Raw genomic sequence first — 57,671 nt, 5'->3', positions numbered from 1 at the left:
TTTTCGGCCATCCCGACGACTTGAAATTTCATTCGTGCATGACCCTGTTCGCGCAGGTCGCGCCCGAGGGCAGCGTATTTCATCAGGCGCTGGAGCGTTATTTTCACGGCATTCAGGACGACTGGACGCTGTCGCTGCTGGACCTAAAACAGGCCCAGTTGCCCACCAATCAGGGTTGAAAAGTCGTCATCGACAAAGGGCAAAATCGCGTCGGCGACCGGTTGCAGTTGGCGGGTTACGTAGTGGTCGTAATCAATCGGCGCGCTGCGGATTTCCAGCGGTTCCGGCCCGGCAACCGTGATCACGTAGCTGATCCAGCCGCCATTCTGATATTGCAGCGGCCGGCCCTGCTGCTCGTTGTAGGCATCAGCCATGCGCGCGGCGCGCACGTGTGGCGGGACGTTGCGTTCGTAGTCGTCGAGGGTCCGGCGCAGGCGCTTGCGATATATCAGCCGATCATCGAATTCACCCGCCAGGGTTTTGCGCACGTAGTCGCGCACGTAATCCTGATAAGGCTTGCGATAAAAAATCAGCGAATACAGCTCCTGCTGAAACTGCCGGGCCAGCAGCGACCAATCGGTGCGCACGGTTTCCAGGCCCTTGTAGATCATTTCATCAGTGCCGTCGGCGCGAGTGACCAGCCCGGCGTAGCGTTTTTTGCTGCCCTCCTCGGCACCGCGAATGGTCGGCATCAAAAAGCGTTTGTAGTGCGTTTCGAACTGCAATTCCAAGGCGCTTTCGAGCCCATATTCCTCTTGCACATGCTCGCGCCACCACTGGTTGACGTGGTCGACCAGCGCGCGGCCGATCTGCGCCGCTTCTTCCTGACCGTGCGCGCGGCGCAGCCAGACGAAAGTTGAGTCGGTGTCGCCGTAGATCACCGCGTGGCCCTGGGCTTCGATCAACTGCCGGGTGCGCAGCATGATTTCGTGGCCGCGCAAGGTGATCGACGACGCCAATCGCGTATCGAAAAACCGGCAACCGCTGGAACCGAGCACGCCGTAGAACGCGTTCATGATGATTTTCAGCGCTTGGGACAGCGGCGCATTGTGCTCGCGCTTGGCGGTTTCGCGGCCCTCGGCCACTCGCGCGACGATCGCCGGCAGGCAATGCCGGGTGCGGGAAAAACGCGCGCCACGAAAGCCCGGCACCGACTCGCTGTCCTTTGGATGTTTGAGGCCGTCGATCAGCCCGACCGGGTCGATCAGGAACGTGCGAATGATCGACGGATAAAGACTTTTGTAATCGAGCACCAACACCGACTCGTACAAACCCGGTTGCGAATCCATGACAAAACCGCCGGGGCTTGCCTCCGGTGGTTTGCCGCCAAGGTTCGGCGCAACAAAGCCCTGACGGTGCATCAGCGGCATGTACAAATGGGTGAACGCCGCCACCGAGCCACCGCTGCGATCGGCCGGCAAACCGGTGACGCTGGCGCGTTCGAGGAGGAACGTCAGCAGTTCGGTCTTGGCGAAGATCCGCGTGACCAGTTCGCAGTCCTTGAGGTTGTAAGTCGCGAGCGCCGGTTTGTCCTCGGCGAACATGCGGTTGATTTCGTCCATGCGCTGGTACGGCGTGCTGATTGCCTTGCCTTCGCCGAGCAGGGTTTGCGCGACGTTTTCGAGGCTGAACGAGGGAAAACTCCAGGTCGCCGAGCGCAGCGATTCGATGCCGTCGATGATCAGCCGCCCGGCCGCCGAGGCGAAAAAATGATTGCGACTGCCGTGCTCGCGCCACTGCATTTCTTCGCCGCCACGCCCCAGTTTCAGCGGCACCCCGAGGCGTCTGGCGTGTTCGTGAAGGACACGCAAATCGAACTGCACGACGTTCCAGCCGATGATCGCGTCGGGGTCGTGGCGGGCAAACCATTCGTTGAGTTTTTTCAGCAGCGTGGTGCGGCTGTCGCAGTATTCGAGCTGGAAATCCACGGCGCTGGCATCGCCATTCGGCGGGCCGAGCATGTACACCTGACGCTCGCCGCAGCCTTCGAGGCCAATCGAATAGAGCTCGCCACGGGCGGTGGTTTCGATGTCGAGCGAGACCAGTCGCAGGTTCGGCCGATAACCCGGCGCCGGTTTCATTTGCGCGTCGAGCAGCAGACCGTCGTCACCCGGCGTGCCGCCGAACAGCACCGGCGCGGTGATGAAGCGCTCCATCATGTAACGCTCGGGCGGGCGCACATCGCCTTCGAACATCTCGACGCCGGCCTTGCGCAGCGTGGTTTCGAGGCGCATCAACTGATTGTGCTGCTGGCAATACAGCCCGAGCACCGGCCGATGTTCGAAATCGATCAGCGCCAGCGGCCGCAATTCGACGTTTTTTTCGCCGTGCAGCACGGTTTCAGCCTGCTCGCGCTGCACGGCCGGGATAAAAGCTACGGACGGTTGATGTGGCAAACGAATGCGCCGAGGCCCGGCATCGGTCGCCAGCCAGAACTCGACTTCCGTGCCGGCCGGGGTGTCGCGCCAATGCCGGGTCAGGACGAAGCCCTGCTGTAAATCCACCGCTGTAACCTCAAGGTTTGATTCGAGTGAGGATTCTACCCGTCATTGCCCACGGTGACGCCGCTTCATCCGCGACAGAATTCTCAAAGAAAAAACGCCAAATGGCGTTTTTTGCGTGTTATCTGCCGTTTTCTGCCTTGCCCTCAGCGCTTGCGTCTACGATTCTTCAAGGACAACGACAACACCTAGAGAAACCACCATGAAAACCGTCGCCCAACTGCTCAAGTTAAAGGCCCAGCAAAATCAGCAAGTGCACACCATCGCGCCACATCAGATGGTGCTGGAAGCGCTAATGGTGATGGCCGCGAAGAACGTGGGTGCGCTGCCGGTAGTCGCCAATGGTGAGGTCGTAGGCATCATCAGCGAGCGTGACTACGCGCGCAAACTGGTGCTCAAGGGGCGTTCTTCGGTCGGTACGCCGGTCAGCGAAATCATGGTTTCGCCGGTGATTACCGTGGACACTCACCAAACCGTCGAAACCTGCATGGGCATCATGTCGGAGAAGCGCCTGCGGCACTTGCCGGTGGTCGAGAACGGCCAGCTGATCGGGCTGCTGTCGATCGGCGACCTGGTGAAGGAGGCAATTGCCGAACAGGCGGAATTGATCAAGCAACTGGAACAGTACATTCGCGGCGAGTGATCGTACTCGATCGCAGACCTGATACATCCCCCCTGTAGGAGCGAGGCTTGCCCGCGAAAGCGGTGTGTCAGCAAACATTTGTTCCGACTGACACGGCCTATTCGCGGGCAAGCCTCGCTCCTAAAGGGTTTTCTGTGTGGGTCGAAAGCCATTGGCTCAAGCCGGCCAATGCCGCTCAAACACCGGCGCCAGGGTCGGGTGTTTGTCGATGCGGGTCAGCCAGGCATAAAACCCCGGCCGCGCAGTGCGCAAGTGCTCGCGGCTGCCGGCCCAGCGCGACACCACGGCCGCCAGCACATCCAGCGCGCCGGGCGTTTCGTCGTCCAGGTATAGCTCGGCGGAAAACTGGTCGGCAAACACCTCCCAACTCCAGTGCAGGCGCTGGCGTGCGCCGGCAATCAGGTTCTCGCGCGAGGCGTCATCGGCCGCGACCAGCCAGCGCTCCGGGTAATCGATGATGCCAATCGCCGCGTAGCAATTGCTGACGATGTAGACCAAACCGCGAATCGCCTGATCACGTTCCGCCGGGTCATCCGGCAGCAGCCCCGAGGACGGAAACGTCAGGCCGAGGTGAATCAGGATCGCCGCGCTCTCGGTGAGGATGCTGCCGTCGGGCAGTTCCAGGGTGGGGATCTGTTTCAGCGGGTTGAGTTTCGCCAGCGCGTGCGCCGACTCCGCCGACCCGTCAACGTCGATAAAACGATAAGCAATCTCGCAGAGTTCGAGGGCTGCTTCGATCGCCGCCGCGCCGGAATTCTGGTGTCCGTAAAGCTGATACATTTCGCGCCCTCCCGCGAGCAAACAGTCAGTCGGTAGACGGCTGGCCAGCCGAGCATGTTCCCTGCCATTTAGCCGAATGATGCAGGTAAGATGCGCCAACCCGGGACGCACCGTTGCCGTCCCGCCGCACATTTCAAGGAAAGAACATGCGCCACCCGGCCGGCAAACTCGCCTCAAAGCCCCGTCTCTATTGGTTCCTGCTGGCCAGCCTGGCCCTGAGCGGCTGCGGGCCCAGCGAACGTTCGTCATCGGCCAGTCTAGCCGGTGAACAGGGACGCGGCGGCGCAATGCTCGCTTATGAGCACGATGTGCAATTGAAACTGCCGGAAGCGCAAATCGTCCCGCGCCTGCAGGCCAGTCGCGCAGCCTGTGAAACCGCGAAGTTCGGCGCCTGCAATGTGTTGCGCATCGAGCAAGGCGCCGGCCGCGCCGAGATCACCTTGCGCATCGTCCCTGCCGGCATCGAGCCGTTGGTCGCGATGGCTGCCGAGGGTGGCGAACTGGGCCAGCGCATCACCACCGCCGAAGACCTCGCCGACGCGGTGGACAACACCCGCCGCCAGCAGGAACGGCTCAAGGCCCAACAACAGCGCCTTGATGAACTGGCGAGCCGCCGCGACATCAGCGTCAGCGACCTGGTGGTGCTGAGCAAGGAACAGGCGAGCATCGAAAACGATCTGCAAGCCTTGGCGCAAGTCGCCGCCGGCCATCAGCGACGCCTGGACACCAATCGCATCACCCTGTCATTCGAGCCAACCGCGGCCAGCAATCGCGCGTCGAACCTGAGCCGGGCGTTCAGCAATCTGCTCGACAACCTGGCCGACGGCGCCGTGGATGCGCTGGAGAAAGGCAGTTACGTGCTGCCATTCTTGATTCTGGCGTTCCCGTTGTTGATGTTGTGGGTCTGGCTGTGGCGCAAATTTGTCCGTCGCCGCACCTGAGCCCGCCACCCCCCAATCCCCCTGTAGCAGCGGTCGAGCTCCGCGAGGCCGCGTTCGGCGGCGCAGCCGTCGCCAAGTGAACACGCGGCGCATCAGGGAAACCGTGAATGCCGGGTCTACGACGGCTGCGCCGCCGAACGCAGCCTCGCGGAGCTCGGCAGCTGCTACATCGAAAGGCGTCGCGCCCAAACCCGCCACACCCCAATCCCCTGTAGCAGCGGTCGAGCCCAGCGAGGCCGCGTTCGGCGGCGCAGCCGTCGCCAAGTGAACACGCGGTGTATCAGGGAAACCGTGAATGCCGGGTCTACGACGGCTGCGCCGCCGAACGCAGCCTCGCGGAGCTCGGCAGCTGCTACACCGAAAGGCGTCGCGCCCAAGCCCGCAACACCCCAATCCCCCTGTAGCAGCGGTCGAGCCCAGCGAGGCCGCGTTCGGCGGCGCAGCCGTCGCCAAGTGAACACGCGGCGCTTCAGGGCAATCGCGAATGCCGGGTCTACGACGGCTGCGCCGCCGAACGCAGCCTCGCGGAGCTCGGCAGCTGCTACATCGAAAGGCGTCGCGCCCAAACCCGCCACACCCCAATCCCCTGTAGCAGCGGTCGAGCCCCGCGAGGCCGCGTTCGGCGGCGTAGCCGTCGCCAAGTGAACACGCGGCGTTTCAGGGCAATCGTGAATGCCGGGTCTACGACGGCTGCGCCGCCGAACGCAGCCTCGCGGAGCTCGGCAGCTGCTACACCGAAAGGCGTCGCGCCCAAGCCCGCAACACCCCAATCCCCCTGTAGCAGCGGTCGAGCCCAGCGAGGCCGCGTCCGGCGGCGCAGCCGTCGCCGGGTGAACACGCGGTGTATCAGGGACACCGTGAATGCCGGGGAGCGGGAATCTGGCCTGAAAATTTATTTTTGGCGCGCTGCATCCAAAGTGCTTCGTCGTGGGTAGTACCTGTAGCAGCACCTGATGCTGCCGAGCGGGTTACCCCTTACGGAGAGAAAAATGATGAACGCCAAACAGCTGCTGTGCCTTGCCGGTCTGTTCGCCGCCGTACCTTTCGCCAATGCGCAAAGCGACTTGCCGGACAGTGTCAAAGTCCCCGCCGGGCACAAGGTCGCCATGCAAACCACCGGGGTGGGCGAGATCACTTACGAATGCCGGGACAAGGCCAACGCGGCCGGCCAGACCGAATGGTTTTTCGTCGGCCCCAAAGCCGTGCTCAATGACAGCAGCGGCAAACAGGTCGGCACCTATTTCGGCCCGCCAGCCACCTGGCAGGCCAAGGACGGTTCCAAAGTCACCGGCACGCAATTGGCCGTCGCGCCGTCGAGTCCGGGCAACCTGCCCTATCAACTGGTCAAAGCCAATCCCGCCGAAGGCAAAGGCGCGATGACTGGCGTCAGCTACATTCAGCGCGTGGCCCTCAAGGGTGGCGTGGCGCCGACCAGCGAATGCGCGGCGGCCAACAAGGGCAAGCAGGAAGTGGTGAAGTATCAGGCGGACTACATCTTCTGGACCGCCAGCTAAGCCGGGCACAGCTCAGCCACGCCCGACCGTTTGTTCGGGCGTCGCACCTACCCATGTCGGGATTGTTTGCTAGATTGCATGGACCATCCCGACTTCAGCGGTTGCGCACAGTGTCCTTGCCTGAACTTTCTTTTGATTACGAAGCCCATTTGGCTGCTTGCGGGCGTGGCGAGCGTCAGGCCCTGCACGCGTTGTATTTGCAGGAGAGCCCGCGCTTGCTCGGCGTCGCCAAACGGCTGGTCGGTGACACGGCGCTGGCCGAGGACATCGTCCACGATGCGTTTATCAAGATCTGGTCCGGTGCCGCCGGTTTCGACTCGGCTCGTGGTTCGGCGCGCGGCTGGATGTTCAGCGTGACCCGGCATCTGGCGCTGAATGTGATTCGCAACCATCGCCGCGAAACGCCGCTGATGGATGACTTCGAACCGCCGTTCCACGATTCAACTGAATCGCCCGAATCGCTCGACCCGGCCGGACGCATCCACCGCTGCCTGGAACAACTCGACCCCGAACGCCGCAGCTGCATCCTGCACGCTTACGTCGACGGTTATTCCCACGCGCAAATCTCGGCCAGACTCGGCACGCCGCTGGGCACGGTCAAAGCCTGGATCAAGCGCAGCCTCACAGCCTTGCGGGAGTGCATGGGATGACGAACGAAACCCCGGAAGAACTCGACGAACTGGCCAGCGAATATGTGCTCGGCACACTGCCGGCGCAGCAGCGCCACGAGGTCCAACAACGCCTGCGCCATGAGCCGGCGTTGCAGACTGCGGTGGATGCGTGGGAGCGGCGTTTGCTCGGTTTGACTGATCTGGCCGAGCCACAAACACCCTCGCCGCACCTGTGGCGACGGATCGAGCGCAGCGTCAACGAACTGCGCCGGCCAGCGCCGAGCTCTGCACCTCGGGGAGCGTCGTGGTGGAATTTATTGCCGCTGTGGCGCGGCCTCGCCGGTGCCGGGTTGGCCGCCAGTCTGCTGCTCGGCGCGTTATTGCTGACTCAGGCGACGGTCAAACCGACCTATCTGGTGGTGCTGGTCGGCCCGCAAGACAAGGCGCCGGGCTGGGTGATTCAGGCGAGCAATCCGCGAGAAATCCAGCTGATTCCGTTGGGCGTGTTCGAAGTTCCTAGCGACAAGGCCCTGGAGTTCTGGACCAAAGGTGATGACTGGCAGGGCCCAGTATCGCTGGGCTTGGTGAAACCTGGGCAAACGCTGTCGGTGCCGCTGGACAAGCTGCCGCCGCTGCAACCCAACCAATTGTTCGAGTTGACGCTTGAGGGCGCCAATGGCTCGCCGATTGGCAAGCCGACCGGGCCGATTCAGTTCATCGGCCGCGCGGTGAAAGTGATCTGAAGCGAACAGGGATTCAGCAGCGTTGTGGCTGACACCGTTCTATATGGAAACCTCCTGAGGAAGCCTCCTGTGGGAGCCGAGCTTGCTCGCGATCGCGGTCTGTCGTTCAACTCAGTGTTGACTGACATGGCCCCATCGCGAGCAAGCTCGGCTCCCACAGCGATCCTCGGCGGATCAGCCTCAGATAAAACGCTCAACCGCCCTTGGCCATGCAGCGCCGGTAACGCTCATCGACGCGTTTGGCGAACCACGCCGTGGTCAGTTTGCGGGTGATTTTCGGGCTCTGCAGCACGATCCCCGGCAACACCGCTCGCGGCAACGCGCGGCCTTCAGCCTGTTCGGCCAGGGCGAAAACCCGCTGATACAGCTTGGTTTCCTCGAATTCGAGGCTGTTGCCCTTCTCCAACTGATCGCGAATTGTCGGGTTGCGCATGCCCAGTTGTTTGCCGAGGGCGCGCACCGCCAGTTCCGTGGTGCCAGGCATGATCGAGCCGTAGCGGATCAGATCGCCGTCCAGCGCCAGCGGAATGCCCGAGGCACGGCTCAAGGCATTTTGGAACGCCGCGTTACGGCTGGCGTACCACCCGGCGTTGAAGTCGGCAAAGCGGTACAGCGGTTCGGTATAGCTCACCGGATAACCGAGCAAATGGGCGATGCCGAAGTACATGCCGCCGCGACGGCTGAACACTTCGTGGCGGATCGAACCCTCGACCGGGTACGGATAATTGCGCGCCTGCTGCTCGGCGAATTCGATGCTGACCTGCATCGGCCCACCGGTGTGCACCGGGTTGAAGCCGCCAAACAAAGTGCGGCCCATCGGCACCATGCCGATGAAGTCATCGAAGATCGCGCTGAGTTCTTTTTCGCTGCGCGCCGCATTCAGACGGCTGCTGTAACTCTTGCCGTTCGGCGAACTGACCTGCAGCGCGCCGTTCACCAGCAGGTTGGGGATATGCACTTTGGCCGCGCGCCGGTTGATTTCGTCACGGGCGATTTTGCCCAGGCCCGGCACGCTCGGATCAACCTGAAAGGTCGATTCCTGCTCGGTCACCGCCAGCACCGAGCAGAGGTTTTGCGTGGTCGGCGAAATCTCCTGCGCGGCGAAAGCGGCATAGATATCCGTCGCCCAGCCTTCACGGTCGACGGTTTTCGCCGGCAATAGCCGCACAATCTGCGCCTTCACCTCAGCAGGTTTGCGCGCCGGCGCTTCGTCGGTTTGCCGCGTGCTGCAACCGGCCAAAACCAGCAGTGCGGCGATGCTCATGATCAATCGGGGGGCGTACATGGTGCTCCAGAATTCCGTTCAGCCGAGGTCAACCATACGATCAATCGTGTGGCGCAGGCTATGACTCTGGGCATCTTCCACTGTTCCCGAGCTCCCTCATTCCCCTTGTAGCAGCTGCCAAGCCCCGCCGGACGCAGCCTCGCTGGGGCTCGGCAGCTGCTACAGGATTTGGGTTGCAAGTGGTGTGATGACAAACTGATTGCAGGATGTGACTGAGAAAACCTATCATTCGCGCCTGGAGTCGTATTTGCGCAAGGAGTTCCCCGCGCCGTCAATTTCCATACCAGCGGCGCGCCGCCAGGATCGACACAATGCTCACTCCAACCCGCTCCGGCGTTCCATTTCGCCCGACGTTGCTTGCCCTGTTTTGCGCCCTCTCTGTTTCCGCTCTGCCTGTTTGCGTGCAAGCCGCCACCGCCGAAGATGACAGCAAAGCCTTGGTGCTGGACGACGTAAACGTCAACGCCCAGGCCCCGACTGCCGCAGCCGCCCTGCCCCCGGTGTATGCCGGCGGTCAGGTCGCGCGCGGCGGCCAATTGGGCGTGTTGGGCAATCAGGACATGATGGACGTGCCGTTCAGCATGGCTTCCTACACCGAACAGTTGATCCAGGACCAACAGGCTGAAGACGTCGCCGACGTGCTGCTCAACGATTCTTCGGTGCGCCAGGCGTCCGGTTTCTCCAACCAGGCACAGATCTTCATGATCCGCGGCTTGCCGTTGACCGGCGACGATATTTCCTACAACGGCCTGTACGGCGTCCTGCCGCGCCAGATCATTTCCACTGACGCTCTGGAGCGCGTGGAAGTGTTCAAAGGCCCGAACGCCTTCATTAACGGCGTGACCCCGACCGGCTCCGGCATCGGCGGCGGCGTCAACTTGCAACCCAAGCGTGCCGGTGACGTGCCGCTGCGTCGCTTCACCACCGACATCAACGACGAAGGTCGCCGCGGCCAGCACCTCGACCTCAGTCAGCGTTTCGGTGAAGACAACCGTTTCGGCGCGCGGGTCAACCTCGCCCAGCGTGAAGGCGACACCGGCATCGACCACGAGAATCAGCGCTCGAAACTGTTCTCGGTCGGCCTCGATTATCGCGGCGACGCGCTGCGCATTTCCGGCGATTTCGCCTACCAGAAACAGCGCGTCAACGGCGGGCGCAACACGGTCAACCTCGGCAACACCACGCACATCCCGGACGCGCCATCGGCGGACACCAACTACGCGCCGAAATGGGGTTTCACCGAGATCGAAGACACGTTCGGCATGCTCCGCGCCGAGTACGATCTCAACGACAACTGGACCGCCTACGCCGCTGGCGGCGCCAAGCACACTCGCGAAACCGGGCTCTACAATTCGACCACGCTGGTCGGCAACAGCGGCGCTTCGACCACCACCGGTTCGTTCATCCCGCATGACGAAGACAACACCAGCGTCATGGCCGGCCTCAATGGCCGATTCGCCACCGGCCCGGTCACCCACAAACTGAATTTCGGCCTCGCCGGGATCTGGACCGAACAGCGCAGCGCTTACGATTTCGACCTGACGCGCTACTCCAACAACATCTATCACCCGGTGAACACACCGGCGCCGGTCGGCAATTTCTCGGGCGGCGACCTCAACGATCCGGGCATCGTCGGCAAGTCGTTCAACCGCAGCGCCGCCGTATCCGACACCCTCGGTTTCTTCGACGATCGCCTGTTGCTGACCGTCGGTCTGCGCCGCCAGCAGTTGGTGGTCCAGGGTTACGGTTATGCGCCTTACGGCTCCGGCAGCCGCACTTCGGCCTATGACGAATCGATCACCACGCCGGTCTACGGCATCGTGTTCAAGCCGTGGGACCACGTGTCGTTCTACGCCAACCGCATCGAAGGTTTGGCAGAAGGTCCGACCTCGCCGACCACTTCCGGCAACTTGATCGTGACCAACGGCAACGAAGTCTATGCGCCGGCCCGTTCGAAGCAGGTTGAAGCCGGGGTCAAAATTGACATGGGCACCTACGGCGCCAGCCTCGGCGTGTACCGTATCGAGCAGCCGAGCGACGGTTACTCGATCGCTACCAGCGCGACCACGGCGGAATATGTGCGTGAAGGCGAGCAGGTCAACAAGGGCGTCGAGCTCAACGTCTTCGGCGAACCGATTGACGGCTTGCGCCTGATCAGCGGCTTGACGCTGATGGACACTGAACTGAAAAACACCCAGAACGGCGCCAACGACGGCAACCGCGCGATCGGCGTGCCGACCTTTCAGTTCAACGCGGGCGTGGATTGGGACGTGCCGGGCCTGCAGGGCGTAGCGCTGAACGCGCGGATGTTGCGTACCGGCGGCCAGTACGCCGACGCGGCGAACAACCTCAGCCTGCCGACCTGGAATCGCTTTGACGCCGGCGCGCGTTATGGCTTCAAGGTTGACCAGAAAGACGTGACGTTGCGCTTGAACGTCGAAAACCTGGCCAATGAGAAATACTGGGAATCGGCCCAGGCTGGTTACCTGACCCAAGGCGAACCGCGCGTGGCGAAGTTGTCCGGCACCATCGACTTCTGATTTGCGCCGCTTGAAACAAGGCACAGCAGCTGAATGGCTGCGGGGCTTTTTTTATCCACCGAATAAGCCGAAGGCCCAAAAAATCCCCTGTAGGAGCTGAGCTTGCTCGCGAATGCGGTGGGTCAGCTTGCATCGGTTTGGCTGACACATCGCTATCGCGAGCAAGCTCGCTCCCACAGGGGATTGGATGTGTCTACAAAATCTCGGACCAACACAAAAATCTGTAGGAGCTGAGCTTGCTCGCGAATGCGGTGGGTCAGCTTGCATCTGTGTTGGCTGACACATCGCTATCGCGAGCAAGCTCGCTCCCACAGGGGGACTGGATGTGTCTACAAAATCTCGGACCAACGAAAAATCCCCTGTACGAGCTGAGCTTGCTCGCGAATGCGGTGGGTCAGCTTGCATCTGTGTTGGCTGACACATCGCTATCGCGAGCAAGCTCGCTCCCACAGGGGGACTGGATGTGTCTACAAAATCTCGGACAAACGCAAAATCCCCTGTGGGAGCTGAGCTTGCTCGCGAATGCGGTGGGTCAGCTTGCATCTGTGTTGGCTGAACTACCGCCATCGCGAGCAGGCTCACTCCTACAGGGGGATTGGATGTGTCTACAAAATCCCAGACCAACGCAAAACCGTTGTGGGCGTGGGGCTGGTCAGATCCCGGCCAGGGCCAGGTCCATGGCGAAGTAGGTGAAGATCAGGTCGGCGCCGGCGCGTTTGATGGCGCCGAGGCTTTCGCGGACCACGCGGTCTTCGTCAATTGCGCCGGCCTGGGCCGCGAATTTGATCATCGCGTACTCGCCGCTGACCTGGTACGCCGACAGTGGCAAACGCGACACTTCGCGGATGTCGCGGATGATGTCCAGGTACGCGCCGGCCGGTTTGACCATCAGCGCGTCGGCGCCTTCCTGTTCGTCCAGCAGCGATTCGCGCACCGCTTCGCGGCGGTTCATCGGGTTCATCTGGTAGCTTTTGCGATCACCTTTCAACGCGCTGCCGCCGGCCTCGCGGAACGGGCCATACAGCGCCGAGGCGAATTTGGTCGAATACGCCATGATCGCCGTTTGGGTGAAACCGGCTTCATCCAGCGCGCGGCGAATCGCCAGAACCTGGCCATCCATCGCTGCCGACGGGGCGATCACATCAGCGCCAGCACGTGCCGCCGCCACCGCTTGTTTGCCCAGATTGACCAGCGTCTGGTCGTTGTCGACTTCATGGTTGTGCACCACGCCGCAGTGGCCGTGATCGGTGTATTCGCAGAAGCAGGTGTCGGACATGACGATCATTTCCGGCACCGCATCCTTGGCGATCCGCGCCATGCGCGACACCAGACCGTTGCCGTTCCAGGTGTCGCTGCCGGTGCTGTCCAGATGGTGGGAGACGCCGAAGGTCATCACCGATTTGATCCCGGCATTGGCGTAACGCTCGATCTCGCCCGCCAGTTTCGACTCGGGAATGCGCATTACGCCGGGCATGCTTTTGATCGGTACGAAGTCGTCGATTTCTTCCTCGACGAAAATCGGCAGCACCAGGTCATTCAGGCTGAATTCGGTTTCCTGGAACAGGCTGCGCAGGCTCGCATTGCGGCGCAGACGGCGTGGACGTGCTTCGGGGAACTGGCTGGACATGGGCATTCCTGGGAAAACGGCGATAAGACAAAAGTATCAGGGCGCGAAGCTTATGCCCTGTCAGGCGCCGGGCACAAACATCAGGCTGGAAAAAAACCGTTACCGCTCCGGCAATAATTGCCGTCGGGCGCATCCATTTGCCATGAAGGAACATAAATCCCTGTAGGAGCGAGCCTGCTCGCGATGGCGCCGTGTCAGGCGACATTAATAGTGACTGAGCGACCGCTATCGCGAGCAGGCTCGCTCCTACAGGGGGTGATGGCAACCATAAAATCTGCGGCCACCCGAGTTCAAATGTGGGAGCGAGCTTGCTCGCGATGGGGTCATGTCAGGCGACATTTATCGTGACTGAGCGACCGCTATCGCGAGCAGGCTCACTCCCACAAGTTTGGCGGCGGTAGGCGGTTACAGCGTCAATGTGCCGTCGATGCAGGTCACTGCCGCGCCGCCGATCCAGATTTCATCGCCGATCCGTTCCACTTGAATGCGCCCGGCGCGGCCCATGCTCAGGCCCTGGCTGACCACATACGATTCAGGCGCCAGCCCTGCGCCCAGCAACCATTGCGCGATGCCAGCGTTGAGGCTGCCGGTGGCCGGGTCTTCGGGCATGCCGTCGCCGGAGATAAACGCGCGAACTTCGAACTGCGCGTTATTGCCGTCACGCTCGGCGTTCCACGGCGCGATCACCCCCACCGCCAGGCCAAGCATCTGCGAATGATCCGGTTGCAAATCCAGCACCTGCTGGCGATCTTCGACCATCACCGCCAACCAGCCCGCACCGTTATCCACCCATTGCGCGCGAACGATCGCCGCTGCCGGCAACCCGAGCCCGCGTCGAACGCGCTCCAGCACATCAGCCTCGACCGGCCCGGTGCGCAACAGCGGCGGCGCGAGAAACGCCAACTGCGCGCCCTGTCGGCGAATCCGTACCAGCCCGACGCCGCATTCCTGAATGACCTCGTCACCCTGCGGCACGCCGCCCGCCTCCAGCCACGCATGACAAGTGCCCAACGTCGGATGCCCGGCAAACGGCAGCTCGGACAGCGTGGTGAAAATCCGCACCCGGTAATCGGCGCGCGGGTCGCGGGGCTCCAGCACAAACGTGGTTTCGCTGAGATTGGTCCAGCTCGCGAACGCCGCCATGCGCTCATCACTGAGCCCGTCAGCGTTGAACACCACCGCTAACGGATTGCCCTTGAGCGGCGTGCGACTGAACACATCGACTTGTTTGAACGAATAAGAGCGCATGGCCATCCTTGATCCTGAACAACGTTACTTGGGAATTTCCAGACCCCGGATCACCGCCGGCCGCGCGAGGAAGCGCTGCAGCACGCGGAGGATATTCGGGAAGTTGCTGATGCCGACCAGATCGCCAGCCTCATAAAAGCCGATCAGGTTACGAATCCATGGAAACGTCGCGATGTCGGCAATCGTGTAGCGCTCGCCCATGATCCAGTCGCGCCCGTCCAGGTGTTTATCGAGGACCTTGAGCAGGCGTTTGCTTTCCTCGACGTAACGATCACGCGGCCGTTTGTCCTCGTAATCCTTGCCGCCGAATTTATTGAAGAAACCCACCTGGCCGAACATCGGCCCGATACCGCCCATCTGAAACATCAACCACTGAAGAGTCTCGTAACGCGCCGCCGACTCCTGCGCGAGTAACTGGCCACTTTTGTCGGCGAGGTAGATCAGAATCGCCCCGGACTCAAACAACGGCATTGGCTGATCACCGGGCCCGTGGGGGTCGATGATCGCCGGGATCTTGTTGTTCGGGTTCAGCGACATGAACTCCGGCGACAGCTGATCATTGCTCTCGAAACTCACCCGATGCGGCTCGTACGGCAGGCCGATTTCTTCGAGCATGATCGAGACCTTGACGCCGTTAGGAGTCGGCAAGGAATAGAGTTGAACCCAGTCGGGGTACTGGGCCGGCCATTTTGCACTGATTGGGAACGCCGAGAGATCGGTCATGGGGTCATCTACACAGACATTGGAACGCCGATCATAAGGGACGATCGACTGGTTCGGCAGCAGCATTTTCAGCTCATCCATCTGTTCATAAATAATTCCGCAACATCCTGTCAATATCCTTCACCCACAGCATCAAAGGTTGCCGTTAAAGTGCTGCGCACTCGCGGCAATCGAACCAAATTGGCATCAGAGACTCTGAGCACTGCCCATTATGGAAACGGACCGCACCACGACAGGGAAAACACTCGAGGCTGGACGCCCCCGGTGTAAAGGTTTGTCAGCCTTAATCGAATACGCTGAAGAACCCTTTATTCAATGATCAATCTTCTGAAATTCGCCCAACGTTTCAAGCATCGCGCTTATGTCGTCCTGCCGACCGTGCTCGCGGCAAGTGCGCTGTTCCTGTCACTGGAGTCGAGCGAGAGCCGCGCCCAACCGGCCGACGGCACCCAGACCCTGGTGTTCCTGCGCCACGCCGAAAAACCCGATGGCGGCCTCGGTCAGCTCAATTGCCAGGGGCTGAACCGTGCGATCAACCTGTCGACGTTGCTGCCAGAGAAATTCGGCAAGGCTGACTATGTGTTTGCTGCCAACCCGACGCGCAATGTCGAGGAAGGCGAGTTGGACAATTCCTACAGCTACATTCGTCCCCTGATGACCATCAGCCCCAGCGCGATCAAGCTCGGTTTGCCGGTGAACATCGAATACTCGGCCAATGACACCAGTGATCTGGCCGACGAATTGCTCGAAGACAAGTATCACAACTCGATCATCTACACCGCGTGGTCCCACGGCTACCTGCCCGAGCTGATCAACAAGGTCGCTGGCGACGCGGTCGGCAAGAAGCAGAACATCACCGATGACTGGGAATCGAGCGACTTCGATTCGCTGTACGTGCTGACCCTGACCTGGCACAACGGCAAGGCCAGCCTGCAGAGCCACACTTACAAACAAGGGCTGGATAACGGTTCGCAGGCCTGTCCTACATAACCGGTCGGCGACGTCCCACGCGTTGCCGCGACCCCGTGTGAGAAGAGGCTGGGCTATCATGAGCGCAACTTCTTCTTGCCCGGAACCTCACCATGTCGCTCTCAACCGCCGCCACCCCCGCCCGGGGCTGGTCATTCTGGTGGAAACCCGCCCTGTTCCTGCTGGTCGCCTGCGTCGGCCTGTATTACGTCAAATGGTCGCCGTACTACGTCAAGGCCTTCGTCGCCGCTGACAGTCACAGCATCGGCGCCTCGATCATCAACGATCAATTGGCCGACCCACTGGCCGCTGCGCTGGCGTATGCCAAGGTGTATTTCCTCGCGATCTGGAAAGCCGCGGTGCTCGCGGTAATTCTCGGTTCCCTGTTGCAAGTATTGATTCCACGAGACTGGCTGCTGCGCCTGTTCGGCCGCGCCGGTTTTGCCTCGACCCTGCGCGGCGGCCTGTTCGCCCTGCCCGGCATGATGTGCTCGTGCTGCGCCGCCCCGGTGGCCGCCAGCATGCGCCGGCAGAATGTCTCGGTCGGTGCCGCGCTGGCGTTCTGGATCGGCAACCCGGTGCTCAACCCGGCGACGCTGGTGTTCATGGGTTTCGTGCTCGGCTGGGGTTTCACCGCGTTGCGCCTGGTGGCGGGCATCGTGCTGGTGTTCGGAGTGTCGTGGGTGGCGCAGCGGATTTCCGGCCCGGAAGTCTTGCCTGAAGCCGCTGTCGAAGCGGTCGCCGAGGCTCGCGAAGTCGATTCGCAACCCTTCCTGACGCGCTGGGGCCGGACGATCTGGCAACTGTTCTGGAGCACCATTCCGATCTACATCCTGGCGGTGCTGGTGCTCGGCGCGGTGCGCGTCTGGGTGTTCCCGCACATTGACGGCGCGATGGCCGACAGCCTGTTGTGGCTGGTGCCGCTGGCGATCATCGGCACGCTGTTCGTGATCCCGACTGCTGCGGAAATCCCGATCGTGCAAACCATGATGACCCTGGGCATGGGCACTGCGCCGGCGGTTGCGCTGCTGATGACGCTGCCGAGCATCAGCCTGCCGTCGCTGCTGATGCTGCGCAAGGATTTCGATACGCGGGTGTTGGTCAGCGTGGCGCTGATGACGATGGCGATTGGTGTGGTGTGCGGGCTGATTGGGGCGGCGTTGCTTTAAGGGATTGAGCGGCTTATCGGGCCTCTTCGCGGGCGAGCCTCGCTCCTACAGGTTGTATGCGACCACTGTAGGAGCGAGGCTTGCCCGCGAAAGCGTCAGCCCGGACAACATCAAACCCGCCGACTATTCCGCTCGCGCAAGTACTCAATCACCGCCCCGCGCTCCCCGGCGAACTCGATCCGCGTGCCTTTTTTCTCACGCTGAAAGGCATACATCGGGTCGTAATATTCGCTGAGCAAACCCTCGATCCACGCCCTATGCAGATCCACTGCACCGCTGCGCGCCTGTTCGATCAACGCCTCTTCCATCAGCAGCAACATGCGCCGATGGCGTTCGCCGCCGAGGCGTTTTTGCACGTTGTTGAGACTTTCCAGCAAGCGCTCGGAAAACAGCGCGAAGCCTTCTTCGCCATGCACCTCGATGAATTCGGCGCACAGGTCGACCACGTAATCTTGCAAGATCCGCTCGACACGTCCTTCAAGGCTGTCTTCGAGCCAGACCATCGGGAACTGCTGCATGCCTTGGTACAGCGGCAGCGGCAACGCGCAACTGCCCACCGCGCGGCTCTCGTCTTCCAGCACAAATTGCTCGATGCCTTGGGCGCGCTTCTTCAGCACGTCCACCGCCAGGCGGTTTTCAAAGTCGATATTCGAGGGTTGGCCGGTGGCGCGTTTGCCGAAACTGGAGCCGCGATGATTGGCGTAACCCTCCAGATCGAGGCCGTTGTTCAGTTGCACCAGCACTTCGGTCTTGCCGGTGCCAGTCATGCCGCCGAGCAGGACAAAATCGCATTGCGCAATCGCCTGATCAACCGTCTCCAGCAAGAACGTGCGCATGGCTTTGTAACCACCGCCGATCCGCGGATAGTCAATGCCCGCCTCGTCCTTGAGCCAGTGCTGGACGGTCTGCGAGCGCAAGCCGCCGCGAAAACAATACAAATAACCGTCAGGATGCGCTCGGGCAAAATCAGCCCAGGCCTGGATACGTTCAGCCTTGATGTCGCCCGAGACCAATTGATGGCCGAGGGTGATCGCCGCTTCCTGGCCGTGCTGTTTGTAGCAAGTGCCGATGCGTTGGCGTTCGTGGTCGTTCATCAGCGGCAAGTTGACCACGCCGGGGAACGAGCCCTTGAGAAACTCGACCGGCGCGCGCGCGTCCATCATCGGTCGGTCGTTGAGAAAGATGTCGCGGTAATCGGTGTATTCGATGGGCATCAAAACACCTCGACCGCGTTGGTCTGTCGCTCGACCAATTCGCCGATTGGTTGAAGATCGAGGCCGAGTTCGGCGGCGACTGCGAGGAACTCTGCATTACCCTCGGGCGTGACCGCGATCAGCAGACCGCCGCTGGTTTGCGGGTCGCACAATACGCGTTTGTGCAGTTCCTGCAGACGCCCGAGTTTGCTCGCGTAGCTGTCGAAGTTGCGCAAGGTGCCGCCGGGCACGCAGCCCTGTTCGAGGTAATACTCCACGCCGGCCAGACGTGGCACGCGTTGGTATTCGATGCGCGCGGTAACGTTGCTGCCATCGGCCATTTCCACCAGATGGCCGAGCAGGCCGAAACCGGTGACGTCGGTCATCGCGGTGACGCCGGCCAGTTTGCCGAAGCGGCTGCCGGGTTTGTTCAGCGTGCACATCCAGTCGCGAGCAAGGCCGATGTCGGCGTTGCGCAATTTGCCCTTCTTCTCGGCGGTGGTGAGGATGCCGATGCCCAGCGGTTTGGTGAGGTACAACTGGCAGCCGACGGTGGCGGTGTCGTTGCGTTTCATGTGGCGTTTTTGCACGAGGCCGGTGACGGCGAGGCCGAAGATCGGCTCCGGGGCGTCGATGGAATGGCCGCCGGCCAGCGGAATCCCGGCTTCATCGCAGATCGAGCGACCGCCGCGAATCACTTCGCGGGCGATTTCCGGGGCCAGCACATTGACCGGCCAGCCGAGGATCGCGATCGCCATCAAGGGATCGCCGCCCATCGCATAGATGTCGCTGATCGCGTTGGTGGCGGCGATGCGGCCGAAGTCGAACGGGTCGTCGACGATCGGCATGAAGAAGTCAGTGGTGGAGACTACGCCGCGTTCGTCGTCGATGGCGTAGACCGCCGCATCGTCGCGCGAGGCGTTGCCGACCCAGAGGTTCGGGTCGAGGTTTTGCGCGCCGCTGCCGGCCAGGATCACTTCCAGGACCTGCGGGGAAATCTTGCAACCGCATCCTGCGCCGTGGCTGTATTGGGTCAGACGAATCGGCTCGCTCATGGGTGCACCTTGTGGGGTCAATTGCCGGCGATTCTAGCAGACCGGATTGATCTCGACGTTTCGGGCCGCATCGCGAGCAGGCTCACGCAAGAAATATGATCGTTCCTGCGCTCCGCGTTGGAGCGATCAACACACCGCCTCAACTGATCGCACAAAAAAAACCGCCCTTGCGGGCGGCTAAAACACTTCTCCCGCGATCAGAAGCCGAGGCTGAAGCTGATGGTCATCGCGTGGTCCTCGTTTTTACCCGAGACCTGCCCCGAGTAGCCCAGACCGAGTTTGCCGGCCGGGCTGATCTGGAAGTCCACGCCCGCCTCCAGCAGCGCGCTGTCCTTGGCGATCGGTACGCCTTGGGTGGTGAACGAAGCGCCGCCGTCGATGAAGCTCAGGTCGGCATCCGGTTTGGTGTCGCCGAACGCGTGGCGCCAGCCGATGGCCGCGCGCGGGGTGAATTGCCCGCCGTTGGCCAGAGTGATGACTTTGCCGGCGCGCAAGCCCAGGGTCGAGAAGGTGATGTCCTGATTGGAATCCGCTTTCAGGCGCCCGACGCCGCCCTTCTCACGCACCGTGTCGCTGTCGTAATTGACGTAGGACAGGCCGGCAAACGGTTCCAGAGCAATGCCGGCCGCTTCGACGGTGTAACCGACTTCGCCGAACACCTGGGCGCTGCGCGCGTCGTAATCACCTTTCAACCGATCGTTGTAGGCGCCGACGTTGACGTCGCGTTTGGTCTCGATGTCGTGCCAGCTGTAAGCCGCGCCCAAACGCACCGCCAAGGCATCGAACTGCGAGTTGAGGTACGCCGCCAAGTGGTAGCTTTCGACCGTGGCGTCGGAGCGACGGTCGTGCGCGTCGAGGTCGCTGCGGGTGTAACCGGCGGCCATCCCGGCACGCCACTGAGCGTCGATCTGCTTGTCGGTGCCGAGCATGAAACCGCTGAGGTTGCGATCAAGACTGGCGGCGCCATTGCCCCCGTCCATCTCGCCCCAGGCGCCAAGTGCGCGCATCCAGCCGACCATTTCGCCGTGGCAGCCGCCACTGGTCAGGCGATTTTCGCTGGGCGCCAACGCGCGGCGCGGATCATCCGGCCCACTGCAGGACGGCTGGCGCATGCGGTCGTTGACCGCGTCGCGGATGTAGCGCGAATCTTCGAGAATCGCGCTGGCGGTGCTCGCGTGAATCTCCCCGGACAGACTGTCGAATGCCGCACGGGCACCGGCCGTGCTCAGGTTGACGATCTCGTTTTGCAACGCTGCGCCCGCCACACCGTTACTGCTCAGCGCCGAAGCGGCTGCGCGTTGGTTGCTGGTAGCAGCGACCGCGGCGAACGAGTTTTGATTGCGGCTGACGCTCAGTGCCACCTCGTTGGCGTTGTACACCAGCGAAGTGTCGAGGAACGCCTGCTCCGGCAGATCGGTGGCGCTGAACGTGCCGTTGACGCCGCCGCCCGCCGTGATCAGCGCATAGGACGCATCGCCGGTATAGGGCAGCAGATTGTTCACCACCAGACCGCCGCCGAGGGTTGCCGCGCCACCGACCGCCAAAGGCGTGACGGTTGGCGAAGTGACGGTCAGCGCCAGCACGCCGGTTGGCGCGTTGGTCAGGTTGCCGGCGACGCGCAGCACCCTGGCATTGGCACCGGAGACCACCAGCCCGTTGTTGTTGATCGAACCGACGCTGCCATTGCCGCTCAACGCCGCGCCATTGGCGACATTGACCTGGCCACCGAGGGTGCTTGGCGTGCTGCTGTCGCCGACTTGCAACGTGCCTTGCTCGACATCGACTGTGCCGCTGAACGGCTGATCACCGGTCAGCAACAACAAACCTGCGCCCTGCTTGACCACGTTGCCGGTGCCGCTGAGCACGCCGTTGAACCGGCCGCTGCTGAGCTGGGCGAACAGCATCCGCGCATTGATCAGGAAGCGACCCTGCAGGCTGGCAGTATTACCGACCAGCGTGCCGCCGCTGACAATGGTGCCGCCGCTATAGGTGTTGGCGCCGCTGAGCACCAACGTGCCGGAATCGAGTTTCTCGATACCGCCAGTGCCCACCAGCGGCGCGGCGATTTCCGTGGTCACGCCACTGTTGACGCGCACGGCCGCCAGACTGCCATCGAGCGCATTGATCGGGCTCAAACTGCCGTCCGCGCCTGCGACCAGGCGATAACCGTTGTCGAGCACTTGCAACCCGGTAAAGCCCTGATTGCCGACCACGGTGACAGTGCCGCCCTGCCCGCCAAAGACTGCGAACTGATTGTTCGAACCCTCGCTGACGGTGCCGTTGGCGTTGGTCCAGTTGGTGTCCGAACCCCAGGTGCCGCTGCCGCCGCCAATCGTGCCGTCAGCATTGGTTTTGTCGCCGTTCCAGAACTGCACCTGGCCCGGCGCACTTTCCACCAGCAGATTGACCTGATTGGCCAACGCCGTTTGCAAGGTCAGGCTCGCCGGCAATACCGCGCCGGGCAAGCTGCCGTAGATCAAACCATTGTTGGTCAGGGCACCGCCGTAGCGGAACAGTTGATAGACGCCCGTGCCAAAGCCGCCGGCATCAGTGATGTTCAGCGTGCCGTCGAGGGTCAGGTTACCGGCGACATTCACCACATTGGTCGAAGCCGTCGCCGCGCCGAGGGTGAAGTCGAGCACCGTGCCCGAGGCCAACGCCAGCGTGCCGAATGACAGCGGCGCAACGTTGCCGCCACCGACCAATGTTGCGTCGCTGGCCAGTTGCACGGCGCCGCCGAGTTGCCCGCTGCCACCGAGAGTGGCGCCGCTGGCGACGGTGACCTTGGCGCTGTTCAGCGTGCCGTCGACCATCAGCGAACCGGCCTGCACGTTGGTGTCGCCGGTAAAGCTGTTGGTGCCGGTCAGCAACAATTCGCCGGTCCCGGTTTTGTTCAGCGTGCCGGCGCCAGTGAGGTTGCCGGTGTAGGTGCCGTCGCTGGTTTGCTCGAAGGTCAGCGCGGCGTTGTTGACGATCGCGCCTTGCAGGCTGGCGGTGGTGCCACTGGTGCTGCCGCCGTTCAGCGTGGTGCCGCCGCTGTAGGTGTTGGACCCGCTGAGCAACAAGGCGCCGCTGCCGTTTTTCACCAGGCTGCCGGTGCCGGCGATGTCGCCACTGAGCGCGGTGTCCTGCGTGCCCGCCAGGCTCAGCTGGCCGTCGAGGTTGATGTCGTTGGCCAGTTGCAGCGCGGCCGTGCTGTCGAGTTGCGCGGTGCCAGCAACGTCCAGTGCGCCAGTGCCGATTGCGCTGTTGTTGCCGAGCACCAGCGTGCCGGCATTCAATTGAGTGCCGCCGGCGTAGGTGTTGCTGCCGTTCAACGTCAGCCGCGCCAAGCCGTTTTTGCTCAATCTGCCGCTGCCGCTGACCACGGCGTTGAGGGTCAAGGCGTTGGAACCGCCAACATTCAATCCACCGTTCAACAGCACTGCGTTGGCCAGGTTGACGGCAGTGTTGCTGTCCAGCGTGGTGCCGTCCGCGGCGGTCAATGCTCCGCTGCCGAGCGCCGCGTTATTGCCCACCACCAGCGTGCCGCCGTTCAGCGCGGTGCCGCCGGTGTAGCCGTTGGCGCCGTTGAGCACCAAAGTGCCGGCGTCGTATTTGCCCAAAGTGCCGGCGCCATTGATCGCTACGTCGACGGTCGCGGTAGCGTTCGGATCGACGCGGAACGTCGAGTTGCCGAGGCTGCCGTTGACCAGCGTCAGTTCGCCGGCCGTGCCATTCAACAAGCGGTAGCCGTTGCTGGCGAACTGCATGCCGGTGATCGCTTGCGCTCCGTTGAGGGTGACATCACCCGCCGTGCCCTGGAACACCGCAAAGCTGTTGGCCCACGCCTGATTGGCGGTGCCGTTGACGTTGGTCCAGTTGCTGGTGCCGCTGCCCCACGTGCCGCTGCCGCCATCGACCGCGCCGTTGCCGAGCAGTTGCGCGCCGTCCCAGAATTGCACGGTGACGTTCGGTGCGGTTACCAGCAAGTTCACCTGATTGGCCAGCGCAGTCTGCACTTGCAGATCACCCGGCAGCACACTGCCCGGCACGTTGCCGACCTGCAGACCGTTGTCGGTCAAGCCGCCGACGTAGTCGATCAGCCGATACACGCCACTGCCAAAACCGCCGATGTCGCTGACGTTCAAGGCACCGTCGAGGGTCAAGTTGCCGCCGACATTCAGCAGCGCGTTACCGCCACCGACCACGGGCACACCGAGGCCGACATCGAGGTTGGAATTGCCGCTCAACGCCAACGCACCCACCGACAGCGTGCTGCCGGTCGCCAGTGCAAGGTGACCGCCGTCGGAAACATTCACCGCGCCTGCGAGCGCACCGCTGCCAGTCAGGGTCGCGCCGCTATTGACGGCGACGTTGGTACTCGCCAGCGAACCGCTGACGTTCAAGGTGCCGGCGTCGATGCTGGTGTCGCCGGTCAGGCTGTTGGCGCCGGTCAGGTTGAGCGTGCCGCTGCCGAGTTTCGCCAGCAAACCGCTGCCATCGAGTACACCGTCGAACGTGGCGTTGGCGTTGTTGCCGCCAATGCTCAGCGTATTGCCCGCGCCGATTTGCGCGGTGCCGCTGCCGCTCAGGCTGGCAATGCTGCCGGACGCGCCGAGGTTGAGGTTAGTGCCCGCGCCCAGATTGACCGCGGCGTTGTTACCCAGTGCCGTGGTGCTGAGGGTGGTCAGGCTGCCGTTTGCCACATCGAAGGTGCCGGTGAAGGTGTTGTTGCCGCTGAGGGTCAGGTCGGCTGCGCCGTTTTTGATCAACGTGCCTGCGCCCGCGACGACCCCGGCCAGCGTCAGGTTGTTGCTGCCGGTGATGTCCAGCGCAGCATTGACGTTAAGGTTGTTGGCCAGCACCAGCGCCGCGCTGTTGTCGAGCGTCGAAGCGCCGGCGACGGTCAGTGCGCCCGTGCCCAGCGCCGCTGCGTTGCCTAGAGTCAGGGTGCCGGCGTTCAGCGTGGTGCCGCCCGACAGGCTGTTGACGCCGTTGAGGGTCAGGTTCGCCGCGCCATTTTTGCTCAAGCCTCCAGCGCCGCTGATTACCCCGCCGAGGGTCAGATCATTGCTGCCGGCGACCGCGAGATTGGCGTTCAGCAGCACATTATTGCCCAGGCTCAACGCCGTGCTGTTATCCAGCGTCGAAGCGCCCGCGACGGTCAGATTGCCCAGTCCCAGCGCCGCCGCATTGCCGGCGGTCAAGGTCCCGGCGTTGAGGTTGACGCCACCGAGGAAGCCATTGCTGCCATTCAAAGTCAGGTTGGCCGCGCCGTTCTTGGTCAGGCTGCCAGCGCCGTTGAGGTTGCCGGTGAGGGTCAGATCAGCGCTGCCGCCGATGCCAAGGTTGCCGGCGAGGTTCACCGCGTTGTTGACGGAGATTGGCGCAGCGGCGTCCAGCGTGGTGCCGTTGGCGGCGTTCAATACGCCGTTGCCGAGCGCCGTGTTCGAGGCCAGCACCAGTGCGCCGGCGTTCAGTGCGACCGGGCCGAGGAAGCTGTTATTGCCGCCGAGGGTCAGGTTGGCCGCGCCGGTTTTGATCAAACCGCCAACACCACTGATTGCGCCGTTGAGGGTCAACGCGTTGCTGCCCGCGACGCTGAGATTGCCGGCCAGATCGACGGCGTTGCCGAGGGTCACTGCCGCGTTGCTGTCCAGAGTCACGCCCGACGCGGCGGTCAAAGTGCCGCTGCCCAGCGCGCTGTTGCTGCCCACCACCAGTGTGCCGCCATTGAGCAACGTGCCGCCGGCGTAGCCGTTGGCGCCGTTGAGCACCAGCGTGCCAGTGTCGAGTTTGGCCAGGGTGCCGGCGCCATTGATGTTGACGCCGAGGGTGGCGGTCACGCCCGGATCAACGCGGATCGCCGTGTTGCCGCCGCTGCCATTGACGGCGGTGAGTTGCCCCGCCGCACCGCCGATCACGTTGTAGCCATCGGTGACGAACTGCATGCCGTTGAAGGTCTGCGTACCGTCGACCGTCACCGTGCCCGCCGCGCCTTGGAAAATCGCGAAGTCGCTGGCCCAGGTCTGATTGACCAAACCGTTGACCGAGGTCCAGTTGGTGCCGCCGGCCGTCCACGTGCCAGTGCCGCCATCGACGCTGCCGTTGGCAATCGACTGGCTGCCATCCCAGAAACGGATCGCCACGTTCGGTGCCGAGACCAGCAAGTTGATCTGATTGCCGACGCTGGTTTGCACCGCCAGATCGGCGAGGCTGTAACCGACGGGAATCGCGCCGACGTCCAGACCGAGGTCGACGAGGCTGCCGGTGTAGTTGATCAGGCGATACACGCCGACGCCAAAACCGCCAGCGTCGGTGACGTTGAGCGAACCGTCGAGGGTCAGGTTGCCGCCGATGTTCAGCAGCGAACTGGTGGAAGGCGTGCCGAGCGCTACGTCCATGTTCGAGCCGGCGCCCAGCACCAGCGAAGACGCGGACAACTGGTTGCCGCTGCTCAGCGCCAGATGGCCGCCGCTGTTCACGTTCAACGTGCCCAGCAACGAGCCGGTGCCGGTCAACGTGCCGCCACTGCCGACGTTGACGTTGCTGCTGCCCAGCGACCCGCTGAGGTCGAGGGTGCCGCCGCTGACCAATGTGTCGCCCGTAATGCCGTTGATCCCGGTCAGGTTGAGGATGCCGCTGCCGACTTTGGTCAGCCCGCCAGTGCCGGACAAACCACCGTCGAACGTGCTGGTGGTGTTGATGCCGCCGACCGACAACGTGCTGCCCGCGCCGATGGCGACATCACCGCTGCCGCTGAGGCCGGCGAGGCTGACATCCGCGCCCAGATTGAGGCTGGCACCGGCGCTGACATTGGCCCCGGAGGTGTTGCCCAAAGCGCCGGTGCTGATGGCGGTGACGCTGCCGGACAGAATGTTCAGCGCGCCGGTGAAGCTGTTGTTGCCGCTGAGGGTCAGGTCGGCCAAGCCGTTTTTGTTCAGCGCGGCGGCGCCATCGATAACGCCGCTGAGGTTGAGGTCGTTATTGCCCGCCACGTTCAGGTCAGCATTCAGGGTCAGCGCGTTGGCCAAGGTGAACGCCGCGCTGTTATCCAGCGTGGAGGTGCCGCCGACGATCAATCCTCCTGTGCCAAGCGCGGCGCCACTGCCCAACGTCAGGCTGCCGGCGTTGAGCGTGGTGCCGCCCTGGAACGTGTTGATGCCATTAAGAGTCAGGTTGGCGGCGTCATTCTTGATCAATTGGCCGCTGCCGCTGACCACGCCGGCCAAGGTCAGCGCTTGTGTGCCGCCGACGCTCAGGCCGGCATTCAACACGACGTTGTTGCCGAGGCTGACCGGCGCAATGCTGTTGAGGGTCGCTGCGCCGCCAACAGTGAGGTTGCCCAGCCCCAGTGCCGAGTTGCTGCCGACGGTCACGGTGCCGGCGTTCAGCGTGGTGCCGCCGAGGAAGTTGTTGGAACCGTTGAGGATCAGATTCGCCGCGCCGTTTTTCACCAGGCTGCCGGCGCCGTTGACGGTGCCCGCCAGGGTCAGGTCGGCGCTGCCGCCGACATTCAACGCACCGGCGAGGTTGAGCGCATTGGTCAGGCTGACCGCCGTGTTGCTGTCCAGTGTGGTATTGCCCGCCGCGTTCAACGCGCCCGAGCCCAAGGCACCGCTGGCGCCGACGATCAGTTTGCCGCTGTTCAGCGCCGTGTTGCCGAGGTAGTTATTGGCGTGGTTGAGCGTCAAGTCAGCCGCGCCACTTTTGATCAGCCCGCCAATCCCGGCGACGGTGCCGTTGAGGGTCAGCGCGTTGCTGCCGGCGACGGTCAGGTTGCCGGCGAGGTTCACGCCGTTGGCCAACGTCGCTGCGGTGCTGGCATCGAGCGTGGTGCCGGCGGAGACGTTCAACGAGCCGCTGCCCAGCGCCGTGTTGGAACCGACAATCAGCGACCCGGCATTCAGCGCGGTAGTGCCGGTGTAGGTATTGGCGCCGGTCAGCGTCAGGCTCGAAGCGCCGGTCTTGATCAGGCCATTGCCGCCGCCAATCACCCCGCCGAGGGTCAGCGCGTTGGCGCCGCCAGTGGTCAGGTTGGCATTGAGGTTGATTGCGTTGTTCAGGGTCAGCGCCGAACTGCCGGTCAAGGTGCTCGCGCCGTCGACGTTCAGCGCGCCGGTGCTCAATGCAGCGGCGTTGCCGACGGTGATACTGCCGGCATTCAGCGTGGTGCCGCCCTGGAAAGTGTTGACGCCATTCAGCGCCAGATTCGCCGCGCCGTTCTTGATCAAGTTACCGCTGCCGCTGAGCACGCCGCCAAGGCTCAAGGCATTGCTGCCGCCGACGCTCAGTGCGGCGTTGGCGATGATGTTGTTGGTGATGGCCACGCCAGTATTGGCGTCGAGTGTCGAAGAGGCGGCCACGGTCAGTGCGCCGCTGCCCAAGGCATTGGCGTTGCCGACGGTAAGGCTGCCGGCGTTGAGCGTGGTGCCGCCGAGGAAAGTGTTGGCGCCGTTAAGTGTGAGGTTGGCCGCGCCGTTTTTGCTCAGCCCGCCGCTGCCGCCGACCACCCCGCCGAGGGTCAGATTAGAGGTGCCGCCGACGGTCAGGTTGCCGGCGGTGTTGACCGCGTTAGTCAGCGCAACGGCGGTGCTGGCATCCAGCGTGGTGCCGGCGGCGGCGTTCAACGTGCCGCTGCCCAACGCGCTGTTGGAGCCGAGAATCAGCGAGCCGGCGTTGAGCGCGGTGTCGCCGACATAGCTATTGTTGCCGCCCAGCGCCAATGCGGCGCTGCCATTTTTGATCAGCCCGCCAGCGCCGCTGACCACGCCCGTCAGGTTCAACGCCTGGGTGCCGCCGACGGTCAGGTCGGCGCCGAGGTTGACTGCGTTGGCCAGCGTGACCGCGATGCTGGCATCGATCGACGTCCCCGCCGCCGTGTTCAACGCGCCGCTGCCCAACGCGGTGTTGGACGCCAGAATCAGCGCGCCGGCATTCAGTGCGGTCGGGCCTTGATAGGTGTTGTTGCCGGTCAGCGTCAGGGTCGACGCGCCGTTTTTGATCAGGCCGCTGGTGCCGGAAATCAGCCCATTGAGGGTCAGCGCGTTGCTCCCGGCGAGGGTCAGATTACCGTTCAGCGCGATGGCATTGTTCAGCGCTACACCGGTGGTGGTGTCGAGGTTGGCCGCCGCGTTAACGTTCAACGCACCGCTGCCGAGCGCGTTGTTGTTGGCGAGGCTGAGAGTGCCGGCGTTAAGGTCGGTGCTACCGGTATAACTGGCGTTGTTGCCGGTCAGCGCCAGGGTGCCGCTGCCGTTTTTCGAAATGCCGCCAGCGCCGCTGATCGCACCCGCGAGGGTCAGGCTGCCGACGCCGGAAGTGCCGAGCGCGCTGTTGAGCACCAAGGCATTGTTCAGCGTGACAGCGCCGGGCGCTTGCAGTACGGTCGAACCGCCGACGGTTACCGTGCCAGTGCTGAACGCCTGATCATTACCCAGTTGCACCGAGCCGCCGTTGAGGGTGGTGCTGCCCAAATAGGTGTTGGCGCCATTGAGGATCAGTTGGCCGCTGCCAGTCTTGGTCAGGCCGCCGCTGCCGCTGATCACGTTGCCGAGCGTGATGGCGTTGCTGCCCATCAGTTGCAAACCGCTGGCGCCGAGGTTGATCAGGTTGCTCAGGGTCAAGCCGCCAGTGCTCGCCTGCAACCCGCCGCCATTGGCCGTCAGTACGCCGCTGCCGAACGCCGCGCTGTTGTTGAATTGGGCGATACCGCCATTGAGCGTGGTGCTGCCGGTGACCACCGGACCTTGCAGCGTCCAGGTGCCGCTGTTGACCGTCAGGTTGTTGAAGTTGACGTAGTTGTCGCTGGACACCGTGCCGGCCCCAGTGGTGCCGCCGCCGAGGCCAATCGGGTTCTGCAGGGTCAACGTGTTGACCCCGCCAGCGCCGCCGTCAATCTGCCCGGTCGGTGCGAAGGTCAGGTTGACGCCGAGCAGCCCGCCCAATGCCAGGCCGATGCCGCCGCCAGCGGAAATGGTTGAACCGGTAATCGCGGTGAAGGTGTTGGTGCTGCCCGCCCCCATCGACACGCCGCCACTGATGGTGCCGGAGTTGATGAAGGTATTGCCGCTGGCCGAGGTTTCGAACGCCATGCGCCCAGTGACTGTGCCGGCGTTGATCACGTTGACTTGAGAACCACCAGTGACCGCGACGATCGGGGTGTCGGCGGGAAACAGCGTCAGGCCCGCCAGGGAGACCGAGCCGAGGCTGCCGTTGTTGACGATGTTGGTGCTGCCGCCAACGCCGTTACTGAGGTTCAGCGCCATGCCGTTGAGACTGGCCAGGTTGACGCCCAGCAAGGCGCCGGTACCGCGAATGATCCCGGTGGCGGCGTTGCTGATGTTGACCACCGAAGCGCCGGTATTGCCGATGACCGCGCCCGTGCTTAACACGCTGAGTGCGCCGAGTAACGAAGGGTCAATGGTCCCGGCGTTATTCAACGTGATGTTGTTGCCCGTGAGGGTCAACGCCTGCCCGCCCAGGGTGGCGTTGAGTTGCGCGCCGGCATTGACGTTGACGGTGAGGTCATTCACCGCGCTGGAGAAGGTGTTGAGAAACAGCGGCAACGACGGCACGCCGCTACAGGTCACCGTCGCACCCGCCGTCGGGCTGGCGGGCGTACACGCGGCCATCGCTTGCGGGCTGACAACCCCGACAAACACGCCAACAATGCTCAGGCGTACGGCAAGAAAAAGTGGGGAAACGCGCGAAATCGGGGCGATGACGGATCTCAAGTCCACGGGCAATTCCTTTTACGTGGTTAACCATTCTTCCTTGAAGGGCGTGTGACAGCGGCGTTGTTTTCCGTGAGTGACGACACGCAAATCAAGACTGCGACGGCGTTGTAAACCGTTCAAATCTTCAACCACGGTAGTAGACGCCCGGCGAAGGGACAGCGTCTGGCGCGGGTTAATTAGCATTAATACTTTGGTGATGAAGCGGCGTTTATCCCCTGTGGCAGCGAGCTTGCTCGCGATGGCGATCGTCCAATTCAGCGCTGTAATTCCCTGACCCACCGCCATCGCGAGCACGCTCGCCCCCACAGAGAAACAGCGTGTTTTAAGTCGAGTTTTCTGGCTTGACCGAAGCGACAACAAAACCCCCGATTCCCGAGATTTTTCATGCAATTGAAATAATTGGTATGAGTTGTGCAAACGTTTGCGGGTCGCCGATCACGGCGTTTTCGCTACATAACCGCGCAAGCCCGAGAACACGGGTCTTCGATTCGCACGAAAAGGGACTTTTAATGCACCACACGTCCAGCCGCGTGACTTGCTCGCGCACTGTCGCTGTTTCCTTGCTACTGGCCAGCGTTACAGGACTACTCAGCAGCACCGTTTTGGCGCAGCCCGCCCTCCCCGATGAATCCGCCCAGGGCGAAGCGCTGAGTGTCGAAGCCAGCCCGCCGAAAAAAGGCGCGTACCTGTCGGACTGGTTCAACCAGGACCTGACGGTGATCGGCAGCAAGGACATCAGTTTCGGCCCGCAACCCACCGACGATGTCTACCTGGAGTACGAATACTTCGGGCGCAAGGGGCCGTTCGAGTTGTACGGCTACATCGACATTCCGAAGATTTTCGACATCGGCAACAGCAATGACAAAGGCGCGTGGGACCACGGTTCGCCGCTGTTCATGGAACACGAACCGCGCATCTCCATCGACTACCTCGCCGGCCGCAGCCTGGCCATCGGGCCGTTCAAGGAATGGTACGTGGCGTTCGACTGGATCTACGACCACGGCAGCAACACGCGCAACCGCAGCAACACGCTGTACAGCGGTTTGGGCACGGACATCGACACGCACTCGCGGGTCAATCTGTCGGCGAACCTTTACGGTCGTTATCAGTGGGAAAGTTACGGGGCGAGCAACGAGTATTCCTGGGACGGCTACCGAGCCCAGCTGAAATACATCGTGCCGATCAGCAGCTTCAGCAACGGCGCATCGCTGACTTACATCGGCTTCACCAATTTCGATTTCGGCTCGGACTTGCATAAGGACAATCCGGCGCGAACCGCCAACGCCACCGTCGCCACCAACGTCTTGCTGTACTCGTTCACGCACCTGCGATTCACCCTGGTCGGCCGTTACTTCCACAACGGCGGTAACTGGGAGGATGGCAGCGAACTGAATTTCGGCGACGGCGATTTCCGCGCGCGCTCGGATGGCTGGGGTTATTACGCCGGTATCGGTTATCAATTCTAAGGAGGTTTTATGAAAGCAATGACGCGTCTTTCTCTGTCCGTTGGCTTGGCTTGCGGCGCTTTTCTCAGTTCAACCGCGTGGGCCGCTGAAGCACCGATTCAGCCGAAAGTGATGCTGATCGCGATGTTCGCCCCCGAAGCGCAGAACTGGATTGATCGCCTGCAGCTCACGCAAGAGGTACGCGTGCCGGGACTGTCCGCCGAGTACCCGAACATTCGCTGCAATACGCAGCAGGTGTGTTTGATGGTGACCGGCATGGGCCAGACCAACGCCGCTGCATCGACCTTGGCGCTGGCGCTGTCGCCGAAATTCGATCTGCGCAAAAGCTATTTCCTGATCGCCGGGATTGCCGGGATCAGCCCGAAGCACGGGACCATCGGCACCGCCGCATGGGCGCATTACCTGGTGGAATTCGGCACGCAATGGGAGATCGATTCGCGTGACGCGCCGAAAGACTGGCCGACCGGTTACATCGGCATCAACACCCAAGGCCCGAACCAGAAGCCGCCGCTGGACTACAAGACTGAAGTGTTCGAGCTCAACCCGAAGCTGCAGGCCAAGGCATTTGCGCTGTCGCACAAGGTTGAATTGAGCGAGAGCAAAGAGTCGGCGGCATGGCGTTTGAAATACCCGGCAGCCCCGGCCAATCAGCCGCCGGTGGTGACTAAATGCGACACGTTGGCGGGCAATACCTGGTTCTCCGGCACACGTTTGAGTGAACGCGCCGAGGTGTGGACCCAGTTGCTGACGGACAACAAAGGGGAATACTGCACGACGCAGCAGGAAGACAACTCGACGTACGAAGCGCTGCTGCGCGCCAGTCGTGAAGGGCTGGTGGACGTGCAGCGGCTGGCCGTGGTGCGCGCCGGTTCCGACTTCGACCGCCCGGCGCCGGGGCAAAGCGAAGTGGACAATCTGCTGAAATACGCCGACCAGGGCGGCTTCGTACCGGCGCTGGAAAACCTCTACCGGGCGGGGAATCCGCTGGTGCAGGACATTTTGAAAAACTGGTCGGCGTGGGAGAAAGGTGTGCCTGAGGCCTGAGGCCTGAGTCCGACTTCAGGACGCCATCGCGAGCAAGCTCGCTCCCACAGGGTGATCGATGTTGAACACAAAATCTGTGTCCACCGAAGAACCCCTGTGGGAGCGAGCTTGCTCGCGATTGGGGCCAGCGCATCCAACATCCCCGCGCCTGACACTCCGCTTTCGCGGGCAAGCCTCGCTCCTACAATTGATCTGTGTTGAACACAAAATCTGTGTCCACCGAAGACCCCCTGTGGGAGCGAGCTTGCTCGCGATTGGGCCAGATCAGTCAACCCACCTTTCAGTCAGGGCAGCAATATCACTTTGTCACCCCCGCCCGCGTTCACTTCGGCATACCGCGCCACGCCCTCGGCCAATGGTGATTCCACCAGCCCTTGCGGCAATGGCAGCAAACCCTGATCAAAGAACTTGCCGAACTGGTCCAGCATCGCCGCGCATTCCGCTAGCCCATACAACAGCGAATTGATCCCGACCACCGAACCGCCCTTGCGATACAACGCCAGCGCTGGCAATTGCACGTGACCGTCTACCGGCGCCGCAATGATCGCGATGCGCCCGAACACTGCCAGCGCCGCGACTGAGGCTGGCAACCAGAAACCGGTGGTGTCGAAAATCACCTCGGCTCCGCCGGCAAAAACCGCATTGACCTGCGCGCCAAGGTCTTCAGATTTGTCCAGTTGCAACGTCTGGTAACCCTGAGCCTGCAACGCCTCGACCTGCTCGACCCGCCGCGCCGCCGCCAACACCTGCGCGCCCCGCACCTTGGCCAATGCCAGCGCCGCAGTGCCGACCGCCCCGCCGCCGATCACCAACAAACGCGTGCCCGCCGTCACCAGACTGCGTTCCAGCGCATCCCACGCCGTGGTGTAGGGCACGCCGAGGCTGGCGGCCTGGGCGAAACTCAGGTGCGTCGGTTTCAGCGCCACGCCGTTGGCCGGCAACTTGACGAATTGCGCATGCGAACCGTCAGCGAAAAACCCCAGCTCCCGCCCGGTGCCCCAGACGTCCTGACCGATCAACGCCTGCGGCCCTTCCACCACCACCCCGGCGAAATCCCGACCAGGAATGCGCGGCAGCGTGGTGTAAGGGAAACGCCCGAGCACGTTTTTTACATCGCTGGGGTTGAGACCGGCAGCCTTGATTTGCACCAGCACTTCATCGGCGCCAGGCACCGGGGTGGGCACCTCGACGTAGCGCAAGGCCGAGAGGTCGCCGGTGTTGTCGAATTGCAGAGCTTTCATCGCGAGCTTCCATTGATTGAGCGAAGGATGTTCAGGAGATCCAACCGGCGACCCACTGCCGGCCCAAGGGCCACAACTGCTCGCCGGCCAACATACCCAGCAATCCCACCAGCGCAATCGCCGGAGGCGCCGGCGAGCGGAAATTCAGCGCGCCATACAGCAGGCCAACGCCGAGGCCGATGGCCAGCGAGATGAGGTAGTTCATGACAGACTCCGTGGCATTGATTGGGGGAATGCGCAAAGTCTAAAGAAGGGTCGCGAAAGCAATCGGCCAAGGGCTTCTGGCTATCGGCCAAAATCCTGCCACGCCACAACCCATGTAGGAGTGAGCCTGCTCGCGATTGCGGTCGATCAATCAACATCTCTGTCGAAATTAAAACCGCTATCGCGAGCAGGCTCACTCCTGCAGGGGGTCAGCGATTGGTCATGAACTGCGACGGCGCCACGCCCAGTTCGCGGCGGAACATGTCGCTGAAGCTGCTCGGCGAATAGCCCAGTTCGCGGGCAATCGTGCTGACCGCCACGCCCTGAATCAACTCCGCCACCGCCGTCGCCAATTGCACCTGGCGCCGCCATTCGGCGAAGCCCATGCCCAGGCCCTCCTTGAACAACCGCGCCAGCGTGCGCACGCTGGCCCCGGTATTTTCCGCATGTTGTTCAAACGAGATATCCAGCGACGGCGCCGCCATGACCGCCTGACACAGATTGAGCAAGCGCCTGTCAGAATCGTCCGGCAAGGGAATCTTCAGCATCGAACGCTTGGCACGCTGCAGCTCCAGCAACGCCAGACTCACCAGCGCTTCGTAATATTGCGGCGCGTCTGCTGCTGGCTGCGCAGATTGATCGCCCTGCTCCACCAACCCGACAATCAATTCACGCAGCAACCCGCCGACTTCGATCACCTGCACCCGATCATCCAGCGTCGCCGCCAGCGCCGGGCGCAGGTAGATATTGCGCATCTGCAGGTCCGACACCACGCGAATCCCATGCGGTACGCCGGGCGGCAGCCACACCGCGCGTTGCGGCGGCACCACCAGCGCTTCGTGCGGGGTTTCGACCCACATCACGCCGCTCATGGCGTATAACAACTGACCCCACACATGCGCGTGCGGCTCGATGAACAAGCCGCGCGGATAGGTGCGCGCCAGCGGTTGCACCGGCACATCGGTGTCACTCAAATCGGGCGGTGCGGCGAGGGCCATGGGCAACGTTCATTGGGGTTGGCGGGAATCGCCATGGTAACGGCGCGCCCGGCGTGTCGCCAGCGATGTCACCGTCTGACAATCAGACTGAATTTTCAGCGCCGCCAACGATCCCTCTATTACTACAGGGAGGAATACGGGCTTTATGAACAACGCAAAACTCTTCGTCATTGAATACACCCTTCATGGCGTTCCCAAGTCTTTCATTATTCGTCTGGACAAGATGGATAACGCCGAGGCGTGGCATTGGGCAAGCTGCGACGCCGGGGTTGGGCGAATCCCCAGGTTCGGCCGCGAAAAAGTGCAAAAGACCAGTAAGCCGCTGGCGGAGAAATTCGGCGTCGAGAACGTCTCTTGGCGACCGGCGAAGTAAAAGACACTCAGGGAGACAAGGACGTCAGATACAAAAAGTGGAGCCCGGACGGCTCCACTTTTTGCATCTGGCGTTTGCCTGAAGGCTGTATCTGACGATCACTTTTGCGAGCACTTGCAGCCTTTGCTCGAACACGCTTCACCGTGTTCATGATGCTTGGCGCAGGCTTCGCAGCAGTAATGCTTGCCGTGCCGCGCGATGGGATGCTCGCCTAACTTGCACGAGCATTTGGGGCAGTCGCAGGTACTTTCACTGTCGGTCATGGGGCGGACTCCATTGTGATGGTCGTCCGGTGCAACGAATGTGCACCGTATCCCCAGTGTAGAAGCTCATGCAGCAACTGCCGAGGCAGCGAGGCTGCGTTCGGCTGCGCAGCAGTCGCCAATCACTAGCTCAAGTCAGGCGCTCAGGCCTGGGCTCGGGTGCTGCTGCGATACATGAACACCAGCGCCAGCGCCAGGCAGACCATCGCGACGATGCGGCTGCCGGACAATTCGATTGCCGGGTTGCCGAGCCAGCCGAAATTGTCGATCAACATGCCCATGCCCAACTGGCCGAGGATCACCGCCACGGTCGCCACAGCTGTGCCGACTCGCGGCACGGCGCCGACCATGACGATCATGTAGATCACGCCGAACAACGCGCCGCTGAGTTGCCATTTCGGCACGTCCAGCAGGCTCACGGCGTGCGCCGGTTCGAAAAACAGGATCAACAAACTGGTGACCACGGCGCCGACCGCGAAGGTCAGCAAACTGCTGCGCAACACACCGACACTCTCGCCGAGACGGCCGTTGATCGCTGCCTGGATGCTCAGCACCGCACCGGCAGCCACGACCACTGCCAACAAAATAATCAGATTCATCATTAACCCCGAGCGATCAGAACAAGTGCCGCGACAATCAGCAGCAACGCCAGCCAGCGTTCACCGTTGACCTTTTTGCGCGTGGCGCCGAACCAGCCGAAATGGTCGATCAGCACGCTTTTGCCGACCTGTCCGGAGAGGATCGCGATCATGGTCATGGCGACGCCGATGTGCGGCGTGGCCAAGGTCAGCACTACCACGTAGATCGGCCCGAGAATTCCGCCGATCAACTGCCAGCGCGGCAACTCGCTGAGCGCCGGGCCTTGCTGTTTGCCGCTGAACAGCAACAGCAAAAACAGAATCGCCGAGCCAACGCCGAAGATGCTCAAGGTCGCCCACAAATGCCCGACCTGAACCCCGAGCGGCCCGAGCAAACCGGCCTCCACGGAAAGGCCCATGCCGGCCAGAATCACCAGCGGCAACAGCAACAGCCGCAGCCCCGGTTTGGTCGCGGGTGCCGCTGGGGCCGCTGGGGCCGCCGCAGTATCGATTGAAGAAGATTGCATAAGAAATCCTGCCAGTCAGTGAAAGCGCAGATCCTCAAAAGCCGGCTTGCTGATGAGCAGTGGCAAACAAGCTCGCTGGCCACAACAGCCGATTTGCCGCAACAGCTCACTCGCCACAAGAGCAATTCTGCGGATCTGCAAAGTGGCGCGCATTATCGGCTGGCGATCCTTTGCGATAAATGGGAGCATCCGGACAACACTTTTGCGCAACTCGCACAGCAGGATCCTCCATGCACGGGCTCAACGAACTCGGATTCAAGGCACTTCGGCTATTTGTCGCCGTGCTCGACCACGGCAGTTTCTCCGAAGTCGCCCGCCGCGAAGGCTTGGCGCCCTCCTCGATCTCGCGGCAAATCCAGCTCATGGAACAGGCCCTCAGCCAACAATTGCTCTACCGCCACACCCGCGCCGTCACGCCGACGGAGGCCGGACGCATGCTCGGGCATCACGCGCGGCTGGTGCTGGCGCAACTCGAAGAAGCCGAACAGGCCCTGCAAGAACAGCAAAGCGAACCCAGCGGACTGGTGCGCATCAACGCGCCGGTGGTGTTTGGCCAGCGGCATCTGACGCCGTGGCTCGGGCAACTGTGCGAGCGCTACCCGAAGCTGCAACTGGATATCCAGCAAACCGACAGCTACGTCGACCCGCTGCAGGAAGGCGCCGACCTGCTGTTCCGCATCGGCACGCTGCACGACTCAAGCATGCAGGCGCGCATCCTCGCGCCGCATCGCTTCCAGGTCGCCGCCAGCCCGGCGTACCTGCAACGCCACGGCATCCCGCAACACCCCGCCGACCTCGCCCAGCATCAATGCCTGGCTTACAAAGGCGTGACCGGCCAGCAGCGCTGGTTCTTCCGCCGCGAGCAACAGGACTGGACGCCGTACTCGGTCAAAGGCCCGCTCACCGGCAATCACGCCGACACCCTCACCCAAGCCGCCGAACAAGGCCTGGGGCTGGTGATGTTTCCGTCATGGCTGATCGGCGAAGCGGTGCGCGCCGGCACATTGGTGCCGGTGCTCGGGGAATATCAAGTGTCCAACAGCCTCGAACCGCAGCAGATCGCCGTCCTGTGGCCAGGCAGTCGGCGGTTGTCGGTGAAGGTCAGGACCGTGATTGATTATTTTGTCGACTGTTTTGGTGCAGTGCCGTACTGGGACAGACCGTAACAGCAATGCAAATCGCGTTTGTGGGAGCATGGCTTGCCTGCGATGGCGATTTCGAGGACGCCATCGCGAGCAAGCTTTGCTCCCACGGTCGATGGTCGTGACCTTCGTGGCGGATTTGAGACTGCCCGCCGCCCTGTAGGAGCCTGGCTTGCCCGCGATGGCGATTTCGAGGACGCCATCGCGAGCAAGCTTTGCTCCTACAGGTTTTGTTGATATCAGATGCGGAACTGGCCGACCAATTTACCGAGGCGTTGGCCCAAATCCGCCAGGCTGCGCGAGGTCTGCGCGCCGAGTTGGGTTTCGTCCGCCACGCTGTCTACCGCCACGGCAATTTGATGCACGCTGCGGTTGATCTCTTCGGCCACCGCGGTTTGTTCTTCGGCGGCGCTGGCGATCTGGGCGTTCATTGAGTTGATGGTGCCGATCAGTTGCGCCATCGCGTCCAGCGACGCGCCCGCTTCGTTGGCCTGCGCCGAGGTGCCGTCGCCGGCCTCGCTGGAACGGCGCATCGCTTCCACCGCCGATTGGGTGCCGGCCTGCAAGCGGTCGATCATCCCCTGAATTTCCTGAGTGCTGATTTGCGTGCGGCTAGCCAGTGCTCGTACTTCGTCCGCGACCACTGCAAAACCGCGTCCAGCCTCACCGGCGCGCGCGGCTTCGATAGCCGCGTTGAGCGCCAGCAGGTTGGTTTGCTCGGCAATCGAGCGGATCACCCCAAGCACGCTGACGATCGATGACACGTCTTTTTGCAGGCTGTCGAGCGACACGCCGCTGCTGCGGATGTCATCGACCAAGGCATGGATTTTGACGATGCTGCCGGCCACCACGCGCTTGGCGGCCTGGCCTTCGGCGTCGGTTTGCTGGGCGGCGACCGCAGCGTTTTGTGCACTTTTCGCCACTTCCTGCGCGGCGGCGGACATCTGGTTGATCGCCGTGGCGACCTGATCGGTTTCGTGGCGCTGACGTTCCATCGCTTGATCCGAGCGCTGCGCCTGATCGGAAACCTGATTCACCAGCCCGGTCAGTTGCGAGGTCATTTCAGTGATCTGGCGCACCAGTCCGTGAATCTTGTCGACGAAGCGGTTGAACGAGCCGGCCAGTTGCCCGAGTTCGTCATCGCTGGTGATGGTCAGGCGCCGGGTCAGGTCGCCCTCGCCGGCCGCGATGTCGTCGAGGTTGGCTTTCATCAGGTTCAGCGGACGCAAAATGGTGTTGGCCAGGAGCATGCCGACCGCGGCAATCACCAGCAACACCACCACAGCGATGCCGATGATGCTCAGCACCACGCCTTCCATGCGCTCGGCAATCTTGGTTTCGACCAGCGCGACTTGCGCTTCGATGCCGTCAAGGTTGACCGAGGTGCCGACCGCCATGTCCCACTTCGCCAGGTAGTCGGTGTAGCCGAGTTTGGGCACCAGCACTTGCGTATTGCCCGGCAGTGGCGAGCTGTATTGCAGATAGTGGGTGCCGTCCTTGGCGACTTTCACCAGGTCGCGGTTGACGTAGACGCCGTTCGGGTCGCGGTTGTCCTTGAAGCTCTGGCCGACGCCTTCGGGGCTGTTGGCCTTGAACAGGCGCACGGTGTTGGAGTCGTAGCCGAAGAAGTAGCCGTCCTTGCCGTAGGTGATGCTCGAGAGCAATTTGATCGCTTGCGCGCGCGCCGCGTCATCGCCGGGGGCGGCCGCGTCGTAGAGCGGTTTGATCGTGGTCATGGCCACGGCGACGTAGCTTTGCAGCGTGGCTTTGGCGTCATTGAGCAGGTTTTGCCGGGTGTCCTCGACCTCTTTGCGCGCCTGATCCTGAAGGATGAACAGCGTGGTCAGGCTGATGATCAAGGCAAAAAGCAGCACCGGGAGAACGGCAAGGGACAGGACTTTAGCCTTCAGGCTCATGCGCATGACGGTTCACTCTTTTTGATTTTATAGGCGAGGTTAAAGGCGTTAACGGCCGGCCGGATCAAAAGTTGAATCGTCATCCACCGCAGCCCCTGCTGGGGCGAGGCTCTGTGGCGAGGGGGCTTGCCCCCGTTGGGTCGCGCAGCGCCCCCGCCCTATCTTCAGGAAAACCGCATTGGCAGGTTTTACAACGGCTGCGCAGTCGAACGGGGGCAAGCCCCCTCGCCACAAAAGCAGGATCGCGCGGGGTTACAGGACCATCGCCGCCACCCAGCCGAACGCCAGCAGCGGCAGATTGTAGTGCAGGAACGTCGGGACCACGGTGTCCCAGATGTGATGGTGCTGGCCATCGATGTTCAGGCCCGACGTCGGCCCGAGGGTCGAATCCGAGGCCGGCGAACCAGTGTCGCCCAAGGCACCGGCCGTGCCGACGATGCACACAATCGCCATCGGGCTGAAGCCCAGTTGCACGCATAACGGCACAAAAATCGCCGCGAGAATCGGCACCGTGGAGAACGACGAACCGATGCCAATCGTCACCATCAGGCCGACCAGCAACATCAGCAGCGCGCCGATGGCTTTGCTGTGATCGATCCACGCCGCCGCGCTTTCGACCAGCGTGCGCACCTGCCCGGTGGCCTTGAGCACTTCGGCAAAACCGGACGCGGCGATCATGATGAAACCGATCATCGCCATCATTTTCATGCCTTCGGTGAACAGGTCGTCGGTCTCACGCCATTTCACAATCCCCGACACCGAGAAAATCAGAAACCCGGCCAACGCGCCGATGATCATCGAATCCAGCAGCAACTGAATGATGAACGCCGCGGCAATCGCCAGCCCGGCAATGCCCAGGGTCATCGGGTTGTAGGCAACGCTGACCTGCTCGACTTGCTCGATCTTCGCCAGGTCGTAGACGCGTTTTTTCCGGTAGCTGAAAAACACCGCCACCAGCAAGCCGAAAACCATGCCCATCGCCGGAATCGCCATGGCGTGCATGACGTTGATGTGGCTGATATCGACCCCGCTCTTGCTGACGTTGGCCAGCAGAATCTGGTTGAGGAAGATGTTGCCGAAACCGACCGGAAAGACCATGTACGGGGTGATCAGGCCGAAGGTCATGACGCAGGCGATCAAGCGTCGGTCCAGTTGCAGTTTGGTCAGCACGTATAAAAGCGGCGGCACCAGCAACGGAATAAACGCGATATGTATCGGCAGGATGTTCTGCGAAGCGATCGCCACCACCCACAACAGGCCAATCAGCAGCCATTTGACCTGGCGGCCACCGCTGGCGTGTTGGCGGTCAACCATCAGCAGGGCTTTGTCGGCCAGCGCGTGGGCGAGGCCGGATTTGGCAATCGCCACGGCGAAAGCGCCGAGCAAGGCGTAGGACAAAGCGACTGTGGCGCCATTGCCGAGCCCGCTGTTGAAGGCTTTGAGCGTGGCGTCGATGCCCAGGCCACCGGTCAGGCCACCCACCAGCGCGCCGACGATCAGCGCGATCACCACATGCACGCGGGACAGGCTGAGCACCAGCATGACGCCGACCGCGGCAATTACAGCATTAATCATCGTTACCTCTGGGCATGCGGAATGAGACCGCCCGGCAGTTCGCAAAGCGCCGCCAGCGGAATAAAGGAATGGGTTTTATTAGAGGGCGCGCACTGTGCCGCAGAGTGGCGTCGGTGTCAAAGCGCACATGGCCCGGAAATGTGTAACAGCTTGCGATCACCTGACCGCGCTCTGTAGGAGCGAGGCTTGCCCGCGAAGACGGTGTGTCAGTCAACATGAATGCTGAATGTGCCGCCACCTTCGCGGGCAAGCCTCGCTCCTACAGATTGGATTTGTCCTTAAGAAAGCCGAATCGTGGCCGTTACAGTGCAAAGTCTCAGATAAATATCGAATAAGGACGCCTTTTCATGTCGCTCAGACAGCTCTCCATCCAATGGAAGATCACCCTGCTGGCCGGGCTTTGCCTGGCGGGTATCGTGACGCTTCTGGTGGGTCTTTCGTTGTATCGCATGGAGCACAGCTCTGCGCTGGTGAAGGCGTCGAGCATGCAGATGCTCACCGAATCGGCCCAGGCGCGGATCGAATCCCAGGGTGAAAACCAGGCGCTGAACATTCGTCAGCAGTTCATGGACGCCTATCAATACGGCCACGGCTTCTCGCGCCAGGTGCTGTTTTTGCGCGAGCAGGCCGAGAAGCGTTTTCTCGACGCCTTCGACTTGCGCGAAGACCTGACCCGTCAAGTCAAAGCCGCGCTGCAAGCCAACCCGGAACTGCTCGGTTTGTCGCTGGTGTTTGAAGCCAATGCGCTGGACGGCAAGGATGAATTGTTCGCCGGCCAGGCCGAGCTGGGCAGCAACGACAAGGGGCGTTTTGCCTTGTACTGGTCGCAACCGACCGCCGGCAAACTGACCTCAATGTCGCTGCCCGAAAGCGACATGGCGGACATCAGCACCGGCCCCAGCGGTCAGGCCGCCAACGCCTGGTTCACCTGCCCGCGCACCACGCTCAAGCCGTGCGTGATCGAGCCGTATTTCTACGTCATCGACGGCCAGAATGTGCTGATGACCAGCATCGTGTTTCCGCTGATGGTCGACGGCAAAGTCATCGCCTCGCTGTCGGTCGACATCAACCTCAACAGCCTGCAAGCGATCAGCGTCGGCGCGAGCAAAAAGCTCTACGACGGCCAGACCCACGTCAGCATCCTCAGCCCGGTCGGCCTGCTCGCCGGTTACAGCGCCGACGCCAGCAAGCTCAGCCAACGCCTGGACGCCGTCGACAACGTCAACGGCGCCGAGCTGATCCGCCGACTCGCCGCCAGCAGCAACACCGAAAGCCTGCACAACAACGGACAACTGAAAGTGCTGGCGCCGTTCCAGCCGATTCCGGATGGCAAGTCGTGGGGCGTGTTGCTCGACGTGCCGGAAAAAGTCTTGGTCGGCCCGGCCGAAGCGCTGAAAAAACAGCTCGATGAAAGCAACCGCGCGGGCACCCTGATGGAACTCGGCCTCGGCGTTCTCGCGGCATTGATCGGTTTGCTGCTGGTGTGGCTGATGGCGCGCAGCGTGACCCGGCCGATCCTCGGCGTGGCGCACATGCTTGAAGACATCGCCAGCGGCGAAGGTGATTTGACCCGCCGGCTGGCCTACGACAAAAAGGACGAACTCGGTCAGTTGGCCGGTTGGTTCAACCGTTTCCTCGACAAGCTGCAACCGATCATTGCCGAGGTGAAACGCTCGGTGCAGGACGCGCGCAGCACCGCCGACCAGTCTTCCGCCATCGCCACCCAGACCAGCGCCGGCATGGAGCAGCAATACCGTCAGGTCGATCAGGTCGCCACCGCGTCCCACGAAATGAGCGCCACCGCCCAGGACGTCGCCCGTAGCGCTGCGCAAGCGGCGCATGCCGCGCGGGATGCAGACGAAGCAACGCGTCAGGGCCTGACCGTGATCGACCGCACCACCGCGAGCATCGACCACCTCGCCGCCGACATGAGCGCGGCGATGGTGCAAGTCGAAGGGCTGGCGGCGAACAGCGAGAAGATCGGTTCGGTGCTGGAAGTGATTCGCGCCATCGCCGAGCAGACCAACCTGCTGGCGCTCAACGCGGCCATCGAAGCGGCGCGCGCCGGTGAGGCCGGACGTGGTTTTGCCGTGGTGGCCGATGAAGTGCGCAACCTGGCGCGGCGCACGCAGGAGTCGGTCGAGGAAACGCGACTGGTGATTGAGCAGTTGCAGAACGGCACGCAGGAAGTGGTCGGTTCGATGAACAACAGCCATCGCCAGGCGCAGAGCAGCGTCGAGCAAGTCGGCCAAGCCGTGACCGCGCTGCGCCAGATCGGCGATGCGGTGACGGTGATTACCGACATGAACCTGCAAATCGCCAGCGCCGCCGAGGAACAAAGCGCGGTGGCCGAGGAGATCAACAACAACGTCGCAACCATCCGCGACGTCACCGAATCGCTGTCCGGCCAGGCCAATGAATCGGCGCGAGTGAGTCAATCGCTGAACACCCTGGCCAACCAGCAGCAGAGCCTCATGGACCAGTTCCGGGTCTGATTCAAACCTCCCCTCCCACAGGGAATTGGTGCCAGGCCTCGGAATCCCAGCAACAGATAACCTGTGGGAGCCGAGCTTGCTCGCGATGGCGGCGGTACATTCAGCATCATTGCTGGCTGATAAACCGCCATCGCGAGCAGGCTCACTCCCACAAGGGATTTGTGCCAGGCCTCGGAACCCCAGCGACAGATAACCTGTGGGAGCCGAGCTTGCTCGCGATGGCGGTACATTCAGCATCATTGCCGGCTGATGAACCGCCATCGCGAGCAAGCTCGGCTCCCACAGGTTTCCCCCCAATGATCGTTCCCATCCCCCAGGTTTTCCTGTCAATTCTGCTGTTTGAAGTGGCCGAGTGGATATTTGCGCGAAGCTGATTATGCTTTAGGAAACTTCGCAGCAATGCGCGGTTTGTCCGCTTCCCTGCTTCGCGCAATCCAATGTCATCAGCCCCAGGGCCTGGGTGCGGCAATAAGGGTGTGAGGTGCTCCGGCCTACAACAAGAGCAAGACGGAGAAGACCCATGGCCGCAATTGACAACACCACCACGGGCAGCGCGCCCAATCACGGGATCACCAAAGAGGAACGCAAGGTGATCTTCGCCTCCTCGCTGGGCACCGTGTTCGAATGGTACGACTTCTATTTATACGGCTCCCTCGCGGCGATCATCGCCAAGCACTTCTTTGCCGGCGTCAACGAAACCACCTCGTTCATCTTTGCCCTGCTCGCCTTCGCCGCCGGTTTCGCGGTGCGGCCGTTCGGGGCGATTGTGTTTGGCCGCCTCGGCGACATGATCGGGCGCAAGCACACCTTCCTCATCACCATTGTGATCATGGGCATCTCGACCGCCATCGTCGGGTTCCTCCCCGGTTACGCGACCATTGGCGTCGCGGCGCCGATCATCCTGATCACTCTGCGCCTGCTGCAAGGCCTGGCGCTGGGCGGTGAATACGGCGGCGCGGCGACTTACGTCGCCGAACATGCACCGAAAGGACGCCGCGGCTTTTTCACTTCGTGGATTCAAACCACCGCAACGCTGGGGCTGTTTCTGTCGCTGCTGGTGATCCTCGCCTGCCGCACCGTGCTGGGCACCGAAGCGTTCGAGGCTTGGGGCTGGCGGATTCCGTTCCTGCTGTCGATCCTGCTGCTGATCGTCTCGGTGTACATCCGCCTGCAACTCAGCGAGTCGCCGGTGTTCCTGAAAATGAAGGCCGAAGGCAAAGCCTCGAAGGCGCCGCTGACCGAATCTTTCGCCCGTTGGGACAACCTCAAAATCGTCATCATGGCGTTGCTCGGCGGCACCGCCGGTCAAGCGGTCGTGTGGTACACCGGGCAGTTCTACGCGCTGTTCTTCCTGTTGCAGACGCTGAAGATCGACCCGCAGACCGCCAACCTGTTGATCGCCGGTTCGCTGCTGATCGGCACGCCGTTCTTTGTGATTTTCGGCAGTCTGTCGGACCGCATCGGCCGCAAGGGCATCATCATGGCCGGCTGTATTCTCGCGGCGCTGACGTACTTCCCGATCTTCCACGCGCTGACCCAGTACGGCAATCCGGACGTGTTCATTGCGCAGGAGAAAAATCCGGTGACGGTGATCGCGGACCCCGAGCAGTGCTCGTTCCAGTTCGACCCAGTGGGCAAAGCCAAATTCACCAGTTCCTGCGACCTGGCGAAAACCCTGCTGGCGAAACGCGCGATCCCTTACAAAAATGAAACCGCCGAGCCCGGCACCGTTGCCCAGGTACGGATTGGCGACCGGATGATCCCGAGCTTCGAAGGCAGCAGCCTCGCCGCCGCAGACTTCAAAACCCGCAACGACGCCTTCACTGCGACCCTGAGCGGTGCGCTGAAAGAGGCCGGTTATCCGGAAAAAGCTGACCCGGCGAAAACCAATTACCCGATGGTGTTACTGCTGCTGACGATTCTGGTGATCTACGTGACCATGGTTTACGGGCCGATTGCCGCATGGTTGGTGGAACTGTTTCCGGCGCGGATTCGCTACACCTCGATGTCGCTGCCGTATCACATCGGCAATGGCTGGTTTGGTGGGTTCCTGCCGACGGTGGCGTTCGCGATGGTCGCGGCCACGGGGGATATCTACTACGGGTTGTGGTACCCGATTGTGATCGCGGTGATGACGGCGGTGCTGGGGATTTTCTTCATGCCGGAAACCAAGGATCGCGAGATTCACCACACGTAGTCATTGGCTGACATTCAACCTGTGGCGGGAGGGCCCTGTGGCGAGGGGGCTTGCCCCCGTTGGACTGCGCAGCAGGCCCGCTTTTTTTGGGGCCGCTCCGCGACCCAACGGGGGCAAGCCCCCTCGCCACAAAAGCTGCCTCACCACAGTCGCCACGGGGTTGTCAGCAGAGCGGTCGCGATCAACGCTTGGGCAATTCGATCACGACTTTCAGCCCGCCCCACTCGCTTTCCAGCAACAGCATCCGCCCGCCCCAGGTGTCGACGATGTCGCGCACGATGCCCAGGCCCAGGCCATGGCCGTCGGTTTGCTCGTCCAGCCGTGTGCCGCGACTGAACACCTGAGTCCGCTGGTCTTCAGGAATGCCCGGGCCGTCATCCTCGACGCTCACTTCAAACTGTTGCGCACTTTCAACCACGCTCAGACGAACTTCGGCGTCCGCCCATTTGCAGGCGTTGTCCAGCAGGTTGCCGAGCAATTCGAGCAAGTCCTCGCGATCCCACGGCAAGAGCAAACCGGCCGGCGCACGGTAGCTCAGGTCGAGGTGTTCACCGTGGATCATGTTCAGTGTCGCCAGTAATCCCGGCAGCTCGGCATCACAATCGAACAACACGCCCGGCAACGCATCGCCGGACAAACGTGCACGATTCAGTTCACGATTGAGCCGCTGCTGCACCTGCTCCAACTGCTGCTGGATGACCTTGCGCAACTCCGGGTGCGCATCAAGTTTTTCGCTCGACGCCAGGCTGAGCAACACCGCCAACGGGGTTTTCAAGGCATGGCCAAGATTGCCCAGCGCATTGCGCGAACGCTTGAGGCTGTCTTCGGTGTGGGCGAGCAAATGGTTGATCTGCGCCACCAGCGGCTCGAGTTCCACCGGCACTTGATCGTCGAGTTGCGAGCGCTGGCCTTGCTGCAATTGGGCGATCTGTTCGCGGGCTTTTTCCAGCGGCCGCAGAGCGCGGCGCACGGTGATCCGTTGCAGCAGCAGAATCAGCAGCAACCCGGCCAGCCCCAACCCCAAACCGACCTGTTGCATGCGCAGGAAACTCTCGCGCACCGGCGTGTAATCTTGCGCGACGCTGATCGAGATCGACTGGCCGAGCCGTCGATAGTCCGAGCGCAGCACCAGCAATTGCTGGCCTTCGGGACCCAGTTGCAGATTGCTGTGCAACCCGGCGTGGTCCAGGCGCGGCAGTTCCTGGTCCCACAATGAGCGGGAGCGCCAGTGACTGTCGGCAAAATCGATGCGGAAGTAATGCCCGGAAAACGGTCGCTGATAGGCCGGCGACAAGTGCCGCTCATCCAGCTGCAACCCTTGCGGCCCGCGCACCAGCGCCGACAGCAGGTTTTCACTGTCGTTGCGCAGACCGGCCTCGAGGTAGCGCTGCAAACCCATTTCAAACAACCACAAACTGGTTTGCGCCAGCACCAGGCCGACGATCACCATCACGCTGATCAGCCCCAGGCTCAAGCGGCGCTGGATTGATCTCACTGCGCTTGCCCGCCGAACAGGTAACCCTGGCCGCGACGGGTTTCGATCACGCTGCGCCCGAGCTTGCGCCGCAAGTGGTTGACGTGGACTTCGAGCACGTTGGAATCGCGCTCGGTTTCGCCATCGTACAGGTGTTCGGCGAGGTGGCTTTTCGAGAGGATTTGTTCGGGATGCAGCATGAAGTAGCGCAGCAGGCGAAACTCGGCGGCGGTGAGTTGGATGTCGGCGCCGTCGCGGGTCACGCACTGGCGGCCCTCGTCCAGGTGCAATCCGGCAGCCTTCAGCGTTGGCTGATTGGCCTGGCCGTGGGAGCGGCGCAACAAGGCCTGGACGCGCAGGTGCAACTCTTCGGGATGAAACGGTTTGGTCAGGTAATCATCGGCGCCAGCCTTGAGGCCTTCGATACGCTCGGCCCACGAACCGCGCGCGGTGAGGATCAGCACCGGCGTCGCCAACCCGCCGGCGCGCCACTGCGTCAACACGTCGAGGCCCGGCACACCGGGCAAGCCGAGGTCGAGGATGATCAGGTCGTAAGGCTCGCTGCTGCCCTGATACACCGCGTCGCGGCCATCAGCCAGCCAGTCCACGGCGTAACCCTGGCGGTTGAGGCCGGCCATCAATTCGTCGGCCAGGGCCACGTGATCTTCCACCAGAAGCAAGCGCATCGATCAATCTTCCTTGTCTTTCAGTAGTTCGCCAGTGGCAGCCTTGATGTCCAGCTCGCGGACTACGCCTTCGGTGGTCAGCAACTCGACTTCATAAATGTACACGTCGTGCTTTTCTTCCAGCTCGGCTTCGAGCAGTTTCGAGCCCGGATAACGGTCCAGCGCTTGCTGCAGCAATTGCTCGAGCGGCAGGATCACGCCCTGCTGGCGCAAGCGCAAGGCTTCGTCCTGGTCCAGGTCGCGCGCCACGACCACCGAGCAAAACGTCAGCAGCACCAACGCCGTGCGTGAAAATGAAAACAGCTTCATTACGTATCCTGATGATCCTTGAGAACCTGCCCGCTGACAGCGTCCAATTCCAGGTCCCACTCAACGCCCTGCGGGTCGCGCATTTCCACCTGATAGATGTACTTGCCGTACTCTTCTTCCAGCTCGGTTTCGGTGATGGTCGAACCGGGATGTTTGGTCAGTGCGGTGGCGTTGAGCTTCTCGAAAGACACAATGGTACCAGCGTCGCGCAGTCTGAGGGCTTCGTCGGGGCCGAGGTCTCGGGCCTGGGCGATGCCAGCGGTCATGCCGATGATGGCAGCGAGGGTCAGGGCAGTCAGGGTTTTCATGGGTGTCTCCGTGTTTATTATGGTGTTGCGCAAGGAGTGCACCATAGCGGGGCGAACTTAACTGAAACTGAATTGCCATCATTGCTCGGGCGTGTCCTATGCCCCTCGCCGGCGAAGGCGTCCTCAAAATCGCCTTCGCCGGCAAGCCTGGCTTCTACAGTTCGTCGTTGACCTGTCTATAATTCCCCGTTCGCCAAACATCGAGACCGGTATGACCGCCATCCACATCAAGTTCCCTTCCCTGACGCTCAAGGCCGGCCCGCGAGCCTTTGCGCGTATTCGCGAGAACGGCCTGAACGCCGCCGACGTCGGCACCCTCCCCGGTGCGGCGGGCGGGCCCAAGGCGTTGGGCATTCAGGGTCTGGACCTGGCGCTGTTTGGGGAGTGGCTGCCGGCGGCGCCGCGCGAGCGCTCGCTGATCGGCGCGTCGGTGGGTTCCTGGCGCTTCGCCAGCGCATGCCTGCCGGATGCGGCCGCGGGCATTCGGCGCCTCGGCCATCTGTACACCGAGCAGAATTTCGACAAAGGCGTGACCATGGCGCAGATCAGCCAGAGCTCGCGGCGCATGCTCGATGAACTGCTCGATGGCCGCGATGCGACGATCCTCGACAACGCGCATTACCGACTGAACATCATGGTGGTCAGAAGCCACGGTTTGCTCGCGCATGATCATCGCGGCCGGCTGGGGCTGGGCTTGTCGTCGGTGATTGCCGACAACCTGCGCGGGCGGGCACGGCTGGCGCGGCACTTCGAGCGCCTGATCATTCACGACCCACGCCTGGCGCCACCGGTGAATGCGCTGAACGATTTTCCGTCGCGCTTCGTCGCCCTGAATGCCGGCAACTTGCGTCAGGCGCTGCTGGCGTCGGGCTCGATCCCGATGGTCATGGAGGGCGTGCGCGACCTGCCGGGGGCCGGCGCCGGGACCTTCCGCGACGGCGGTCTGCTCGACTATCACCTCGACCTGCCCTACAGCGGCGACGGCATCGTGCTCTATCCGCATTTCACCGATCGAGTGATTCCCGGCTGGTTCGACAAGACCCTGCCGTGGCGCCGCGCCTGTACCACGCGCTTGCAGGATGTGCTGCTGCTGGCGCCGTCGAAGGAATACCTGGCGCGCCTGCCGTTCGGCAAACTGCCGGACCGCAACGACTTCAAGCGCTTCATGGGCGATGCGCCGAACCGGCAGAAATACTGGCGCGCGGCGATGGACGAGAGCCGGCGCATGGGCGACGAGTTTCTCGAACTGGCCGCCAGCGGTCGACTTGGCGAGCGCTTGCTGACCCTTTAGTCAGGACAAGCTGTTAAACTCGCCGCCTGCCCAAATCGCCGCGGCGATCGCCACCTGACAGAGCTGGAATCATTTTGGAAATTTTCAAAGAGTTTACCTTCGAGTCCGCCCACCGCTTGCCCCACGTGCCGGACGGCCACAAGTGCGGCCGCTTGCACGGTCACTCGTTCAAAGTCGCGATTCACCTGAGCGGCGACCTCGATCCGCACACTGGCTGGATCCGTGACTTCTCGGAAATCAAGGCGATCTTCAAGCCGCTGTACGAGCGCCTGGACCACAATTACCTGAACGATATTCCTGGCCTGGAAAACCCGACCAGCGAAGTGTTGGCCAAGTGGATCTGGAATGAATTGAAGCCGTTGCTGCCGGAACTCAGCGCCATCCGCATTCATGAAACCTGCACCAGCGGCTGCATTTATCACGGCGAGTGAAACCGCTGTTCGAGAAGAACCACTGGCGACGGTGGTTTTTTTATGCCTGTCGTTTCGCGCTCACGACCGGTACAGTCGGGCCCCATCCTTGGCTCCAAAGGAGTCCGTGTCATGTCGCAGCTAATTCGTCCCGCTACGCTTGAGGACATCGCGCAGATCGAGGCCATCGTCGAGGCGGCTTACTCGCCTTACATCGAACGTATCGGCCGCAAACCCGCGCCGATGCTCGATGACTACGCCAGCCAGGTGCTGGCCAGGCGCGTGCATGTGCTTGCCGATGAGAAGCACCTCAGCGGTTTTGTGGTGTTGATCGACACGGAAAACTATTTGCTGCTGGACAATGTTGCCGTGAGCCCGGCGCTCAAGGGCCAAGGCCTCGGCCGGCAGTTGCTGGACTTCGCCGAACGTCATGCGCTGGAGGCGGGATATTCGTCGATCCGCCTGTACACCAACGAAGCGATGAGCGAAAACCTCGCGCTGTACGCCCGCCGCGGTTTCGTGGAAACCCATCGCGTCGAAGAAAACGGTTTGCGTCGCGTGCACATGAGCAAGTCGCTGTAACGGCCACAAACCCCGTGCCCACCCGAGATCCATTGTAGGAGCGAGGCTTGCCCGCGAAGAGGCCGTGCCAGACAACATCATCGTCGACTGACCCAGCGCTTTCGCGGGCAAGCCTCGCTCCTACAGGGCTGCGTGTTGGCATAAACCCCATGACCACCCGAGATCCATTGTGGGAGCGTGTTGGGCATACCGAGCCCCAACGGCAAACCCGCACTTTTCGTCCTATGCTTTCGCGCTCGAACATGCCAAGAGGACATCCTCATGACTGACTGGCCGCTGGCTCAGACTTATCGTTTCAACGGACATTGCGTTCGCTACGCCATGCGCGGTGACGGGCCGCCGTTGGTGTTTGTGCATGGCACGCCGTTTTCTTCCTATGTGTGGCACCGCATCGCGCCGCACTTTATCGCCACGCATCGGGTGTATTACTTCGATCTGCTGGGTTACGGGCAGTCCGAGAAAATCAGCGGCGACGTGTCCCTCGGCGTGCAGAACGAACTGCTGGCGCAACTGCTCGACCACTGGGGCCTGCAGCAACCCGACGTGGTCGCTCACGATTTCGGCGGCGCCACCGCGCTGCGCACGCATTTGCTCAACGGCAAAAACTACCGCAGCCTGACGCTGATCGATCCGGTGGCGCTGACGCCCTGGGGTTCGCCGTTCGTGAAGCATGTGCGCCAGCATCAAGCGGCGTTCAGCGGCCTGCCGGATTACATCCAGCGCGCAATTGTGCCGGCCTATATTCGTGGCGCGATCCAACGCGACATCCCTGACGAGGAACTGGCGCCCTACGTGCAGCCATGGCTCGGCGACTCGGGCCAAGCGGCGTTCTACCGGCAGATCGCACAAATGGACGAGCGCTATACGCAGGAAGCCGAACCGCTGTACCCGAGCATTCGCTGCCCGGTACAGATTCTCTGGGGCGAAGATGATCAGTGGATCCCGATCGAGCGCGGGCGCGCGTTGCACCGGTTGATCCCGGGATCGCACTTCCACGCCATTGCCAATGCCGGGCACCTGCTGCAAGAAGATGCGCCGGAAGCGATCGTCGCGGCGCTGCTGCGGTTTTTGCCGTTGTCGCGCAATCCTTAGTCACCCTCGCTACAGGTGATGGGTTTGCCTCATTACGGTGTTGCGGTTTCAACACTGCGCACCGCTTTCGCCCGCAACGCCAGGCAATCCCCGCGCCTGGGCTATAAATAACCCCATCACTCCAGCCTTGGCACGACCACTGCAACCCTTCTCGCGTCCCTCATCCCAGCAAGGAATGCCCCATGGCGCAGAACGATCCCGGCAACGATTACCCGCTCAGCGAAGTACCGATGCATGCCCGCAAGGGCCTTGCCTCCACGGCCATGGTGCTGCTGGGTTTCACCTTCTTCACCGCGACCATGTTTGCCGGCGGCAAGCTCGGCGTGGCGTTCAGTTTTGCCGAGATGATGGCGGTGATCGTTGTCGGCAATCTGCTGCTCGGCATCTACGCGGCGGCGCTCGGTTACATCGCCTTCAAAAGCGGCCTCAACTCAGTGCTGATGGGGCGTTTCTGCTTTGGCGAAGTCGGCAGCAAGCTCAGCGATTTGATCCTCGGCTTCACCCAGATCGGCTGGTACGCCTGGGGCACCGCCACCGCTGCGGTGGTGCTCGGCAAATATTTCGAGCTGAGCGAAGGCACGGTACTTGGGCTGATGGTGCTGTTCGGCATGGTGTTTTGCGCCACCGCGTATGTCGGTTATCGCGGACTGGAAATCCTCTCCTACATCGCGGTGCCGGCGATGATGTTGCTGCTGATGCTGTCGATGTGGGTTGCCACGGTGAAGGTCGGCGGCTTCGACGGTTTGCTCGCGGTGATACCGACGGGAACACTTGACTGGTCGACCGCCATCACGCTGGTGTTCGGCACCTTCGTCAGCGGCGCGACGCAAGCGACAAACTGGACACGCTTCTCGCGTTCGGCACGGGTGGCGGTGCTGGCGAGCCTGATCGGCTTCTTCATCGGCAACGGCCTGATGGTGTTGATCGGCGCTTACGGCGCAATCGTCTACCAGCAACCGGACGTGGTCGAAGTGCTGTTGCTGCAAGGTTTTGCGATGGCTGCGATGGCCATGTTGCTGCTCAATATCTGGAGCACCCAGGACAACACCATCTACAACTTCGCCGTCGCCGGTTGCAATCTGCTGCGCACCGGGCGGCGCAAAACCGTGACCCTGGCCGGCGCGGTGATCGGCACGCTGCTGGCGCTGCTGGGCATGTACGACATGCTGGTGCCGTACCTGATTCTGCTCGGCACGGTGATTCCGCCGATCGGCGGAGTGATCATGGCGGACTTTTTCTTCCGTTATCGCGGTCAATATCCACGACTGGCTGAAGCCCGGCTGCCGGCGTTCAACTGGTCCGGACTGAGTGCCTACGCCGTCGGCACCATTGCCGCGTTCAGCTCGCCGTGGGTCGCGCCGCTGGTAGGCATTGCCGCTGCCGCGCTAACGTATGTGTTATTGACCGGCGTGCTGGGTGTCCGCACCGCCGTCGCACCACTACAAGATCTATAAAAGGATTCGCCTGATGCACATCATCAACGCCCGCCTGCGCAACCAAGAAGGCCTGCATGAATTGCACCTGGAAAACGGCCTGATCGGCAACATCGCCCGCCAGACCGAAGCCCCGACCCTCGGCCCCGGTGACCTCGACGCCGGCGGCAACCTGGTGGTGCCGCCCTTCGTCGAGCCGCACATTCACCTCGACGCCACGCTGACCGCCGGCGAGCCGCGCTGGAACATGAGCGGCACGCTGTTCGAAGGCATCGAATGCTGGGGCGAGCGCAAAGCGACGATCACCCTCGAAGACACCAAGACCCGCGCCAAGAAGACCATCCAGACCCTCGCCGCCCACGGCATCCAGCATGTCCGTACGCACGTCGATGTCACTGATTCGAGCCTCACTGCGCTCAAAGCCATGCTCGAAGTGCGCGAAGAAAGTCGACACCTGATCGACCTGCAAATCGTCGCGTTCCCGCAGGAAGGCATCGAGTCGTACCGCAACGGGCGCGAGCTGATGGAAGAAGCGATTCGCATGGGCGCCGACGTGATCGGCGGCATTCCGCACTTCGAATACACCCGTGATCAAGGCGTCAGTTCGATCAAGTTCCTGATGGACCTGGCCGAGCGTACCGGTTGCCTGGTCGACGTGCATTGCGATGAAACCGACGACCCGCATTCGCGCTTCCTCGAGGTGCTGGCCGAAGAAGCACGCAGCCGTGACATGGGGGCGCGCGTCACCGCCAGCCACACCACGGCGATGGGCTCCTACGACAATGCCTACTGCGCCAAGCTGTTCCGTTTGCTCGGGCATTCGGGAATCAATTTTGTCTCCTGCCCGACCGAAAGCATTCACCTGCAAGGCCGCTTCGACAACTTCCCGAAACGCCGTGGCGTCACCCGCGTCAACGAGTTGCTCGAAGCCGGGATGAACGTATGTTTCGGCCAGGATTCGATCGTCGATCCGTGGTATCCACTGGGCAACGGCAACATCCTGCGTGTGCTTGAAGCGGGCCTGCACATTTGCCACATGCTCGGTTACCGCAACCTGCAAAGCGCGCTGGATCTGGTGACCGACAACAGCGCAAAAACCATGGCGCTGGGCGACCGTTATGGACTGGAGCGCGGGCGCCCGGCGAACCTGCTGATCCTGTCAGCGGACAGCGATTACGAGGTGATTCGTAGCCAGGGTCTGCCGCTGTACTCGATTCGCGGGGGTGAGGTTTTGATGAAACGGCAGATGCCGAGCGTGGAATGGCCGCAGCAGGTTTGAATGTGAGTTGAAATGGGAGGACGCCTTCGCGGGCAAGCCTCGCTCCTACAGCGGATTTATCTGTTCACCACAAATCCCCTGTAGGAGCGAGGCTTGCCCGCGAAATCAATCTCCCAATCACCCGATCAACCGCGCCGTACCAAACAACCTCACCCGACTCAATTCACCGCCCTGCTCTTCCAGCAAAACCGGCGCCGTCCCGCCGGGCATTTTGACCTGCACTGGCCCGGCTTGAACCCACCCAACCCGCCAAGCCGCGCACGCCACCGCACTCGCGCTAGTGCCCGACGAAGCCGTCGGCCCTTCCCCTCGCTCAAACACCCGCGCGCGCAGTTGCCCGGCAGATTCCAGCGCCGCCCATTGCAAATTCACCCCCGCCGCACACGGCTGCCCGCCTCCGCTCGGCATGGCGAAAGCAATCCGCGTCAGCCCTTCAGCCAGCGGCGCTTCACGCATCTGCTGATTGCTCGGCAAGGCATCGACGTCCGCCACCAGCGTCACGCAATGCGGATTGCCAATCCGCACAAACTGGCTGTGCGCCCATGCGGGACTCAGCGCCGATAACGGCGGCACATGACTGACTTCGCAAGCGTTCAACATCACCGTTTGAACATCCCGCGCACCGACGGCCTGCGGGCCGAACGCAGGTTTGCCGAGGTCCAGCCAGAAGCCGTGGACGCCGTCGACCTCGGCGGGTTTCACCGAGGTTTCCACGGGTGAGACAGCGTCGGTTTTATCGTGATGAACCTTGAGCACACAGTCCTGCTGATTGCCCAGCAAACCTTGCTCACTCAGCGCTTGCGAGAAAATCGTCAAGCCATTGCCACTGCGCTCGGCAAGCGTGCCGTCAGTGTTGACGATGAGCAGATCGAAAGGTGGCGACGTCTGGAACGGCCCGATCAGCAGGCCGTCGCAGCGATGTTGTTTGGCGCCGAGTGGCTGAGTGCCGGGTGCCCAACTGCAGAAAGCCTCGATGGCCAGCAACGCCCACTCCTCGCGGGTCTGCGCCGCGTCGCGGGCGTTTGCCGCCAGTTCGATGCCGTTGCGGCGTAGTGCGTCTGGCGTCATCACCGCGTAGATATTGCCTCGAGCGTCATAGAACGGCGTCATGGTCGGTCCTGAATTCCGCGCGAAAAGTGCCTTACTGTAGCGGCAAAACCGGGTGATGAAATAGCCGTCCGCGCCACCGCACTCGCGATCCCCCCCACCCTGTGCAACGATGTCGCCCTGCCTGACCGCGAACCACTGCGGACGCTGATCGAACCTGACCGGTAAGTCACTGTCCCTTGGGTACGCGACGTTTTTTGCCAAGGATCGATATGACCAACCTCAACACCCCCACCTCATTTGTGCCCGGACGCCTGGAGCAGATGTCCACCCGCGTGGCTTTTTTCATCGCCGGTTTCGGCATCGCCGCGTGGGCGCCGCTGGTGCCTTACGCCAAGGCGCGTGCCGGGCTGGACGAAGGCACGCTCGGTTTGCTGCTGTTGTGCCTGGGCGTCGGGTCGATTATTGCGATGCCGCTGGCGGGGTTGCTGGCCACACGTTTTGGCTGTCGGCGGGTGGTCAGTGCCGGGGTGTTGTTGATTTGTGCGGCGCTGCCATTGTTGGCGACGGTGTCGTCGATTCCGGCGCTGATTGCGGCGTTGTTCATGTTTGGTGCCGGGCTGGGCACGGTGGATTCGACGGTGAATCTGCAAGCGGTGATTGTCGAGCGCGCCAGCGGCAAAACCATGATGTCGGGTTTTCATGGCTTGTTCAGTCTCGGCGGGATCGTCGGCGCGGCGGGTGTCAGCGCCCTCCTCGGCCTCGGCGTTTCGCCGCTCGGCGCGACGCTGGTGGTGAATGTGATGCTGATTGTCGCGCTGCTCAAAGCGGCGCCGCATCTGTTGCCGTATGGCAGCGAAAGTTCCGGGCCGGCGTTTGCCGTGCCGCATGGCATCGTGCTGTTTATCGGGATGATGTGCTTTATCGTTTTTCTCACCGAAGGCGCGGTGCTCGACTGGAGCGCGGTGTTCCTGGCGTCGGAACGCGGGATCGACACGGCGTATGCCGGGCTCGGTTATGCGGCATTCGCGCTGACCATGACCGCCGGGCGTCTGACCGGCGATGCGATTGTGCGGCGCCTCGGCGCGACCAAAGTGATGGTGTTTGGCGGGCTGACGGCGGCGGTAGGTCTGGCGCTGGCGACATTTGCGCCGAGCTGGCAGGCAGCGTTGGTGGGTTATGCGCTGGTCGGCGCCGGGTGCTCGAACATTGTGCCGGTCCTGTACACCGCCGTGGGCAAACAAACGGTCATGCCGGAAAGCATTGCCGTACCGGCGATTACCACACTCGGCTACGCCGGGATCCTCGCCGGACCGGCACTGATCGGCTTCGTCGCTCATGGCAGCAGCCTGAGCTTCGCGTTCGGGCTGATGGCCGTGTTGCTGGTGGCCGTGGCGATTGGCGGGAAAGTGTTGAAGGTGTGAAAAGCTGAAAAGCATCGCGAGCAGGCTCACTCCTACAGGGTTGCATGTCGATCA

At 62.3% G+C, this 57,671-nt stretch carries 44 protein-coding genes and 3 pseudogenes (1 of these 47 running past the window's edge); 23 read left to right on the top strand and 24 right to left on the bottom strand.

The genetic code is table 11. The annotated features are described in order from the left end of the window. On the top strand, positions 1 to 179 hold the 3' end of the coding sequence (locus BLU01_RS23210) for a DUF1810 domain-containing protein (protein ID WP_092279872.1). Its footprint begins 292 nt before the window's first position; only the last 179 of its 471 coding nucleotides appear in the window; its start codon lies beyond the left edge, outside the window; its stop codon occupies positions 177 to 179. Here the strand turns inward: BLU01_RS23210 and BLU01_RS23205 are convergent. Beyond that, positions 144 to 2,504, bottom strand: a complete 2,361-nt coding sequence (locus BLU01_RS23205) for a DNA polymerase II (RefSeq protein WP_092279870.1) — start codon at positions 2,502 to 2,504, stop codon at positions 144 to 146. The two genes, BLU01_RS23210 and BLU01_RS23205, sit on opposite strands and share 36 nt — an antisense overlap. A gap of 199 nt (positions 2,505 to 2,703) precedes the next feature. Here BLU01_RS23205 and BLU01_RS23200 point away from each other — a divergent pair, with 199 nt between their 5' ends. Continuing rightward, positions 2,704 to 3,144: a CBS domain-containing protein gene (locus BLU01_RS23200; RefSeq protein ID WP_092279868.1), complete on the top strand. Its 441-nt coding sequence runs from the start codon at positions 2,704 to 2,706 to the stop codon at positions 3,142 to 3,144. A 156-nt stretch (positions 3,145 to 3,300) separates the two neighbouring features. Here BLU01_RS23200 and BLU01_RS23195 read toward each other — a convergent pair whose 3' ends face one another. After that, complete coding sequence (locus BLU01_RS23195) at positions 3,301 to 3,924, bottom strand: glutathione S-transferase (protein ID WP_092279866.1); 624 nt, start codon at positions 3,922 to 3,924, stop codon at positions 3,301 to 3,303. 146 nt (positions 3,925 to 4,070) lie between these two features. On the opposite strand from BLU01_RS23195, the gene BLU01_RS23190 reads away from it, so the two are divergent. The 4 genes from BLU01_RS23190 (at position 4,071) to BLU01_RS23175 (ending at position 7,733) form a co-directional block, all read left to right on the top strand. Continuing rightward, positions 4,071 to 4,865, top strand: a complete 795-nt coding sequence (locus BLU01_RS23190) for a DUF4349 domain-containing protein (protein WP_092279864.1) — start codon at positions 4,071 to 4,073, stop codon at positions 4,863 to 4,865. 992 nt (positions 4,866 to 5,857) lie between these two features. Continuing rightward, positions 5,858 to 6,379: a DUF3455 domain-containing protein gene (locus tag BLU01_RS23185; RefSeq protein ID WP_092281722.1), complete on the top strand. Its 522-nt coding sequence runs from the start codon at positions 5,858 to 5,860 to the stop codon at positions 6,377 to 6,379. A 116-nt stretch (positions 6,380 to 6,495) separates the two neighbouring features. Then, positions 6,496 to 7,029, top strand: coding sequence for a sigma-70 family RNA polymerase sigma factor (locus BLU01_RS23180; protein ID WP_408003124.1), 534 nt, complete (start codon positions 6,496 to 6,498; stop codon positions 7,027 to 7,029). Continuing rightward, a complete protein-coding gene (locus tag BLU01_RS23175) occupies positions 7,026 to 7,733 on the top strand; it encodes an anti-sigma factor (RefSeq protein ID WP_092279860.1) in 708 nt (235 codons plus the stop codon). The genes BLU01_RS23180 and BLU01_RS23175 overlap by 4 nt, the downstream gene beginning before the upstream one ends. A gap of 193 nt (positions 7,734 to 7,926) precedes the next feature. Here BLU01_RS23175 and BLU01_RS23170 read toward each other — a convergent pair whose 3' ends face one another. Beyond that, on the bottom strand, positions 7,927 to 9,018 hold the full coding sequence (locus tag BLU01_RS23170; RefSeq protein WP_092279858.1) for a DUF1615 domain-containing protein: 1,092 nt from the start codon (positions 9,016 to 9,018) through the stop codon (positions 7,927 to 7,929). Between the two features lie 311 nt (positions 9,019 to 9,329). On the opposite strand from BLU01_RS23170, the gene BLU01_RS23165 reads away from it, so the two are divergent. After that, a complete protein-coding gene (locus BLU01_RS23165) occupies positions 9,330 to 11,558 on the top strand; it encodes a TonB-dependent receptor (protein WP_092279856.1) in 2,229 nt (742 codons plus the stop codon). A 652-nt stretch (positions 11,559 to 12,210) separates the two neighbouring features. Here the strand turns inward: BLU01_RS23165 and hemB are convergent. From hemB to BLU01_RS23150, 3 genes are all read right to left on the bottom strand, one after another. Continuing rightward, positions 12,211 to 13,185 (bottom strand): porphobilinogen synthase, encoded by a 975-nt coding sequence (hemB, locus tag BLU01_RS23160; RefSeq protein WP_092279854.1) that lies wholly within the window; start codon positions 13,183 to 13,185, stop codon positions 12,211 to 12,213. A gap of 405 nt (positions 13,186 to 13,590) precedes the next feature. After that, entirely contained in the window at positions 13,591 to 14,433 is an 843-nt protein-coding gene (locus BLU01_RS23155; protein ID WP_092281720.1) for a PhzF family phenazine biosynthesis protein, read from the bottom strand. A gap of 24 nt (positions 14,434 to 14,457) precedes the next feature. Beyond that, positions 14,458 to 15,156 carry a glutathione binding-like protein gene (locus tag BLU01_RS23150; RefSeq protein ID WP_092281718.1) on the bottom strand — a complete coding sequence of 233 codons (699 nt, stop codon included), beginning with the start codon at positions 15,154 to 15,156 and terminating at the stop codon, positions 14,458 to 14,460. Between the two features lie 315 nt (positions 15,157 to 15,471). Here BLU01_RS23150 and BLU01_RS23145 point away from each other — a divergent pair, with 315 nt between their 5' ends. Both BLU01_RS23145 and BLU01_RS23140 read left to right on the top strand, forming a co-directional pair. Continuing rightward, positions 15,472 to 16,146, top strand: coding sequence for a histidine phosphatase family protein (locus BLU01_RS23145; RefSeq protein WP_092279852.1), 675 nt, complete (start codon positions 15,472 to 15,474; stop codon positions 16,144 to 16,146). A 92-nt stretch (positions 16,147 to 16,238) separates the two neighbouring features. Further along, a complete protein-coding gene (locus BLU01_RS23140) occupies positions 16,239 to 17,294 on the top strand; it encodes a permease (protein WP_092279850.1) in 1,056 nt (351 codons plus the stop codon). A gap of 110 nt (positions 17,295 to 17,404) precedes the next feature. Here the strand turns inward: BLU01_RS23140 and mnmH are convergent, their stop codons facing one another. From mnmH to BLU01_RS27635, 4 genes are all read right to left on the bottom strand, one after another. Next, positions 17,405 to 18,508, bottom strand: coding sequence for a tRNA 2-selenouridine(34) synthase MnmH (gene mnmH, locus BLU01_RS23135; protein ID WP_092279848.1), 1,104 nt, complete (start codon positions 18,506 to 18,508; stop codon positions 17,405 to 17,407). Further along, a complete protein-coding gene (gene selD / locus BLU01_RS23130; RefSeq protein ID WP_092279846.1) occupies positions 18,508 to 19,542 on the bottom strand; it encodes a selenide, water dikinase SelD in 1,035 nt (344 codons plus the stop codon). Before selD ends, mnmH begins: the two co-directional genes overlap by 1 nt. A gap of 197 nt (positions 19,543 to 19,739) precedes the next feature. Continuing rightward, the gene (locus tag BLU01_RS23125) at positions 19,740 to 30,266 is read right to left on the bottom strand and encodes an autotransporter-associated beta strand repeat-containing protein (RefSeq protein WP_092279844.1); all 10,527 of its coding nucleotides are present in this window, start codon (positions 30,264 to 30,266) and stop codon (positions 19,740 to 19,742) included. A 12-nt stretch (positions 30,267 to 30,278) separates the two neighbouring features. Next, positions 30,279 to 30,557, bottom strand: a complete 279-nt coding sequence (locus BLU01_RS27635; protein ID WP_157720181.1) for a hypothetical protein — start codon at positions 30,555 to 30,557, stop codon at positions 30,279 to 30,281. A 215-nt stretch (positions 30,558 to 30,772) separates the two neighbouring features. Between BLU01_RS27635 and BLU01_RS23120 the strand changes: the two genes are divergently transcribed. Together BLU01_RS23120 and BLU01_RS23115 are read left to right on the top strand one after the other, a co-directional pair. Then, a complete protein-coding gene (locus tag BLU01_RS23120; protein WP_092279842.1) occupies positions 30,773 to 31,729 on the top strand; it encodes a nucleoside-specific channel-forming protein Tsx in 957 nt (318 codons plus the stop codon). A 9-nt stretch (positions 31,730 to 31,738) separates the two neighbouring features. Further along, positions 31,739 to 32,773 carry a purine-nucleoside phosphorylase gene (locus tag BLU01_RS23115; protein ID WP_092279840.1) on the top strand — a complete coding sequence of 345 codons (1,035 nt, stop codon included), beginning with the start codon at positions 31,739 to 31,741 and terminating at the stop codon, positions 32,771 to 32,773. Between the two features lie 284 nt (positions 32,774 to 33,057). Here the strand turns inward: BLU01_RS23115 and BLU01_RS23110 are convergent, their stop codons facing one another. The 3 genes from BLU01_RS23110 to BLU01_RS23100 all read right to left on the bottom strand — a co-directional run bounded on the left by BLU01_RS23110 (position 33,058) and on the right by BLU01_RS23100 (position 35,216). Then, positions 33,058 to 34,014, bottom strand: a complete 957-nt coding sequence (locus BLU01_RS23110) for a quinone oxidoreductase family protein (RefSeq protein WP_092279838.1) — start codon at positions 34,012 to 34,014, stop codon at positions 33,058 to 33,060. A 31-nt stretch (positions 34,015 to 34,045) separates the two neighbouring features. Next, on the bottom strand, positions 34,046 to 34,219 hold the full coding sequence (locus BLU01_RS23105; RefSeq protein WP_092279836.1) for a DUF1427 family protein: 174 nt from the start codon (positions 34,217 to 34,219) through the stop codon (positions 34,046 to 34,048). Positions 34,220 to 34,427: 208 nt separating this feature from the next. Further along, a complete protein-coding gene (locus BLU01_RS23100) occupies positions 34,428 to 35,216 on the bottom strand; it encodes an AraC family transcriptional regulator (RefSeq protein ID WP_092279834.1) in 789 nt (262 codons plus the stop codon). 145 nt (positions 35,217 to 35,361) lie between these two features. Between BLU01_RS23100 and BLU01_RS23095 the strand changes: the two genes are divergently transcribed. After that, a complete protein-coding gene (locus BLU01_RS23095) occupies positions 35,362 to 35,589 on the top strand; it encodes a DUF6555 family protein (protein WP_092279832.1) in 228 nt (75 codons plus the stop codon). 98 nt (positions 35,590 to 35,687) lie between these two features. Here BLU01_RS23095 and BLU01_RS23090 read toward each other — a convergent pair whose 3' ends face one another. The 3 genes from BLU01_RS23090 to BLU01_RS23080 form a co-directional block, all read right to left on the bottom strand. Then, entirely contained in the window at positions 35,688 to 35,852 is a 165-nt protein-coding gene (locus BLU01_RS23090) for a metallothionein (RefSeq protein ID WP_092279830.1), read from the bottom strand. A 143-nt stretch (positions 35,853 to 35,995) separates the two neighbouring features. After that, a complete protein-coding gene (locus BLU01_RS23085; protein WP_197675567.1) occupies positions 35,996 to 36,451 on the bottom strand; it encodes a DMT family transporter in 456 nt (151 codons plus the stop codon). A 2-nt stretch (positions 36,452 to 36,453) separates the two neighbouring features. After that, complete coding sequence (locus BLU01_RS23080) at positions 36,454 to 36,957, bottom strand: DMT family transporter (protein WP_092279826.1); 504 nt, start codon at positions 36,955 to 36,957, stop codon at positions 36,454 to 36,456. Positions 36,958 to 37,187: 230 nt separating this feature from the next. On the opposite strand from BLU01_RS23080, the gene BLU01_RS23075 reads away from it, so the two are divergent. Next, the gene (locus tag BLU01_RS23075; RefSeq protein WP_092279824.1) at positions 37,188 to 38,123 is read left to right on the top strand and encodes a LysR family transcriptional regulator; all 936 of its coding nucleotides are present in this window, start codon (positions 37,188 to 37,190) and stop codon (positions 38,121 to 38,123) included. A 215-nt stretch (positions 38,124 to 38,338) separates the two neighbouring features. Here BLU01_RS23075 and BLU01_RS28430 read toward each other — a convergent pair. The 3 genes and pseudogenes from BLU01_RS28430 to BLU01_RS23065 form a co-directional block, all read right to left on the bottom strand. Beyond that, positions 38,339 to 38,905 (bottom strand): annotated as a pseudogene (locus BLU01_RS28430) (methyl-accepting chemotaxis protein); the annotation flags it as partial. A 339-nt stretch (positions 38,906 to 39,244) separates the two neighbouring features. Further along, a pseudogene (locus tag BLU01_RS28425) lies at positions 39,245 to 40,015 on the bottom strand (cache domain-containing protein); the annotation flags it as partial. Between the two features lie 252 nt (positions 40,016 to 40,267). After that, positions 40,268 to 41,587 (bottom strand): Na+/H+ antiporter family protein, encoded by a 1,320-nt coding sequence (locus tag BLU01_RS23065; RefSeq protein WP_167370484.1) that lies wholly within the window; start codon positions 41,585 to 41,587, stop codon positions 40,268 to 40,270. A 350-nt stretch (positions 41,588 to 41,937) separates the two neighbouring features. On the opposite strand from BLU01_RS23065, the pseudogene BLU01_RS28420 reads away from it, so the two are divergent. From BLU01_RS28420 to BLU01_RS23055, 3 genes and pseudogenes are all read left to right on the top strand, one after another. Further along, positions 41,938 to 43,227: pseudogene (locus BLU01_RS28420) on the top strand (HAMP domain-containing protein); the annotation flags it as partial. A 102-nt stretch (positions 43,228 to 43,329) separates the two neighbouring features. After that, the gene (locus tag BLU01_RS28415) at positions 43,330 to 44,085 is read left to right on the top strand and encodes a methyl-accepting chemotaxis protein (RefSeq protein WP_371918703.1); all 756 of its coding nucleotides are present in this window, start codon (positions 43,330 to 43,332) and stop codon (positions 44,083 to 44,085) included. 520 nt (positions 44,086 to 44,605) lie between these two features. Beyond that, positions 44,606 to 46,282 carry an MFS transporter gene (locus tag BLU01_RS23055; RefSeq protein WP_092279816.1) on the top strand — a complete coding sequence of 559 codons (1,677 nt, stop codon included), beginning with the start codon at positions 44,606 to 44,608 and terminating at the stop codon, positions 46,280 to 46,282. A 181-nt stretch (positions 46,283 to 46,463) separates the two neighbouring features. Here BLU01_RS23055 and BLU01_RS23050 read toward each other — a convergent pair whose 3' ends face one another. From BLU01_RS23050 to BLU01_RS23035, 4 genes are read right to left on the bottom strand one after another with little or no spacing between them, the layout of a single operon-like run. Further along, positions 46,464 to 47,777: a sensor histidine kinase gene (locus tag BLU01_RS23050; protein ID WP_092279814.1), complete on the bottom strand. Its 1,314-nt coding sequence runs from the start codon at positions 47,775 to 47,777 to the stop codon at positions 46,464 to 46,466. Continuing rightward, entirely contained in the window at positions 47,774 to 48,442 is a 669-nt protein-coding gene (locus BLU01_RS23045; RefSeq protein ID WP_092279812.1) for a response regulator transcription factor, read from the bottom strand. Before BLU01_RS23045 ends, BLU01_RS23050 begins: the two co-directional genes overlap by 4 nt. 3 nt (positions 48,443 to 48,445) lie before the next feature. Further along, positions 48,446 to 48,751, bottom strand: a complete 306-nt coding sequence (locus BLU01_RS23040) for a PepSY domain-containing protein (RefSeq protein ID WP_092279810.1) — start codon at positions 48,749 to 48,751, stop codon at positions 48,446 to 48,448. After that, positions 48,751 to 49,059 (bottom strand): PepSY domain-containing protein, encoded by a 309-nt coding sequence (locus BLU01_RS23035; RefSeq protein ID WP_092279808.1) that lies wholly within the window; start codon positions 49,057 to 49,059, stop codon positions 48,751 to 48,753. Before BLU01_RS23035 ends, BLU01_RS23040 begins: the two co-directional genes overlap by 1 nt. Before the next feature lie 211 nt (positions 49,060 to 49,270). Here BLU01_RS23035 and BLU01_RS23030 point away from each other — a divergent pair, with 211 nt between their 5' ends. The 6 genes from BLU01_RS23030 to codA all read left to right on the top strand — a co-directional run bounded on the left by BLU01_RS23030 (position 49,271) and on the right by codA (position 55,146). Next, complete coding sequence (locus BLU01_RS23030) at positions 49,271 to 50,350, top strand: hypothetical protein (protein ID WP_092279806.1); 1,080 nt, start codon at positions 49,271 to 49,273, stop codon at positions 50,348 to 50,350. Between the two features lie 74 nt (positions 50,351 to 50,424). Next, a complete protein-coding gene (gene queD, locus BLU01_RS23025) occupies positions 50,425 to 50,781 on the top strand; it encodes a 6-carboxytetrahydropterin synthase QueD (RefSeq protein ID WP_003179697.1) in 357 nt (118 codons plus the stop codon). 111 nt (positions 50,782 to 50,892) lie between these two features. Continuing rightward, on the top strand, positions 50,893 to 51,342 hold the full coding sequence (locus BLU01_RS23020; RefSeq protein ID WP_092279804.1) for a GNAT family N-acetyltransferase: 450 nt from the start codon (positions 50,893 to 50,895) through the stop codon (positions 51,340 to 51,342). A 261-nt stretch (positions 51,343 to 51,603) separates the two neighbouring features. Next, complete coding sequence (locus tag BLU01_RS23015; RefSeq protein WP_092279802.1) at positions 51,604 to 52,434, top strand: alpha/beta fold hydrolase; 831 nt, start codon at positions 51,604 to 51,606, stop codon at positions 52,432 to 52,434. Positions 52,435 to 52,616: 182 nt separating this feature from the next. After that, the gene (codB, locus tag BLU01_RS23010; protein WP_092279800.1) at positions 52,617 to 53,888 is read left to right on the top strand and encodes a cytosine permease; all 1,272 of its coding nucleotides are present in this window, start codon (positions 52,617 to 52,619) and stop codon (positions 53,886 to 53,888) included. 13 nt (positions 53,889 to 53,901) lie between these two features. Beyond that, positions 53,902 to 55,146 (top strand): cytosine deaminase, encoded by a 1,245-nt coding sequence (codA, locus tag BLU01_RS23005; RefSeq protein WP_092279798.1) that lies wholly within the window; start codon positions 53,902 to 53,904, stop codon positions 55,144 to 55,146. Positions 55,147 to 55,263: 117 nt separating this feature from the next. Here the strand turns inward: codA and BLU01_RS23000 are convergent, their stop codons facing one another. Further along, a complete protein-coding gene (locus tag BLU01_RS23000; RefSeq protein WP_092279796.1) occupies positions 55,264 to 56,256 on the bottom strand; it encodes a diaminopimelate epimerase in 993 nt (330 codons plus the stop codon). 209 nt (positions 56,257 to 56,465) lie between these two features. Here BLU01_RS23000 and BLU01_RS22995 point away from each other — a divergent pair, with 209 nt between their 5' ends. Further along, positions 56,466 to 57,617: an MFS transporter gene (locus BLU01_RS22995; protein ID WP_092279794.1), complete on the top strand. Its 1,152-nt coding sequence runs from the start codon at positions 56,466 to 56,468 to the stop codon at positions 57,615 to 57,617. Positions 57,618 to 57,671: the final 54 nt, after the last annotated feature.

Origin of the sequence: Pseudomonas prosekii (assembly GCF_900105155.1) — a bacterium.
GTDB classification, from domain to species: Bacteria; Pseudomonadota; Gammaproteobacteria; order Pseudomonadales; family Pseudomonadaceae; genus Aquipseudomonas; species Aquipseudomonas prosekii.
The sequence above is the reverse complement of the archived record's forward strand: the minus strand, read 5'-3'. Positions and strand labels throughout refer to the sequence as shown.

What these genes read in the sequence shown, in the direction of transcription:
- BLU01_RS23090 (WP_092279830.1), bottom strand. Translation starts at nt 35,852, where the DNA reads ATGACCGACAGTGAAAGTACCTGCGACTGCCCCAAATGCTCGTGCAAG.
- BLU01_RS23075 (WP_092279824.1), top strand. Translation starts at nt 37,188, where the DNA reads ATGCACGGGCTCAACGAACTCGGATTCAAGGCACTTCGGCTATTTGTC.
- selD (WP_092279846.1), bottom strand. Translation starts at nt 19,542, where the DNA reads ATGAGCGAGCCGATTCGTCTGACCCAATACAGCCACGGCGCAGGATGC.
- BLU01_RS23055 (WP_092279816.1), top strand. Translation starts at nt 44,606, where the DNA reads ATGGCCGCAATTGACAACACCACCACGGGCAGCGCGCCCAATCACGGG.
- mnmH (WP_092279848.1), bottom strand. Translation starts at nt 18,508, where the DNA reads ATGCCCATCGAATACACCGATTACCGCGACATCTTTCTCAACGACCGA.
- BLU01_RS23175 (WP_092279860.1), top strand. Translation starts at nt 7,026, where the DNA reads ATGACGAACGAAACCCCGGAAGAACTCGACGAACTGGCCAGCGAATAT.
- BLU01_RS23105 (WP_092279836.1), bottom strand. Translation starts at nt 34,219, where the DNA reads ATGAACTACCTCATCTCGCTGGCCATCGGCCTCGGCGTTGGCCTGCTG.
- codB (WP_092279800.1), top strand. Translation starts at nt 52,617, where the DNA reads ATGGCGCAGAACGATCCCGGCAACGATTACCCGCTCAGCGAAGTACCG.
- BLU01_RS23120 (WP_092279842.1), top strand. Translation starts at nt 30,773, where the DNA reads ATGCACCACACGTCCAGCCGCGTGACTTGCTCGCGCACTGTCGCTGTT.
- BLU01_RS23020 (WP_092279804.1), top strand. Translation starts at nt 50,893, where the DNA reads ATGTCGCAGCTAATTCGTCCCGCTACGCTTGAGGACATCGCGCAGATC.
- BLU01_RS23140 (WP_092279850.1), top strand. Translation starts at nt 16,239, where the DNA reads ATGTCGCTCTCAACCGCCGCCACCCCCGCCCGGGGCTGGTCATTCTGG.
- BLU01_RS23035 (WP_092279808.1), bottom strand. Translation starts at nt 49,059, where the DNA reads ATGAAAACCCTGACTGCCCTGACCCTCGCTGCCATCATCGGCATGACC.
- codA (WP_092279798.1), top strand. Translation starts at nt 53,902, where the DNA reads ATGCACATCATCAACGCCCGCCTGCGCAACCAAGAAGGCCTGCATGAA.
- BLU01_RS23110 (WP_092279838.1), bottom strand. Translation starts at nt 34,014, where the DNA reads ATGAAAGCTCTGCAATTCGACAACACCGGCGACCTCTCGGCCTTGCGC.
- BLU01_RS23200 (WP_092279868.1), top strand. Translation starts at nt 2,704, where the DNA reads ATGAAAACCGTCGCCCAACTGCTCAAGTTAAAGGCCCAGCAAAATCAG.
- BLU01_RS23100 (WP_092279834.1), bottom strand. Translation starts at nt 35,216, where the DNA reads ATGGCCCTCGCCGCACCGCCCGATTTGAGTGACACCGATGTGCCGGTG.
- BLU01_RS23185 (WP_092281722.1), top strand. Translation starts at nt 5,858, where the DNA reads ATGAACGCCAAACAGCTGCTGTGCCTTGCCGGTCTGTTCGCCGCCGTA.
- BLU01_RS23150 (WP_092281718.1), bottom strand. Translation starts at nt 15,156, where the DNA reads ATGACCGATCTCTCGGCGTTCCCAATCAGTGCAAAATGGCCGGCCCAG.
- BLU01_RS23195 (WP_092279866.1), bottom strand. Translation starts at nt 3,924, where the DNA reads ATGTATCAGCTTTACGGACACCAGAATTCCGGCGCGGCGGCGATCGAA.
- BLU01_RS23015 (WP_092279802.1), top strand. Translation starts at nt 51,604, where the DNA reads ATGACTGACTGGCCGCTGGCTCAGACTTATCGTTTCAACGGACATTGC.
- BLU01_RS23000 (WP_092279796.1), bottom strand. Translation starts at nt 56,256, where the DNA reads ATGACGCCGTTCTATGACGCTCGAGGCAATATCTACGCGGTGATGACG.
- BLU01_RS23085 (WP_197675567.1), bottom strand. Translation starts at nt 36,451, where the DNA reads ATGAATCTGATTATTTTGTTGGCAGTGGTCGTGGCTGCCGGTGCGGTG.
- BLU01_RS23165 (WP_092279856.1), top strand. Translation starts at nt 9,330, where the DNA reads ATGCTCACTCCAACCCGCTCCGGCGTTCCATTTCGCCCGACGTTGCTT.
- BLU01_RS23030 (WP_092279806.1), top strand. Translation starts at nt 49,271, where the DNA reads ATGACCGCCATCCACATCAAGTTCCCTTCCCTGACGCTCAAGGCCGGC.
- BLU01_RS23145 (WP_092279852.1), top strand. Translation starts at nt 15,472, where the DNA reads ATGATCAATCTTCTGAAATTCGCCCAACGTTTCAAGCATCGCGCTTAT.
- hemB (WP_092279854.1), bottom strand. Translation starts at nt 13,185, where the DNA reads ATGTCCAGCCAGTTCCCCGAAGCACGTCCACGCCGTCTGCGCCGCAAT.
- BLU01_RS23155 (WP_092281720.1), bottom strand. Translation starts at nt 14,433, where the DNA reads ATGCGCTCTTATTCGTTCAAACAAGTCGATGTGTTCAGTCGCACGCCG.
- BLU01_RS28415 (WP_371918703.1), top strand. Translation starts at nt 43,330, where the DNA reads ATGGAGCAGCAATACCGTCAGGTCGATCAGGTCGCCACCGCGTCCCAC.
- BLU01_RS23115 (WP_092279840.1), top strand. Translation starts at nt 31,739, where the DNA reads ATGAAAGCAATGACGCGTCTTTCTCTGTCCGTTGGCTTGGCTTGCGGC.
- BLU01_RS23095 (WP_092279832.1), top strand. Translation starts at nt 35,362, where the DNA reads ATGAACAACGCAAAACTCTTCGTCATTGAATACACCCTTCATGGCGTT.
- BLU01_RS23190 (WP_092279864.1), top strand. Translation starts at nt 4,071, where the DNA reads ATGCGCCACCCGGCCGGCAAACTCGCCTCAAAGCCCCGTCTCTATTGG.
- BLU01_RS23045 (WP_092279812.1), bottom strand. Translation starts at nt 48,442, where the DNA reads ATGCGCTTGCTTCTGGTGGAAGATCACGTGGCCCTGGCCGACGAATTG.
- BLU01_RS22995 (WP_092279794.1), top strand. Translation starts at nt 56,466, where the DNA reads ATGACCAACCTCAACACCCCCACCTCATTTGTGCCCGGACGCCTGGAG.
- BLU01_RS23080 (WP_092279826.1), bottom strand. Translation starts at nt 36,957, where the DNA reads ATGCAATCTTCTTCAATCGATACTGCGGCGGCCCCAGCGGCCCCAGCG.
- BLU01_RS23170 (WP_092279858.1), bottom strand. Translation starts at nt 9,018, where the DNA reads ATGTACGCCCCCCGATTGATCATGAGCATCGCCGCACTGCTGGTTTTG.
- BLU01_RS23040 (WP_092279810.1), bottom strand. Translation starts at nt 48,751, where the DNA reads ATGAAGCTGTTTTCATTTTCACGCACGGCGTTGGTGCTGCTGACGTTT.